We start from the raw sequence: 54,852 nt of genomic DNA on the forward strand, positions 1-54,852 counted from the left end.
CCGCAGCCCCGGCCCGCCCAGCCGGCACCGCCGGCGCTCGCCGGCACCCGCTTCATCCCCGACGCCTCGTTGGGCCCGCTCCGTCCTCCGCAGGCGGCGCCGGCGCCGCAGCGCCGCCCCAACCCCGACCAGCTGGCGCTCGGCCCGAACCCACGGCCGGATCGGCCGAACCCACCGGCCGCGCGTTCGGATGAGAATGTTGCCGGCGCCACGCTGCGCATCTCCGGCGCCAATCTCGGCGCCGACTGGCGCGCCGCATTCATGGAATGGCTTCGCCGCAACGGCCGCTACCCGCGCGAGGCCGCGATGAACGGCGAGGATGGCACCACCATCGTCCGCTTCGAGGTCGACCGCGACGGCCGCGTGCAGTCGGTGCGCCTGACCAGCCGCTCCGGATCCCAATGGCTCGACATCGCGTCCACCGCGCTGCTGCGGGACCGTACCATCCCGCCCTTCCCGCCTGGGACCGAGAGCAACCTCGCGACAATCGACCTGACCATCCAGTACATCCTGGTCCGCCGCTGATCGCGCTTGAACCGCGCGAAGGAACGGGCCCACCCTCCCCCGCCACCAAGGCACCCCCAAGGGAGGAAACAAGAATGAACACCACCGCACGCCGCACGCTGGCCATTGCCGGGCTCGGCACCATCATCGCCGCCAAGGCCATCGCGCAGGCCGACGAGGCCGCCGCCGTTGCGGCCCAGGTCGAAGCGCTGCGCACCGCCATGATCGCCGCCGACCGCCCGCGCCTCGAAGCGCTTTCGGCCAGCGCGCTCAGCTATGGCCACTCCGCCGGGCGCATCGAGAACAAGGCGCAGTTCGTCTCGAACCTGGTCGAGAGCCGGGCGCCATTCCGCTCGATCACGCTCTCCGACCAGACCGTCGCGATCGACGGGCCGAACGCCATCGTCCGCCACACCTTTGCGGCCGAGCAGGGCGGTGCGACGCCGAGCAGCGTGCGCATCGGCGTGCTGCAGGTCTGGACCAAGCAGGGTGCGGAATGGAAGCTGCTCGCGCGCCAGGCCTTTCGCACCTGAGCACGCCTTGGGCGGCTAGCCCCGCTCGCGATACGCCTTGTGGTCGGCAATGACGGCGCGCGCCGCGTCCCGTGCGGCGCGCGCCAGCCAACCGGCCTTCCGACCACCCACATCCGCGCGCACCGCGTCGAGGCGCGCGGGGTCGGAGGCGTGGCATCCCGCCACGTCGCGGCCCATCGCCTCGAGCATGCGGCCGGACAGCATCGGCCCGGCCATGTCGCCGAGCGCGATCTTGCGGTTATTGGGCGAGAGCCGGCGCACCGCGAGGCCATTGGTGACCTCGAAGAAGGGGTCGGGCGCCCGCGCCGCACCCTCTGCGATCACCCCGGCATGGATGGTCGCGTCGCCCCCGCGATGCGCGCGCGACCACGCCGAGGGCAGCAGCGCCTTCACCTCGCGCAGCAGCGGGCCACCGCGCCAGGTGGCACGCGCGACGAAGTGCGGCCGACCGAGGCTGCCCATGCCCGCCACGCGCGGCGCCACCGCGTCGATCGCCGCGCCTACGGGCATGGCGCCGCGCAGCGCATCGCGGAAGCGCTTGCGCACCGGCCCGTCGCGCAGCGCCTCGAACCGTCTCCACAACTTGGCGCGATCCGCCTCGGCGACCAGCGCCTCGGCGCGCAGCCATTTCCAGCCCTGCTCCAGCACCACCGGCGCCGGCGCGTCTAGCCCCGCGCCATAGCCGCGCAGCACAGCAGCGGCCAGCTCCTTGGGCTCCGGCGCGCGCTCCGCCTTGGCCAGCATCGCGCTGGTGCAGAGCCGGACGAGGTCGAGCGCATAGGGCATCGGCGCCGCCTCGTCGAAATCATTCACGCCCCAGACGAGCCGCCCCTCGGCATCGCGCCAGGTGCCGAAATTCTCGACGTGGATATCCCCGATCGCCAGCACCTTCGGCGCCGCGCCGAGTTCGGGGCAGGTCTCGAGGATGGTCTCGGCCCAGCGGAAATAGGTGGCGCGGAGAAAGATGAACGGGCTCTTGCGCATGCCCCGGTGCTTGGCGTCGAGGTCGCCCACGACCAGGTCGCGGCCGAGCAGCCCGCGCATCCAGCGCTCATGCGCGCGCACCGCATCGTCGATGTCCTGCATCACCAATCCTTCGCGGCGATGAGGGGCAGTTTCGCGCGGGGTGGCCGGCGCCCGCAAGGCCGCGCGCTCACTCGGTGGTCAGCGCGGGGGCTTCTTCGGCGAAGGCGGTGGGACTGGCGACCGCGGCATCGCGCGCGCCCTTGCGGAAGGCGGCCTGGCTCCAGTGTCGGTTACCGGATTTGTAGGGCAGGAAGCAGTGCATCGCGACGCGCTGGTGCAGCACCGGCCGGTCGAAGATCGCGACCCCGGGGGGCGGCCCGCCGGCGGCGACCATCGCCGCGGCAAGGCAGCGCGACATCATGCCCGGCCCGGTCGAGAGCCAGACGAGGTCGCGGTCCCCGCGCAGCACCGCCGTTGCCGCCTGGCGGAGCGCCTCGGCGATGATCGACTGGCCCGAAGCCGCGGCCATGAAATTGTTGCCGATGGTGGCCCATGGCTCGAGGTAGAAGGCGAGCGTGAGGCCCGGGCGCAGCAGCGGCGCGATCGAGGCGTGGCAGCGGTCATCCGCATCGGCGTAGATGCCGCCCTCCGCGTAGAGCCAGGCGAGGCGGAACAGGTCCGCGCGCATCGCCGGCTCATGCGCCGCATCGAAGGCGCGCGTCACCATCGGATGGAAGCGTGCGAGGAAGGCGCGGGCGGTCGCGTCGTCGTAGCGGGTAACGGCGGCGCCGGGATGATGCCGCGCCCAAGTCGCCATAAGCGCGAGCACGTCGGGCGGCGGGTCGGCATCGGTCCAGAATTGGCAGATGCGGAACGGGATGACCGCGCCGTCCACAAGCTTGGGCTGGTCGAGCGGGCCCGCGGCGCGATGGGCGAGGAGCAACTGCATCGCGGCCGCGGTGCTTTCCGGATTGCCGCGGATCTCCTCGCCGAGCGGGCCGATGCGCTCGGCCGGGGGCAGGCGGCGGATGCGCTGCAGATCGGCCAGGAAGGGCGGGTCCAGCGAGATCTCGTCCAGGATCTGCCCGGCATGGGTTTGGCTGATGTTGCTGCTGCGGCCCGCCTGGCGGCGGGGTGCCGCGCGCACCTCCATCGTGGCACCCAGATGCTCGCGTGCGCCCTCCGCGTCGAGGCGGATGAGCGCGTTGCGCGCGGCGTTTAGCCGCAGCTCGGCATGGCGCGGCACCAGCGCGGCCCCTTCGGCGAACAGCGCGGCGGCGGCGTCGTAATCCCACCGTTCTTCCAGGATCAGGGCGCGGTGGAGCAGGATGTCGCAGCGATCCTTGGGCGTGTTCGGGCGCGCGGTATCGAGTGCTGCGGTCGCCGCCTCGGGACCGGCCAGCATCAGCTCCAGGCGGGTGCGCTCGATGATCAGGTTCAGCGGCGGCTCCTCGCCGACGCAGGCGGCGCGCGCGACCTCGAGCGCCTCCGGCCAATGGCCGCGCCGGCGCAGCGCCGTCGCGCGCAGCAGCGCGATGCGCGGCCCCGGCCCCAGGATCGCCTCGGCCTGGTCGGTCGCTGCCGCCGCCTCGTCGAAGGCGCCGGTCGAGGCGAGCACGGCGGGCAGGCCCAGCAGCGAATCGGCGCTCGACGGATTGCGCGCGAGTGCCGCGCGGAACAGATCGACCGCGTCGGCGTGGCGCTCGGCATCGCGCGCGAGTCGCGCCTGCAGTTCCAGCGGGCGCGGATCGTCCGGCGCCATCGCCTCGGCCGCGGCGATCTGGACCTGCGCATCCTCGGGCCGGCCTTCGCGCCAGGCCAGCAGCGCCAACGCGAGGATCGTTGCGAGGTCGGGGTCGTCGACCGACTCGAAATCCGCGCGCGCTTCGGCGAAGGCGCCGCGGTCGAGCGCGGCGCGGCCGAGCAGGCGACGCGCGCGGCGCTGGTCGGGATGGGATTGCAGCAGGCGCCGCGCCTCGGCCCGCGCCTCGTCCTCGCCGAGGTCGAGCAGCATCTGCGCGAATTCCAGCCGCGCGGCGCCGGTGTCAGCGATCGGGCGCAGCACCGCGATCGCTTCGGGCAAGGCGCCGCGACGGCGATGCATGTGGGCGAGGGCGAGCAGGGCGGCAGAATGCTCCGGCGCGATCGCGAGCGCGGCGGTGGCGACGACTTCCAACTCCTCCCAGCGCTCGGCCTCGCGATGCTCGCGGATCAGCATGTCGAGTGGGCGGAGTTCGCCCGGCGCGGCCTGGTGCGCCGCCTCGTAGGCGGCGGTCGCGGCGTCCAGCTCGCCGCGGCCGCGCGCGGCATGGCCCTTCATCAGCAGCGCGAGGAGGTGGTCCGGCGCGATGCCGAGCGCCGCATCGGCCGCCGCCTCCGCCGCGTCCCAGAGCTGCGCGTCGCGGCATTCGCGCATCAGCTGGTCAAGCGCCTTGAGGTCGGTGGGGGCGGCCGCGTGCGCCGCCTGGAACGCCGCGATGGCGCCAGCGCTGTCGCCGCGTGCCCGCGCCGCCTGGCCCTTGACCATGAGCGCGAGCAAATGGCCGGGGGTGAAGGCCAGTGCTGCATCCGCCTTCGCCTCGGCCTCCGACCAGCGCCGCGCGTCGCGGTACTCACGCATAAGCGCGTCGAGCGGCCGCAGGTTCCGCGGCACCGCGGCATGGGCCGACTCGAAGGCCGCGATCGCCGCCTTGGTGTCGCCCCTGCCCCGCGCGATCGCGCCGAGCCCCATCATCGCCGAGGCCTCGCGCGGTGTGACCGCGAGCACCTTCTGGTACGCCGCCTCGGCGCCGGGGTGGTCGAGGGCGCGCAGCGCATCGGCGCGCAGCAGCAGCACCTCGGCGGTGGGCGAGCGCAGGAACCAGGGCGTGTCGAGCACAGCGAGCGCCTCGGCCGGACGCCCGGCACGGATCGCGGCGCGCGCCGCGATGAGTGGCGAGGTGGCGGCGGTCACGGCCATGCGGCGGCCACACCGGTACGCGGCGGCGCGGCAAACCCCCGTTTCGCGCTGATCGCGGGACTCGCCAAGGTCATGGCCGTGTTCGTCCTCCTCGCCCGGCGCATCGGCCTGCGGCGCGGACGCATGACACAATTATGCCGAAGGAAGCTTCAATAAAGGCATTGATTGCGAAGGGCGAAGGATTTTCGCGCCGGCGTGCCGATCGTCAGGCCGGCTGCTCCCAGTACAGAAGCAGCTGGCCCGAACCGGCGCGCTGCAGCGCAGCGCGGAAGCGGCTCACCTGCTTGCGCGCGATGATGATCCGCACCGAGCGGAAGGCCGGCGCGGCGGAGTCGAGCAGCGTGCCGGTGATGCCTTCGAAGGCCGAGGGCGTGCCGGTCGCCTCGCCGATCCCGAAGGCGGCGAAGCCCACGATGTTCAGGCCCGCGCGGTGCTGCTGCACGAAATGCAGGTAGTCGATCGCGCGCGGGCGCAGCAGCACCGGCTTCGCGGCGTGCGCGGCGCTGGTCTGGCCGCGCGCGAGCAGCGCCTCGGCGGAGTCGAAGCACAGGTGTTGGATGAACACGAAGTCGCGCGCGGCGCGCAGCATCGTCACCAGTGCGGTCTCCCAAGCGCGTCGCGTCTCGAGCTCGGGGAACAGGTCGATGGCGAAGCTCGCGGTCGCGACGCTGCGACCTTCGAAGGTGAGGAGATCGCCGACCGCGACCTCATAGCCGCGCTCGACCGCCGCGGCGACACGGTCGGTCGAGATGTCGAGCCCGACGCCAGGGCCGCCCATGATGCCTTCGGCGAAGCGGATCGAATTGCCGGTGCCGCAGCCGAAATCGATGAAGAGCGGATCGGAGCCCGCGAAGAGCGGTGGGGACGTCTCCGCCGTATCCCGTGCCATCTGGTCGCCTTCTGGGGTCGGTGAGGTCATGCAAAGGCCCGTTCGAGGGTGCTAGGACGGGCGCTCGTGAATGACAACCCGCCCGGTCCATAGAGCGCTGCTTTGCACTGCACAATCAGCATTTCACACCTGCGTGCGCAAATGCCAAAGCCCGCCGCCGGCAACGCGGAGGCGGCTGTTTCGGGTGGCGTGCGCCTACGCGCGGCACGCGAGTGCGCGCGCTGCATTGCCCATATGTCAGACGGCGATGCGGTGCTATCTGGAAGCCAGAGGTGGTTCGGCGGTCGGGATCGCAGGGTCGGAAACAGCAGCGAATGGTTCTAAGTATTCACCGATTGCTCCGGGGCATTGATCTCAAGATCGGCACCCACAAGCTCGGCGACGACATCACCTGCCACGTGGTATTCCCGCCGCACGCCGTCGCACTCTCGACACCCACCAGCCCCGATGACGTCCTGGCATCGATCAACGACGAGGAATGCTTGCCGCGCAGCTACGTGGCCGGGCCGGTATACCTTCTGCACCTGAAGAACTGCTTCGTCGACCGTCAGACCGGCTACGTCCTGACCGCCACGGGCGACCTGGTCGCCGAGACGCTGCCGACCAGCACCCATGCCGGCGCGGCCGAGCGCGCCTTCGCCGACCGCAAGGCGGTGGGCCCGCGGCGTGGCCAGGTGCCGCGCGCGGTGCTGCTCACCTCCGCCCGGCACGCCAACTACTGCCGCTGGTGGTTCGACTGCATCGCCCGCGCCTTCGTGGCCGATGCCTACAAGGCGCTCGTGCCGGAATTCCACGGCGCCCCGGTCATCACGCCGGTCGCCGGCCCGGCGTTCCAGGCAGATAGCCTGCCCCTGATCGGCCTCACCCCGGTCGAGGCGGGGCAGCGCTTCCTCGAGGTGGCGGAGCTGCTGATCCCGTGCGGCCTGACCCATCGCAACGGCCAGCGCGTCTCCGGCCTGGTGCCCTCCTACATGGATTTCCTGCGCAGCCGCATCCCGGTCGCCAAGGCGCGCACCGTCGCGACACAGGGCACCTGCCTCTACATCTCGCGCGCGGGTGCGGCGATCCGCCGCCTCAAGAACGAGAGCGCGCTGCTTGCGGCGCTCGAGCCGTTCGGCTTCCAGGTGATCGATCCGGGCAGCTTCAGCCTCACCGAGCAGGCCATGCTGTTCTCCTCCGCACGGCTGATCGTGGCACCGCATGGCGCGGCACTGACGAACCTGCTGTTCGGGACGCCAGGTTTGCGCCTGGTCGAGATCTTCAGCCGCGACGGGCTGCACACCTCATCGTTCCGGCACCTGTGCGAATTCCTCGGCGGGCGGTATTTCGTGGTGATCGGCGAAACCGGGCAGGAGGAACCCTTCCCGGTGAACCGCCGGCCGCGCGACGAGGACATCATCCTGCCTGACGCATCGATCGCCGCCCTGGCGGCCGCGATCCCGGGCTTCCTCCATCGCGCGGACGCGGCGGAACCGGCGGCATGAAGGCGGCGATTGACCTCGAGCAGCCGCAGCTCTCGAGCACGGAAGCCGCGCTGCTGGAGCATCTGCTTGCTGAGAGCCGCGACGGCTATCTGGAGTTCGGCCTTGGCGGATCGACGCTCAAGGCTGTGCGAAGTGCGACGCCGCGGATCGTGGCCGTCGATTCCGATGCCGGCTGGGTCGCCGGCGTTTCGCAGCACGCGGAAATCGCCGCCGGGCTGGAAGCGGGGCGCGTGCACATCGTGCACGCCGCGATCGGGCCGCTCTCGGGCTGGGGTCGCCCTGCGGACCGGTCGCAGATCCACCACTGGCCGCGCTACGTCGCACTACCCTGGGCCGCCTGCCGCGAGCAAGGGTTCCGGCCCGACCTGATCTTCATCGATGGGCGCTTCCGCGTCGCCTGCGCGATCTCGGCCGCCATCATGGGACTGGGTGACGCCGAGTGGCGCGGCAAGGTGCGCCTGGTGCTGCACGACTATGTCGGGCGGCAGCACAAGTACCGCACGATCCTGGATTTCTGCGCGATCGAGCAGGCTGAGGACAGCATGATCGTGCTCTCGCTCAGGCCCGATATCGACGCAAACCACGCGATGACGTCGCTGCTGACCTACGTGTTCAACTGGGGCTAGTCGTCAGGCGATGAGCGCCATGTCGGTCGGTGCCGGCTGGCGCGGCGCATCGGGCGGCAGGCGGAGCAGGGCGCGGATGGAACGCTCGGCCGCATTCGCCTCGAACACGCGCAGGAAGGCCTCGGCGTCGAACTCGACCTCGGGGCCATAGGCGATCCAGCCGGGCAGCGGCTCCACCCAGAAGGGTTGGAACAGCTTCACGCCAGTGCTGTAGATGGCGGCGACATAGCTGAGCGCGCTTTTCGCGACGAGCAGCACGTCCGCGGTCGCCATGCGGTCCACATCCTCGAACAGCGGCGTATCGATGCGCAGCTCCGCGCCGAACTCGGCAAATTCGGCGAACTCCGCCTCGCTGCCCTGGGAATAGACCTCGAATTGCGGGATCAGGCCGAGCGGGGCAATGAGGTCGCGGATGCGGCGGAAGGCGGCGACATAGACGTCGTTCTCGGTGTAGCGGCCGGCATGGCGCGCGAGCGAGACGTCGCCGCGCCGGATGTGGGCCGCGATCCGCACTGCGCCGGCGGGCGTCTCGCGCGGGGTGCGCAGGCGCTGCTCGAAGCCGAAGCGCTGGCGGAAGGTGGGGATGCCGCCGAGGAACCTGGTGGGCTCGCGGCTGATGAAAGGGACCGTGGAGACGATGCCGATCAGCACGTTCTTGCCGTCGAAGACGATCGGCGACTCGCACGCAGCGGCGGCCGTCTGCGGCGGCAGCGCCATGTCGGAGAGGCGGATTTCGCCGGCGCCGAGACCCAGGAAATCCTCACATCGGGCGGTGTAGTGGGGGTCGTCGGGTGGGGCGCCCCAGACGCGGTCGAAGGGACGGTGGACGTAGGTGAGGCCGCGCGCGCGGCAATAAGCGATGACCGACATGATGCGGATCGCCTGGGCGCCGAGGCCATCGCGCTTGTTGGTGCAGGTGAGGTGAACGCGGTGCGTGCTGCCCAGGGTGCGGAGGAATTTTTCAAGGAACTTGTATTCGGCCATCGTGCCCATGAGGCTCTCCCGGGATGCGTTTTCTTATCGGTCGGGGCAAGGGGGTGCAAGGATGGCGGGTTCGTGGCGTGCTGCGACACGCATGGCGCGAAGCCGCAAAAAATGCGATGGCGTGATGGTGGCCAAAGGCCGCGCGCGATGGTTGTTGAGGACGCGACATTGAACTATCCGCTGGCGAACCTGGCCCTGCGCCGCCCGACCCAGGCAAGCAGCGTGTCGGCCGAGGAGGGCATCGCCGCCGATGCTGCGGTGAACGGGACGAAGCAAGGGCTGGCCTCCTTCCGCTCGGCGGTCGAGGAGGGTGCCTGGTGGCAGGTCGATCTCGGGCGGGTTGTCGGCATCGGGCGCATACAGCTGTGGTCTGCGGAGCGCGCGCCGTTGCGTGGCGTGGCCTTCCTGCCGGTCGCGATCCTCGCCTCGGCCGATGGCGCCGTGTGGGAAACGCTGGCGGCGCTGCACCGGCCTTATGGAGGTGCCTCGACGCAGCGGCCGGCGGTGCTGGAATTTTCCCAAGGAGTGAATGCGCGCTTCTTGCGCGTGCAGGGGCTGGGGGGCGGATGTCTGCAGTTCGATGAACTGGAGGCGTTCCGATACGTGCCGCCTTCGCGCGATTCGGCGGTGGCTTCGGTCACACTGAGCGCAACTGGTCCACTCGATGGGATAGAGCTGAGGCCGCGGCACGATTCGGGCTACTTCTCGGTCATGTCCGTAATCCTCGCCGAGATCCTCCATTTCCGCCGCGCGGGGCTGGAGACGGTGTCGATCGACGACCACGACATCTTCAAGAAGTTCAAGGATGGCGTTCGCGACAGCGTTCTCGAACTGGTCTGCGATCGTGCGAAGTGGGTGCAGGCCGATCCCGTCGGCATGACGCGTAAGATCCCGGTGTTCGGTGCACGCGGGCGCTACAGCCCGAATAGCATGGCGTACAAGACGCTGGACCACGCGGCGATCGGGTATTTCGTCAGCCGATATTTTTCGCCGTCCGGGTCGGTGACCGCGCTGCAGCAGCACTGGGCCACGAAGTACGGTATCGACATCGGCAAAGCTGTGGTCGTCTGTTATCGCGGGACCGATAAGGTAACCGAGATCAAGCCTGCCTCATTCGATGACTACGCCGACCAGATCGGCCGCATAGCCAATAATGTGACGTCCGACATCGTCGTACAAACGGACCAGAGGCAGTTCCTCGAATTCGTCAGCGAGCGCTTTCCTGGCCGCGTGAAGTTCATTGACGACATCCCGATGACCACGGGGACCACGGTGATCCACAACCTGGACCTGACCGACGAGTTCGGCCTGACACGGCGGGATTTTGGATTGCGGCTGTTTGCGATGGTGTCGTGGCTGTCGCAGGCACGCGCCTTGCTCACCTCCAGCGGTAATGTCGGATTTTGGCTGGCGCTGCTGCGCGGGCATGCGCGCGATGTCTACCAGTTCCACCCGCATACGCAGGCGCTCATTGAGCCGGATGGGATCGCTATCCCAAACCCGCCGCGCGCCTGAAGCAATCTTATCCTGCAGCCAGTTATCTGGTAGCGGCGGGCGGACTTGAACCGCCGACCCCGGCATTATGAGTGCCGTGCTCTAACCAGCTGAGCTACACCGCCAAAGACACCCGAAGGGCACCACCCACCGGAGCGCGCGGAGTAATGCCCCCCACCCTCCCCTGTCAACCGCGGCCCGCATCAAACACGCCGCGCCGACAAGCGCAGCACCAACGCGCCCACCACCGCCGAGGCCAGCGAGCCCGCCAGCACGCCCAGCTTCACCGCCTCCTGCCGCGCCACATCCGCGGGGAAGGCCAGCAGCCCGATGAACAGGCTCATCGTGAACCCGATTCCGCACAGCAGCGCCACGCCATAGAGCTGCACCCAGCCCGCCCCCTCCGGCAGCCGTGCCAGGCCCGAGCGAACCGCAACCCAGCACGCCGCCATCACCCCCGCCTGCTTGCCGAAAAACAGCCCGAGCGCCACCGCGAGCCCGATCGCGCCCATTCCTGCCCCGCCCAGGCTCACCCCGGCATTGGCAAAGCCGAACACCGGCACCACCAGGAAGTTCACCCATGGCGCGATGCGGTGTTCCAACCGCAGCAACGGGGACCCCCTCCGGCTCGCGAGCGGCAAGCAGAAGGCCAAAGCCACACCCGCCAGTGTCGCATGTACGCCAGAGGCCAGCACCAGCACCCACAGCCCCGCGCCCAGCACGAGGTAGGGCCACAGCCGATCCACCCGCGCCCGGTTCAGCGCGCCGAGCAGCGCCAGCACGACCGCCGCACCCGCCAGCGCCGGCAGCGACAGCTCCGCCGTGTAGAAAGCCGCGATGATCAGCACCGCGCCGAGATCGTCGATGATCGCGAGTGCGGCGAGGAACACCCGCAGCGCCGGCGGCGCCGCCTTCGGCCCGAGCAGCGCCAGCACGCCGAGCGCGAAGGCGATATCGGTCGCCGCGGGCACCGCCCAGCCGCGAAGCGCGCCAGGTTCTCCCCAGGCGATCGCGACGTAGACCAGGGCCGGCAACGCCATGCCCCCCACCGCCGCGAGCCCCGGCAATGCTCGCTTGCCCCAGTCAGACAGCTCGCCATCGAGCAGCTCGCGCTTGATCTCCAGGCCGACGAGCAGGAAGAACGCCGCCATCAGCCCGTCATTGACCCAGTGGCCGATGTTCATCGGCCCCACATAGACAGCCCACACGGCCCGGTAGCCGGCGGCGATCCCGCCCGCCTCGATATTCGCGATCACCAGCGCGAAGGCCGAGGCCGCCATCAGCACCAGACCGGCAGCGGCCTGGCTGTTCAGGAATTCGCGCAGGAACGCCGCCCGCGGCCCCGGCTTGCCCGACCTTGCCCCGTCATCCATGCCCATCCCCGATCCATCCCACCACGCCGGCCTGCATAGACCAACTGCGGCGGATCGCGCATCCTCCGCCCCGAACGGACCCGCGCAAGGGCCGAGGGAGAGACGGCATGACCGACGAGACCACCAGCACCACGTCGCGCAGGACCTTGCTCGCCGGGATGGCCATGGCCACACCCGCGCTGAGCGGCACAGCCGCCGCCCAGACCCGCCGCCCGCCCCAGGCGCGACCGGTCTTTGCCTATGTCGGCAGCTTCACCTCCGCCCAGCGCCGCGCGCGCGGCGAGGGCATTTCGGTGTTCAGCATGAACACCACCACCGGCGCCTGGACCCATGTTCAGACGCTCGGCGACCTCGTGAACCCCTCCTTCCTGGTCACCAGCCGCGACGGGCGCTTCCTCTATTCCGTTCACGGCGATGGCGACTTCGCCTCGGCCTTCGCGATCGACCCGGCGAGCGGGCGCATCCGCGCGCTGAACCGCGGCACGACGGGCGGGCGCAACGGCGTGCGGCAGGCGATCGATCCCTCCGGCAAGTGGCTGGTCGTGGCCAACTACGCGACCGGGTCGGTTGCGGTGCTGCCGATCCGCCCCGACGGATCGCTCGGCGACCACGCCCAGCTCGTTTCGCTGCCCGGCGAGCCCGGCCCGCACCGCCGCGAGCAGCCCAATTCGGAACCCCATGACGTCGTGTTCGACCCAACGGGCAAATACGTGGTCATCCCCGACAAGGGCGTGGACCGGGTGTTCGTCTTCTCCTTCGACCCGTCGAACGGCGCGCTTACGCCGGCCGGCAACAACGGCTTCGTCGCCTCGCGCAGCGGTGCCGGTCCGCGCCACATGGCTTTTCACCCGACCCGCCCGATCGCGTGGGTGCTGAACGAGCTCGACAGCACGGTCACGACCTGTGCCTGGGCCGTGTCGAACGGCACGCTGACCCCGCAGCAGGTCATCACCACCCTGCCGACAGACTTCACCGGCAACAGCACCTGCGCCGAGATCGCGGTGAGTGCGGATGGCCGCTTCGTCCATGTCTCCAACCGCGGCCATGACAGCGTCACCAGCTTCGCCGCGCGCGCCGACAACGGACTGCTCGGCACCCCGGCCTGGACCCGCACCCAGGGCCCGTCGCCGCGTTTCATCGGCCTCGCCCCCGGCGGGCGCTTCCTTTACGCTGCCAATGAGCAGGGCGACACCATTCTGCCCTTCCGCGTCGAAGGCACCGGCGGCCGGCTGACCCAGGCCGGCCCCGCCATCCTGTGCAAGAGCCCGGTGACCATCGCCTTCACCGGATAGCGAGGCGACAAGGCAACGATGCGCCGCCCTGGCGCGTTGTTGCCTCACCCCGAACCGGAGTGTCTCGATGCCGCCGTTCCTGCCCCCGATCGCGGCATCCAACTCCCTGCCCATGCGCCTGCTGCTGATCGGCGGCATCATCGCGGTCATCTACCTGGGCCGCGCGGTGCTCGCACCCCTCGCCCTGGCCATGCTGCTCACCATTGCCGCACTGCCCATGGTTGCCTGGATAGAGCGTCGCGGCATGCCGCGCATCCCCACAGTGCTGTTCACCATGGCCGTGTTCGTGTCCGCGGCCGGCGGCCTCGTCTACCTGGTCGTGAGCCAGGCGCTCTCGCTCGCGGCCGAGCTGCCCGGCTATGAGAACGTGCTGCGCGGCAAGGTCCAGGCCCTGAGCGAGGGCTCGGGTCCGATCGAAGGCGTCTCGCGTCTTTTCCATCGCCTCGGCGCCGCGATGCAGCCCGGCGCCCCGCCTGCCCAGACCGTCACGGTCGCATCGCCAGAGGCCGCGCCCTACGAGACCGTGTTGAGCTTCATCGGCATGGTGGTGGGCCCGCTCGCCACCGTCGCGATGACGCTGCTGCTGATGACCTTCATCCTCGTCCAGCGCGAGGACGTGCGCGACCGCGCGCTGCGCCTGGCCGGCCTGCACGAGCTGCACCGCACGACCGAGGCGATGACGGACACCACCGGCCGGCTCGGCCGGTTCCTGCTGATGCAGGTGGTCGTCAACAGCGTGTTCGGCCTGAGCATGGGCATCGGCCTCTGGCTCATCGGCGTGCCCAACGCACCGCTCTGGGGCGTGCTTGGCTCGGTGCTGCGCTTCATCCCCTATCTCGGTGCGCCGCTGTCGCTGGTCTTCCCCCTCGTCGTCGCCTTCGCCACGACCGAGGGCTGGAACACGGTGCTGATGGTGCTCGCGCTGTTCATCGTGGTGGACGTGATTCTCAGCTACGGCGTGGAGCCATGGCTGTTCGGCCACAGCACCGGTGTCACGCCGCTCGCGCTGGTGCTGTCCTCCGCCTTCTGGGCGGTGCTGTGGGGACCAATCGGGTTGGTGCTGGCGCCAGCCATCACCGCGTGCCTGGTCATCCTCGGGCGACACATCCCATCGCTCAGCTTCCTCGACGTTCTGCTCAGCGACAGTCCTGCCCTGCCCGTGGAGGCGCGGTTCTACCAGCGGCTGCTGGCCGGCGACGAGTTCGGCGCCAGTCGGCTGCTGGCGGCCGAAAGCGAACGCCGCGGCGTGCTCGGCTCGGTCGAACGGATGGTGCTGCCGGCCATCGCGCAGATCGGCCATGGCCGCCCCGACGAGACGTTCAGCGCCAACCTCGCCATCCGCGGTGCACGCACGCTGAAGAACGTGCTCGACACGATGACGGATGCCTCGATCGAGCACCCCGAGATCCTGGTGCTGCCGATCGCCGGCGCGCTTGACCGCGCGGCCGCCAGCGCGCTCGTCGCGGCGCTGCTCGAGGTCGGCCACCCCGCGACGACGGATGTGTCTCGCGCGACGGACCCGACGTTGGTGATCCTCGCCGCCGCCGGCGCCACGCCCGCCCACCGCGTGGTGCGCGCGTTGCGCGATGCGCGGCGCATCTCCAGCGAGGTGCTGGTCTTCATCACCACCGACGAGGCGGCGCGCGCGATCGCCGCCACTGGCCAGGCGACGAATTCCAGCGAATCGCTGACCACCCTGATGCCGCGGATCGACGCGCTGCTGGATCAGACCGAAGTCGCCGCCTGACACCGGCGGGCCCTGCGGCCCGCAGCCGCCCTAAGTCACACCGCGGCCAAATCACGCCCGCGCCAAGTGCCGCCGACGCATTCGCGCGTTTCGACCCTGAGCGTGTCGTCCTCCAGCACCACCAGGTTCCACCCGTTCGCGCGGCCGCCGCGCTCCGAGAAGGCGCTCGGCGCGATGATCTGCGCCGGGCCGCCCTCGCCGAGCCTGGTCATCTCGGCGCGGTGAAGATGACCGCAGAGCACGGCGCGCACCTTGTGCGTAGTCAGCAGCTCGATGGTCCGCTCGGCATGGCGCGGCGGGCGCCGCCCCACCGCCCAGCCGGCATGGCGCAGCGGGTGATGGCAGACCAGCACCGCGCCCTCCCCCAGCACGCGCGCCAGTTGCTGGCGCCGCTCGCCCGAGATGGCTCCGGCCGACCAGTCCAGGTGCCATTGCGCGCGCGCCACCGTGTCGAGCCCGACCAGCCGCAGCCCCGGCATCTCCAGCACGGTGAGCGGGAAGGCGGCGCTGACCGAGCGCCAGCGCCCGAGCGGGTCGTACAGCCGCGTCCACAGGTCATGTCCCGGAATGTCGTGGTTGCCCGGCACCATCAGCAGCGGCGTCTCCAGGCTGGTGAGGAAGCGCAGCGCGGCCGCGAATTCCTTCCGCGACGCGCGCCGGGTGAGATCGCCGCTGACGGCCAGCGCATCCGGCGCCGCGGCGCGAATATCGGCGCCGAGATCGGCCACCAGCTTGTCGCTCGCCTCGCCGAAATGCAGGTCGGACAGGTGTGCGATGCGGGCCATCAGGGCACAGGGGGCGGCGGCAGGAGTACCGGCAGGGCGCCACGGCGCACCCGGAACCGCAGCGGAGAGGGCGCGAGCCGCATCTCGCCGTCGAGGCTCATCCGCAGCAGCGCATCGCCGCCATGGACCACGAGCTGCCCTGCCGCGCGATCCAGCGTCTCGGGATCGTCGGAGAGCCGCCCGCGCAGCCAACGCCAGGCCTGGCGAAGCCGCGCGAACGTGCTCGAGGGCCGCGCCAGAGAGAGGGCGAGGCCGCCCTCGGTCAGCGTCACCACCGCGGCATGCCCGCTGCGGCGCCGGCCCTGCCCGAAGCGCACGCGCAGGTCGCGGCCGTTCGGGCGGAACAGCGTCCGCATCAGCACCACGAACAGCGGCATCCAGCCGCGCATCCCGGCACCACGCTGCATCTCGCGGAAGCGCATCAGCCGGGTCGGGCGGCCGACCACGCTCTGATAGAGAAACACCTCGCCATTCGCGGTCGCGACATCGGTTGGCGTGGGGTCGCCGGGGCTGAAGCGCCGCGCCGCCTCGACCGGGTCGTCGGGCAGGCCGAAGCGCTGGCAGAAGCGGTTCATCGTGCCGCCGGGCAAGGGGGCGAGGATGCGCCCGGCCGCGATAGCGCGTTCGGCCGCGGCGCGCAGCGTGCCGTCGCCGCCGGCCACGAACACCACCGCGACCTCGGGATGGTCGAACATGGCCCATTGCTCTGCGAGCGGCATGTCCTCGGCAGCGTCGATGGGAAGATGGAAGCCCTGCTGGCGCAGGATCGCCTCGAGAGCGGCGCGCGGCTTGTCGAGGCCCGAGAGGCTGCCGGCCTGCGCGTTCACGATCAGCGCGGCGCCGGTCAGCGGGGCCGGGGCAGCTGCCTCACTGGCCATGGCGACCGCGCGACACCATGGCTTCACGCATCGGGAGTTGTCGCCGCATCGGTTGCAAAATCCATCCGGTCCATCGATCGCGGGCGATCGTCAGCCAACGCCGGGTCATGGGCGGAGTTTCGCGCACCCGTTCGGCCCCGCGCTAGACCGCGAGGGCGACCGGCGCCGGGGCGACGGCGCGCAGGAAGCCGCCGCCGATCACCCGTTCGCCGGCATAGACCACCGCCGCCTGGCCCGGCGCCACGATGCCGGGCACGTCAAGGGTGATGTCGATCTCGCCGGCAGCCGGGTCCCAGGCGATCACCGCCGGCTGCGGCAGCTCGCGGCCCCGCAGTTTCACCGCGACCCGCATCGGTGCCTCCGGAGGCGCGATGAGCCAGTTCACCTCGCCGGCCCGCGCCGAATGCTGCGGCAGCGCCGCGCGCGGCCCGACCACGATGCGCCGCGCCAGGGGCTCGACCCGCTGTACATAGAGCCGCTCGGGCCCGGCAACGCCGATGCCGCGCCCCTGACCGACGGTGAAGCGCGCGATGCCCTGGTGCCCGCCCAGCACGCGGCCGCCGTCATCGACGATCTCGCCAGGCGCCATCGCATCGGGGCGCATCCGGCCCACTACATCGGCGTAGCGCCCATCGGGGACGAAGCAGATGTCCTGGCTGTCGGGCTTTTCGGCCACGCCGAGCCCGAGCCGCGCGGCCACGTCGCGCACCGCGCGCTTGTCCGCCATCTCGCCGAGCGGGAAGCGGGCGAATTCGAGCTGCTCCTGCGTCGTGGCGAACAGGAAGTAGCTCTGGTCGCGGGTGACATCCGCCGCACGGTGCAGCTCCGCACCGTCGGGGCCTTCGACGCGGCGCGCGTAATGGCCGGTGGCCAGGGCCTCGCAGCCGAGGTCGCGGGCGAGCGCGGTGAGGTCGGCGAACTTCACGGTCTGGTTGCAGCGCACGCAGGGGATCGGCGTCTCGCCGCGGGCATAGGTGTCGGCGAAGTCGCGCATCACCGCGTCGCGGAATCGCGCCTCGCGATCAAGCACGTAATGCGCGATGCCGAGCTGGTCGGCGACGCGGCGCGCATCGAGAATGTCCTGACCGGCGCAGCAGGCGCCCTTGCGCGACGACGCGGCGCCATGGTCGTAGAGCTGCAAGGTGGCGCCCACCACCTCATGCCCCGCCTCGGCGAGCAGCCCGGCGACGACCGAACTGTCGACGCCCCCCGACATGGCGACCAGAACCCGCATCTATCCGCCGGCGTTCTTCGTGCCGGAGGGAAGCTTCACCACCAGCCCGTCCAGCGCATCGGTCATGATCAGCTGGCAGCCCAGCCGGCTTGTCTCCTGCAGGTCGAAGGCGAGGTCGAGCATGTCTTCCTCATCCTCGGTGGGCTTGGCGAGCTTGGGGAACCAGGCCGCGTCCACGATCACGTGGCAGGTCGAGCAGGCGAGGCTGCCCTCGCACGCGCCCTCGATGTCGACGCCGTGCTTGTGCGCAATTTCGAGCACGGACAGGCCATTCGGCGCATCCACCTCGCGCGGCACCCCGTTGCGCTCGACAAACACCATCTTCGGCATCGAATGCTCACCCTTCCACAAGCCGCGACCACGCCTCGGCCAGGATCACGGCCGCACGGTCCACATCCTGCGGCGAGGTAAAGCGCCCGAACCCCAGACGCAAGGTCGCGCGCGCGCGGTCATCATCCAGCCCGATCGCGCGCAGCACGTAAGATGGCTCGACCGAGGCCGAGGAGCAGGCCGAACCGGTGGAGACGCAGACCCCCGGCGCCGCCTCCATGATGGCCTGCGCCGAGACGCCGCCCGGCAGGGTGAGGTTCAGGTTCCCGGCGACGCGCGGCGCCGCCTCGGCATTGACCACCACGCCGGGGACGCGCGCCAGGAGCGCGTCGAGAAAGCGCTGGCGGTGCCCGGCGATGCGCCCGGCATCGAGCATGCCTTCGCCCCCCGCGATCCGCGCCGCCGCGCCGATGCCCACCACCAGCGGCGCCGGCAGCGTGCCCGAGCGCAGCCCGCGCTCCTGCCCGCCGCCGGAGAACAGCGGCAGCAGCCGCGCCCTCGGCCGGCGGCGGACATAGAGCGCGCCGATGCCCTTCGGCCCGTATATCTTGTGCCCCGAGAGCGACACCAGGTCCGCCTGGATCTCCGCCACGTCGAGCGGGATGCGCCCGGCCGCCTGCGCGGCGTCGGTGTGGAACAGTGCCCCTGCCGCCTTGGCGATGGCACCGATGGACGCGAGGTTCTGGATCACCCCGATCTCGTTGTTCACCGCCATCACCGAGACCAGAAGCGTGCGCTCATCGACCGCCGCGCGCAGTGCGTCGAGATCGACCATCCCATCCGTACCGACGCCGAGGATCACCGGCTCGAATCCCTCGGCGGCCAGGTCGCGCACGCTTTCGAGGACGCATTTATGCTCGGTCGCGAGCGTGACCACCCGCTTGCGCGGGCTGTCCTGAGAGGCGGCGAAGCGCGCGGCGCCCTTGATGGCCAGGTTGTTCGCCTCGGTTGCCCCCGAGGTCAGCACCATCTCGCGCGCCTCGGCGCCAATCAGCGCGGCCAGTTCCACGCGGGCCTGTTCCACGGCCTCCTCGGCGGCGCGGCCCATCGCGTGCTCGACGGAGCCGGGATTGGCAAAGTTCTCTTCCCACCAGGGCCGCATGGCGGCCAGAACGCGCGGATCGACGGGCGTGGTCGCGTGGTTGTCGAGATAGATGGGGCGGTTCGCGTGGCTCATCGCAGCGCCGATATGGGCGCGCGGGTCGTGGGACGCGAGATGCGCGCGCGCATGGCGGCCCATGCGTCGACGAAGCCCTCGACATCCGCCGCGGTCGCATTCCATGGCAGCGAGACGCGGATCGCGCAGCCGGCGAGCGCTCCGAAGCCCATCGCCTCCAGCACATGGCTGCGCGCCACCTTGCCCGAGGAGCAGGCCGCGCCCGCCGAAACGCGCACGCCGTCGAGATCGAGAGCGATCACCTGCGTCTCCGCCGCGACGCCAGGCAGCGCCAGGCAACTCGTGTTGGGCAGGCGCGACACATCGGCGCCGGCGATCACCAGTTCCGGTGCGAGCGCCAGCAGACGTTCCTCCATCCCGTCGCGCAAGGCGGCGAACACGGGCGGGTCGCAGGCGGCGGCCGCGGCCATGGCGGCGATGGCCGGCAGCGGCTCGGTCCCGCCGCGCCGGCCGCGTTCCTGCCCGCCACCGGCGATCAGCGCGCCGATTTCCACCCCCGGTGCGAGGATCAGCGCGCCGGCACCCTTCACCCCGCCCAGCTTGTGGCCCGAGATCGCAAGGCTGTCCCAGCCGCCCGGCACCGCGCCGCGGCCTGCGAGCTGCACCGCATCCACATGCAGACGCGCGCCCGCCGCCCGGCACAAGGCGGCGGCCTCGGCGATCGGGTGCAGCACGCCGGTCTCGTTGTTGGCCGCCATGAGGCAGACCAGTGCCGGGCCCTCGCGCAGCAGCGTCTCCAGCGCGGCGAGGTCGACCAAGCCCTGGCGATCGACCGGGATGACGATGGCACCCGACGCGGCGGCGAGCACGGCCGGATGTTCTGTGGCGCCCACCAGCACGCGCCGGCCCGGCGCCAGCCCATGAATGGCAAGCGCATTGGCTTCCGTCCCGCCGGAGGTGAAGACGACGCTGCCCGGCCCGAAGCGCGCCGCGATACTCGCCCGCGCCGCCTCCAGCACCCACCGCGCGGCACGTCCCTCGCCATGCACGGAGGATGGATTGCCCCAGCAATCCATGGCCGCGATCGCCGCCGACCGCGCCTCGGGCCGCAACGGCTCCGTCGCATTGGCGTCGAGGTAGATCATGGGTAGCCCGGGAAATCATTCTCCGGGCCGCTACGCGCCGCGACAGCGCAAGGTCCCAGCGCCATCGCGCGACCGCGAACGTCGCCGGCCACCACATCGGCCAGCGTGATGCCGCAGAAGAACAACCGGATCTGCTCGCCGAGCTCGGCCCAGAGGTCATGGGTCATGCATTTTTCTCCGGCATGGCAGCCCGGGCCACCCTCCTCGCACCGAGTGGTGACGATGGACTCCTCTACGGCATCGACGATGTCGGAGATGCTGATCGCCGCCGCCTCCCGCGCCAGGCGATAGCCGCCGCCGGGTCCGCGCGCCGAGGCAACCAGCCCTGCCCGGCGCAGCCGGGCGAAGATCTGCTCGAGGTAGGCGAGCGAGAGCATCTGCGCCGCCGCGATGTCGGCGAGCGAAGCCGGCCGATCGGCTGAACACGCCTCTCCGCTGGCGCGCAAACGCACCGCCAGTTCGACCATCGCCATGACCGCATAGCGACCGCGCGTGGAGAGTCTCATGTGCGCCTCAACCCTGATCCGGTGAGCCCCGCACCAGGCCGGAACCAGCCATGCATCAGCGGAAGGCCGCCTATGATTTTGTTATGAATACGCTTCCCACTTCCGTATATTCCGCCCCTCGCACCTGGGGCGCCCTGCCGAAAGGATCGAAGCCAGCAAAAATTCCGCGGTCCAGCCGGCCGTCCCGAGCCCCGCCCACCTACCCTGAGCCCTGGCCTGACGGTCATCGGCTGCCGTGCTGTGAATGCAGTCATCCACAACGATATAATTCCCGACTGGATTGGTCAACCTTCCGCGCTTCGGCGCATACCTCGATTGTTCCCCCCGGCGCCGCCCCCTGGGTGGCCAGCAAAACCGGCATGCGGGCCCAGGCCCGAATGCCCAAAACCATAGGAAGCATGAGCGCAATGCCAGAAGTCATGTTCGCCGGCCCTGAAGGCCGTCTCGAAGGCCGTTACCACCATGCCAAGCGCCCCAATGCCCCCGTCGCCCTGATCCTGCACCCCCACCCGCTGCACGGCGGCACCATGAACAACAGGGTGGTGCACTGCCTGTACCAGCGCTTCCAGGCGATGGGCTTCTCCACGCTGCGCTTCAACTTTCGTGGCGTCGGCAAGAGCCAGGGCCGCTACGATGGTGGCATCGGCGAGATCTCCGACGCGGCGGCCGGCCTCGATTTCCTCCAGGCGGTCAACCCGGCAGCGTCCTCGCTCTGGGTCGGCGGCTATTCCTTCGGCGCCTTCGTCGGCATGCAGCTGCTGATGCGCCGGCCGGAGATGGGCGGCTTCGTGTCCATCAGCCCGCCGGCGAGCCATTATGATTTCGGCTTCCTGGCCCCCTGCCCTTGCAACGGGCTGATGTTCCACGGCGCCGATGACGAGCTCGTTCCCGAGGCCTCCGTCCGCAAGCTAGTCGACAAGCTGAACCTGCAGAAGGGCATCAAGCTCGACTACCGCGTGCAGCCGGGCGAGGGCCATGTCTTCACCCCCGAAGGCACGGTTCAGATCGGAATCGCCGTAGACGACCACGTCATGGGCATCCTGAACCGCCGCAAGATGGCGCTCGCCGCGGATTGATCCGCGCTGCGCCGGCCCACAACCGCGTGAGCCGGCGTGATGGCGCCGGCAGTCTCTCAGTCGGCGACACATCAGATTTTTAAGAGCTTTTACCCGATTGCCGGGCCGTCAACATTCCGTTATCCGAGTCGACTGCACCAATAGATGGCAGATCGACAATGCAGTTCGTGAACAAGAAGCGCGCTTCCGTTTTTCTGATGGGCTTTTTGTTGACAGGCTGCATGGAAGGGACGGTCCCCGAGGGCCGCATGTTCCGTGAGTCAGCCACCGCCATCGACACGACCTCGGCCGGTGTGCTCGACGAACTCGCCAATTCCGAGCGTGAGATTGCGACTTCGGCACTCGCCGCGCAGCGCGGCGGCACGGCTTCGGGCCGCCCCTGCTTCATCGGCAGTACGACGCGAAGCGCGATCCGCGATTTCTGCCCCGACGACGTGACCGTCCGCGGCTCGGTCGGCGACCCGCCCGGCACCGCCCGGCTGCGCCGGGGCCTGGCGACGGTGAATTCGCAGGCGCTGCTGATGGTGGCCCTGGCCGAACAGACCTCCGGCGCGGAGCGCGAAGCGCGGCTCGGCCGGCTGGTGTCGGACCTCACCGCGCTGAACTCCGCCGCGAATGGCCCGGGTGGCGAAATCTTCCGTCCCGTCGGCTATGACACCGCCGTGCAGGGGCTGCGGCCGATGGCGGCGGGGCTCATCGCCTCCGACATGCCGGCGAGCCTGCGGGCGCTGCTGCTAGCGAATGAGGCGGCCACGGAGTCCCTGATCGCCGCGCTCCGGGCATCGCCCACGGCCTTCTTCCGCGACCAGGCGGACCAGATGATGGCCCGCGGCCGTACCGTCGCCGGGCAGGCCAATGCGCTGCGGCGGCTGGAAGATGAGCGACGTCTGCTGGCGAACTACCTGCAGCTCCTGGAGCGGTCGGCACAGAACTGGCGCTCGGCGGCGCAGTTGCTTCGCTATGGGCGGCCGGCCAGCTTCTCGGCCCTGTCCGACACGGCGATCTCCTCGCAGATCGAGGCCGAAGGCATCCGGCGCGCCCGCGCCCGCTGAACGAGGCGCGCGGAAGGCATCAGGCGGCGCCCGTCAGGCGACCGCCTGGCCAAGGCCGCGCCACGCCCGTCGTGCCCGGGAAGCTGAGCGGCAGGCCGCGCACCACCCGCGCGGCGAGCACGCCGAACGCCTGGGCTTCCAGCGCGTCGCCGTCCCAGCCCACCGCCTCGACCGGATGCACCGGTGCGTCCAGCAACGTCGCGAGCGCGCGCATGATCGCGGGGTTGAGCCGCCCGCCACCGGCGACCAGCCATCGCAGCGGTGGCTCCGGCAGCAGCCGTCCGGCGGCTGCCACGCAGTGGGCCGCGAGGGCGACGAGGGTCGCCGCACCGTCGGGCGGGCTCAGAGTGGCGAGTCTGGACCCCGCCAGGCTGCGCTGAAAATCCAAGCGGTCCAGGGATTTGGGGGGCGGCGCTGACAGATAGGGATGGGTCAGCAACTCTCCCAGCACGTCGGCATCGGCCGTCCCGGCCAGCGCGAGGCGGCCGCTCTCGTCGTGCGGTTGCCCGGTATGCTCGCGCACCCAGTCATCGAGCGGCCCGTTCGCCGGCCCGGTGTCGAAGGCGACCAGCCCGCCATCGCGCCCCATGAAGGTGAGGTTCGCCACCCCGCCCAGGTTCAGCACCGCGAGCGGCTTGGGCAGCGCCTCGGCCAGCACCGCATGGAACACCGGGACCAGCGGCGCGCCCTGGCCGCCGGCCGCGACGTCGGCGGAGCGGAAATCATGCGCGACCCGCACGCCCGTCAGCCGCGCGAGGAGGTCCGCATCGCCGATCTGCCAGGTGAGCCCGACTTCCCCCGCCGCGCCCGGGGGCCGGTGCAGGATTGTCTGGCCGTGGAAGCCGATCAGGTCCGCAGTGACGCCAAGGGCCGCCACCGCTTCGGCATGCACCTCGGTCAGCCGCCGCTCCGCATCATCCAGCGCGGGGTCATCGGGCGCGAGGCCTGCCTGGGCGCGGTCGAGCAGCGCGCGCAGGTCGCGGCGCAGCGCCGGCGCGTAGGGCAGCGTTACGCGCTTGCCGAAGCCGCCGATGCGCTCGCCGTCCGTGTCCACCACCGCGGCGTCCACGCCGTCGAGCGAGGTGCCGCTCATCAGCCCAATGGTTCTCAGCATTTTGGGAGTGTGCTAGCCCCGCCCATCCGACGAAAGCCCCAGAGCACCCATGCCGGCAGATTTTCTCAACGAAGCGCGCGCCCGCGGCTTCATTCACCAGACCACTGACGAGGCTGCGCTCGCCGCGCGGCTGAAGCTCGGCCCGCTGCCGGGCTATATCGGCTTCGACGCGACGGCCGACAGCCTCCATGTCGGCTCACTGGTGCAGATCATGCTGCTGCGGCTGATGCAGCGCACCGGGCACAAACCGGTGGTGCTGATGGGCGGGGGCACGACGAAGGTGGGCGACCCCTCCTTCCGTGACGAGGCCCGCCCGCTGCTCGACGATGCCCAGATCGAGGTGAACAAGGCCGGCATCCGGCGCGTGTTCGACGCCTTCCTCAGCTTCGGCGAGGGCCCCACCGACGCCATGATGCTCGACAACGCGGAATGGCTGGACGCGCTGCACTACGTGCCCTTCCTGCGCGAGGTGGGGCGGCATTTCTCGGTCAACCGCATGTTGTCGATGGATTCCGTGAAGCTGCGGCTGGAGCGCGAGCAGAACCTCTCCTTCCTCGAATTCAACTACATGCTGCTGCAGAGCTACGACTTCCTCGAACTGCACCGCCGGCACGGCATCGCGCTGCAGATGGGCGGGTCCGACCAGTGGGGAAACATCGTGCTCGGCGCCGACCTGATCCGGCGCGTCACGGGTGGGGAGGCGCACGCGCTCACCACCCCGCTGCTCACCACAGCCTCGGGGGCGAAGATGGGCAAGACCGCGGCCGGCGCGGTGTGGCTGAACGCCGAGCGCGTCAGCCCATACGACTACTGGCAGTTCTGGCGCAACACGGAAGACGCCGATGTCGGCCGCTTCCTGCTGCTGTTCACGGAGCTGCCGCTCGATGAGATCGCCCGCCTCGCCGCCCTGGGCGGGGCCGAGGTGAACGAGGCCAAGAAAATCCTGGCCACCGAGGCGACCGCCCTGCTCCACGGCCGCGACGCCGCCACCCAGGCCGCCGAGACCGCGCACCGCACCTTCGTCCAGGGTGCCGCGGCCAGCGCGGACCTGCCCTCGATCAGCGCCGCACTCGGCACGCCGATCGTCGACCTGCTGATCCAGGCCGGCTTCACCGCCAGCAAGGGCGAGGGACGGCGCCTGATCGCCGGGCGCGGCATCGCGCTGAACGGCACGGCGCTGGAGGACGCGGCGCATGGGCTGGCCGAGACCGATCTGCGCGACGGCACGTTGACCCTCTCGCTGGGCAAGAAGCGGCACGTGCTGGTGCGCGTGAGCGCATGATCCGCATGGCGGTGGCGGCCGACGCAGCCGCCATCCGCGCCTGTGCCGATGCCGCCTACCGGCCATATGTCGCCGCGATCGGGCGCGAACCCGCCCCGATGGTCGCTGACTTCGCCGCGCAGATCGCGCTTGGCATCGTGCACGTTGCCGTTGCAGGCGATGCGCTTCAGGGCTTCATCGTGTTCTGCCCCGAGGCGGACCACATGCTGCTGGAAAATGTCGCGGTGGATCCCGCGTCAGTCGGACAGGGCATCGGTAAGTCACTGATCGCGTTCTGCGAGGCGGTGGCGAGGCATGCCGGGTTCCCCGAAGTGCGCCTCTACACCAACGCCAGGATGAAGCGGAACCTCGCGCTCTATCCGCGCCTGGGCTACGCCGAGGTCGGGCGGCGCCATGAGGACGGCTTCGACCGGGTCTTCTTCGCCAAGCAACTCTGAGCATGGCTCAGGCCGGTCGGGGGCCCGCCCGCCGCGCCGCCTCGATCAGGGAGAGGGCGAACAGCGCCACCGCGCGCTCGCCCATGCGCAGCTTGGCGCCGAGCGTCACGGCGCGCGCCAGGGCCTGCCTTGCGACCGGCTCGCCTGCCGTCATCTCCAAAAGACCCGCCAGCAAGGGCGATGCCCGCTTCCGCTTACCCATCACTCGAATCCCACCAAACATGTCCGAATTTTAATCTCAGACCAGCCCCGCAGGCAACCCGCTTGCACCGCGCCCGGCCCTTGTGCACAGAGCAACGCATGAACCGCATCTCGCTATCCAAGGACAAGATCCGCATCCTGCTGCTGGAAGGCGTCGCCGACAGCGGCGTCGCGCTCCTCGCAGGCGCAGGCTACGAGAACGTGACACGGATCCCCAAGGCACTCGACGGCGAAGCGCTGCGCGAGGCCGTCAAGGGCGTGCACATCCTCGGCATCCGCAGCCGCTCGCAGTTGACCGAGGAAGTCTTCGCCGCCGCCGACCGCCTGATTGCGGTGGGCTGCTTCTGCATCGGCACCAACCAGGTGGACCTCGAGGCGGCGCAGCGGCGCGGCATCGCGGTGTTCAACGCGCCGTTCTCCAACACCCGCTCCGTCGCCGAACTGACGCTGGGCGAGATCGTGATGCTGATGCGCGGCATCTTCCCCAAATCAGCCTCGGCGCACGCCGGCGGGTGGGACAAGTCGTCCGCCAATTCCTGGGAGATGCGCGGCAAGACGCTCGGGATCATCGGCTACGGCAATATCGGCAGCCAGCTTTCGGTGCTCGCCGAGGGCTTCGGCATGCGCGTGCTCTACCATGACCACACCGCCAAGCTGCCGCACGGCAACGCGCGCCAGGCGAGCTCGCTCGCCGACCTGCTGGCGAACTCGGACGCCATTACCATCCATGTGCCCGAGACCACCGACACGGTCGGCATGATCGGCGCGCGCGAGATCGCCCAGATGAAGCGCGGCGCGGTGGTGGTGAACAATGCGCGCGGCACGGTCATCGACCTCGACGCGCTGGCCGCGGCACTCCGGCGTGGCGACCTGCTGGGTGCGGCGGTCGATGTCTTCCCCGTCGAGCCGTCGCGCAACGGCGAGGCCTTCGTGACGCCGCTGCAGGGCATCCCCAACGTGATCCTGACACCGCATATCGGCGGCAGCACCGGCGAGGCGCAGGAGCGCATCGGCGAGGAAGTGGCCAAGAAACTCGCGGAATACAGCGACACCGGCACCACGCTCGGCGCGGTCAACTTCCCCAACGTGCAGCTTCCCGCCCGTCCGACCGGCGCGCGCTGGACCCACCTGCACCGCGACACGCCGGGGATGCTGTCGCGCATCAACGAGGTTTTCGCCAAGCGCGGGCTGAACATCTCGGCCCAGTTCCTCCAGACCGCCAACGAGATGGGCTATGTCGTGGTCGACAGCGCCGAGGCGCGCAACGAGGCCGAGGCCATCCTGGCCGAGCTGCGCGCCCTGCCCGGCTCGCTGCGCGCGCGGCTGATCTACGAGCGGAACTGATGCCCGCGGCGGAACGCGGCGGCTTCGCGGGCTTCCCCGCCGATGCCGACGCCTTCCTCCTCGAGCTCGCGGCCAACAACAACCGTGCCTGGTATCTGGCGAACAAGACGCGCCATGAGTGCGCGATCCTCGCACCGGCTGCCGCACTGATCGAGAGCCTGAACCTCGCCTTCGCCGTGCACGATCTGCCGCTGCGCGGCGACCCGCGGAAGTCGGTGTTCCGGCTGCACCGCGACACCAGGTTCTCCGCCGACAAGGCGCCCTACAAGACCCATGCGGGCATCGTGCTCACGCGCGACGGCACGCGTGGCACGCTGCACATGCTCTACATCCAGCTCGGCGGCGACAACGGGCCGTTCATGGGGCTCGGGTTCTACATGCCGCCGCCGGCCGAGCTCGCGGCCTTTCGCGACGCGATCGCGGAGGCGCCGGAGGAGTGGGGCATGACAGTGGCGGATCTGCGCAAGGCGAAGCTGACGCTCGAGGCCGGCGACCCGCTGCAACGCATGCCCAAGGGGTTCGAGGGCTTCGCGGACACCCCGATCGCGGACGACCTCAAGCGCCGGCATTACACCATCCGCCGCCGCATCGCGCCGGCGCGGATGGGAAAGCCCGCGCTGGTGAAGGATGTGCTCGCCTTCGCGCAGGCCGGGATGCCGCTGCTGCGCTTCGGCGCACGCGCCCTGCATGGCCTGGTGCCGACGGCGATCCGACGCGCCGGCGCGAACCCGCCCGCGAAGGACTGAGGCTCAGTACTCCGCGTAGATCTCGAGGATGTTGTCTTCGGGATCGCGGAAGAACAGGGTGCGGTGACCCCACTGCGGCAGGTCAGTCGGGCCGCGCAGGATCGGCACGCCCGCGGCGATCAGCTCGGCATGGCAGGCCTCGACGGCCGGGGGTGCGACGCGGAAGGCGAGTTGCACCGCCGCCGATCCAGGGTCGAGCGCGCCATCATCGCACACGCTCCATGTGCCGCGCGGGCGCAGCGAGAGCAGCGCTGCGCCGACGCGAAAGCTGACCCAGCTCTCGCGGTCGGTCACAATCGGGAAGCGCATCACGTCGCGGTAGAAGGCGCGCGTCTCGGGCAGCTTGCGGCAGAGCAGGACCGTGTGGTCGAGATTGCCGATGCCGCCGAGCGTCACGCCCGCACTTCAGCCCTTGCGGATGCCGATCGAGGCGAACTTCTTGTTGAACTTCGCGATCTGGCCGCCGGTGTCCATCACGCGCTGCACGCCGGTCCAGGCCGGGTGGGTCTTGGGGTCAATGTCCAACCGGATCACGTCGCCCGCCTTGCCGTGGCAGGAACGCGTCATGTATTCGGTGCCATCGGTCATCACGACCTTGATCTCGTGGTAGTCGGGGTGGATGTCGGGCTTCATCGTGCTGCTCTCGGTATGCATCATGGCGCCGCCGATGTCCGACCGGCCGCGAAGCCGCCCCCTATAGGCGATACCCCCGCCTCACGCAATCTCGCCGCGTTCGATCACGAAGGTGGCCTCGACCAGCGGGCGCAGCAGTTCCGGATTGCTCTCGGTGATGAGGATCGCGAGCTCCGGCAGCGCGTCGCGCAGGCGCTTGAGCGCCTCGGCGTACCGCAGCGCCAAGGCCGGCGCGAGACCCTGGAAGGGCTCGTCCAGCATCACGGCGCGGACACCCACCATCAGCGCGCGGCCGAGCGCGACCATCTTGCCCTGCCCGCCTGACAGCCCCCCCGCGCGCCGAGGGGCGAGGGCCACCAGCTCCGGCAGCAGCCCGAACACCAGGTCCAGGCGGCGGCGGATCTCGGCGTTGTCGAGGCGCAGAACCTCGGCGGGCAGCACCATGTTCTCGCGCACGGAGAAGGTGCCGAACAGGCGCCGCTCCTCCGGCGCGTAGCCGATGCCCAGGCGCGCACGGTGATGCGCGGGCAGCTTCGCGGCATCCTCTCCGGCGATGCGCACGCGCCCGGCGCTCGGCGTGAGCAGGCCCATCAAGGTGCGGAGCGAGGTGGTCTTGCCCGCGCCGTTGCGCCCGATGAGTGCGACGCGCCCGCCGGCGGGAACGTGCAGCGTGACGCCGCGCAGCACGGGCGCGCCGGCGATGGCGACGGAGACCTGTTCCAGCTCAAGCATGAGGAGCGGCCACGCCAATGACCTCGCGCAGAACCTCGGGGTCGCGCAGCACCTCCCCGGGCGGACCCAGGGCCAGGATACGCCCCTGCGACCACACCGCCACGCGGTCGGAGAAGCGCTCCACCACATCCATGTCGTGCTCGACGAACACCGCCGTCACCTCCGCCTCGCGCAGCACGCGCGCCAGCGTCTCCACCACCGCCATCTTCTCCGACGCCGCGACCCCCGAGGTCGGCTCGTCCATCAGCAGCAGCCGCGGCCGCAGTGCGACCGCCATCGCGATATCGGCGAGCTTGCGCGCGCCCTCGTTCAGTGTGTCGGCACGGCTTTCGCGGATTCCGTCGAGGCCAAACCGACTCAGCAATTCGCGCGCCTCGTCGATCACCCCCACCGAGAGCAGCGGCGCGAAGGGTTGCCACACGCCGCGCCGCGCCGCGATGGCGAGGGCCGCGTTCTGCAGCACGGTGTGCTCGGTGAACAATTGCGGCAGCTGGAAGCTGCGCCCGATGCCTCGCTTCACGATCGCCCGCGGCGCGAGGCCGGTGATCTCCTCGCCATCATAATGGATGGACCCGCCCTGCGGCCGCAGATAGCCCGTGGTCATGTTGATGAAGGTCGTCTTGCCCGCGCCGTTGGGACCGATGATGGCGAGGAACTCCCCGCGCATCACCGCGAGATCGATGCCATCGGCGGCCTTCACGCCGCCGAAAGCGAGACGCAGCCCGCGCGCCTCCAGCAGCACGCTCACGTGACGCGCGCCCGGCGCAACAGCCCCGCGATCACGCCCCACACGCCACCCGGCGCGAACAGGATCACGCCGAGCAGCGCCAGCCCCAGCGCCATCTGCCAGATGTCGGCAAACGCCGCGGCCGCATAAACCCGGATCAGCTCATAGGTCACCGCCCCCAGGAACGGCCCCAGCACGCCGCCTGCGCCACCCAGGATCGCGATGAACACCAGCTCGCCCGAACTGGTCCAATAGGCGAGCAACGGCGTCACATGCCGCGTTGTCATCGCGATGATCGCCCCCGCCGCCCCCGCCATCAGCGCGGAGAGCACATAGGCCACGAGCAGCACGCCGCGCGCCGAGACGCCCATGAATTCCAACCTGGTCTCGCGCGTCTTGATGCCAGCCAGCGCCTCGCCCATCGGCGAGACCAGGTAGCGCCGCGCCACCCACCAGAACATGGCCGCCACCACCATCGCGGTTGCGAACATCACCCACGCCGCCATCGGCCCGTCCATCGCCATCCCCGCGATGCGCAACGGTGCCACGCGAATGCCGTCCGACCCCTTCGTGATGGCGTAGAATTTCTCCAGCAGCGAATACAGCACCATGCTGAGTGCCAGGTTCAGCATCGAGAAGAAAATCTCGCGATAGCGCGTGATGAACACGCCGATCACCAGCCCCACCACACCAGCCGCGAGCATCGCCAGCGGCAGCAGCACCAGCACATCCCCCATCGAGGGCGCGGCAAACGCCACCACATAGGCGCCGATCGCCGCATACATCGCATGCCCGAAACTCACCTGCCCCGCGCGCAGCAGCAGCAGAATGCCCAGCACCGCAATGCCCTTCGCCAGCGCAAGCGTCAGGATGAAGCGCAGCCAAGGTGCGGCCACCGCCACCACCACCAGCGCCGCAGCACCCGCCAGCGCCAGCCACGGCTCCGCCCGCCGCATGCCCGACTGCCTCATGCGCGCGTCCGATCAAACACGCCGGGCCTCCGCGGCGCCAAACAGCCCCTGCGGCCGGACCAGCAGCACCGCCACCATGATCAGGTAGGGCACCACCACTTCCAGCTCCGGCGCGAAATACACCGCCACCGACCGCCCCAACCCTATCAACAGCGCCGTCAGCGCCGCCCCCTCGATCTGTCCCAGCCCCGCCGTCGCGATAACCGCAAACGACAGCACGATCGTCTGCGCCCCGATCCCCGGCACCAACGACGTCGTCGGCGACGCCAGCGCCCCACCCAGCGCCGCCAGCACCGCCCCCGCCGTGAAGGTCAGCAGGAACACCTTCTTCGCATCGATCCCCATCGCCGTGGCCGCCTCGCGGTCCACCGTCACCGCCACGATCACCCGCCCCGTCAGCGTGCGCCGCAGGAACCACGCCAGCCCCACCAGCGTCGCCACCGCCACCCCAGGCAACAGAAACAACTGATAGGCCGTGAACGGGATCACATCGCCGGCGAAGGGCACATCCACCGTCCCCAACCACCGCACCGCCACGTCATTGCTCACGGGTTGCACGCCCCAGATGAGCTTCTGCGCATCCTCCAACACCATGAACAATGCGAAGGTCACCAACAGCTGGATCACCGGCTCCTCGCCATAGATCCGGCGCAACAACCCCCGCTCGATCACCGGCCCCAACACCAACCCCACCAGCACCGCCGCCGCCAACAACACCGGCAGACACGCCCATAACGGCAACCCAGCCACCCCCCCCAAACTCGCCGCCGCATAAGCCCCGATCGCATAGAACGACCCATGCGCGACGTTCAAAACGCGCAACACCCCAAACACCAGATTCAAACCCACCGAAACCATGAACACCAACGCCGCATAGGCAAGCCCATCAAGCAAGGCGAGGCCCAGCAGCAGGCCGTTCTCATCGAACCAGGTGATCATGGAAGAAAGGCCAGGGGCGCTGCCCCTGGACCCCGCGAGGATCGTGTCGATCCTCGAACTCCATCTGTTGGTTCCTGGGATTGGGAGGGTGGTTCTGGGTCGTTGTCCGGAATGCCTGTCATCGGGAGAGGGTGGCCGGAGGGGCGCTGCCCACTGGTGAGCGCAGGCCGGCCACCCTCTCCCGATGACAGGCCCTGATAAAAGTCCAGAGCCCACCTTCCAGAACCAGGACCAACACATGCAGGGGCCCGGGGATCGGCGCGATCTCCGGCGGGGGTCCAGGGGGCAGCGCCCCCTGGCCTGTCATCCGTGATCACGGCTCAGATGGCCACGCCCACGCGGTTCTCCATGCCGGGCGTGAGGGTCTTCAGCCAGTCGGTGCTTTTCTGTCCGACGGGTGTGCTGATCTCTTCGGGGTTGTAGCGCAACATCCTCTCGGGCACGGCGTAGGGGTAGCGTTCGCCGTGCGAGGACAGCCCGACGATCTGTTCCTCGAGGCCCTGCCCGTCGGAGCGCAGCGTGATGGAGGCGGTGGGCGTGGGGAAGGTCAGCCCGCGGAAGGCGGCGGCCAGTTCCTGGTCGTTGGGCCACCCGCCGGACTTCGCCTCGATGGCCTTCGCGTAGGCGGCGCGCAGCGCCCAGACCGCCTGGGCCATGTGGTGCACGGGGTAGATCGGGTATTCGTTGAACCGGGTGCGATAGCCTTCGACGAAGCGGTCGAACGCGGCGCGGTCGCGCGGTGCGGGGTGGTTGATCCAGTGGTCGCCGCGCGCGCCGATGATGTGCCCGACGGGCATCGCGCGCCCGAGCGCGGGCATGGAGGGTTCGGAGACCGGCATCACGAACAGCGAGCGCTCGAACAGCCGGCGTTCCGTCGCCTGGCGGATCAGCGTGGTCAGTTCCCCGCCCCAGGAGGTGGAGAGCACGACATCGGGGCGGAGTGCGAGCAGGCGGGTGATCTCGGTCGAGAAATCGGTGCTGTTGAAGCGCGGGAACATCTCCGCCACCACGCGCACGCCGGGCTTGAGCGCGTCCATCGCGGTCTTCCACAGCTCCCAGGAATCGCGGCCCCAGGCGTAGTCCTGGTTGATCACCGCGATCGAGCGGAAGTCGGGCTTGTGCTTGAGCAGGTACAGCAGCGGCGCCATCAGTTCGGGCGTGCCGTAGCCCTGGGTGCGGAAGGCGAAGGGGTGGCTGGCGTCCTCGAAACTGCGCTGGGTGCCGCAATCCCACAGGATCGTCGTCTTGCGTAGCTCGTCGGAGAGTGGCGTGCAGGCGAGGCAGGAGCCCGAGGAGATGGAGGCGAACATGACGTGCACGCCCTCGCTCTGCACCAAGCGGCGGAACTCGCCGACCAGGTGTTCGGTCCCCGGGCCTTCATCGACGAAGAGCGGGCGGACGGGCACGCCGCCGATGCCGCCCTCGCGGTTCACCTCGTCGAACAGCCATTGCGCCGCGCGCTGTCCGGGCACGCCGAAGACCGAGGCGGGGCCGGAGAGGAAGGTGGTGATGCCGACCTTCAATTCGGCGGGCTTCGGCACCGCCTGGGCGGAAAGCGTGTTCGGCAGGACGACGCCGCAGAAGCCTGCGGCGAGCAGCGCCGCACGGCGCGTGATTCCGTTGGTCATGACCTGTTCCCTCCGAGCGTTTTCGTTCTTGGCCGGGAGCATGACTGCGCCCGCCCGCGCTGGGAAGGGCGAAGATTTGCCGCGAACCCTACGCGAACACTAGGTTGCGCGCATGCCTGTCTCCATTCTCTCGATCCAGTCCTGGGTCGCCTATGGCCATGTCGGAAACGCCAGCGCGGTGTTCCCGCTGCAGCGCCTCGGCGCCGAGGTCTGGGCGGTCAACACGGTGCAGTTCTCTAACCACACCGGCTATGGCGCCTGGCGCGGCGAGGTGTTCTCCGACGCGCTGATCCGCGATTGCGTGCAGGGCATCGCGGAGCGCGGCGTGCTGGGACAGTGCGACGCGGTGCTGTCGGGCTACATGGGCAGCCCGGCGATCGGTGCTGCGATCCGCGACGCCGCGGCGCTGGTCAAGGCGGCGAACCCGCGCGCGATCTGGTGCTGCGACCCGGTGCTGGGCGACACCGATACGGGCATCTACGTGCGCCCCGGCATTCCCGAATTCATCCGCGACCACGCGCTGCCGGCCGCCGACCTCGCCACACCGAACCAGTTCGAGCTGGAATGGCTCACCGGCGCGCGCATCGTCACGCTCGATGACGCGAAGGCGGCGCTGACATCACTCGCAGCGCGCGGTCCGAAGCGGCTGCTGCTGACCAGCCTGCGCACCGACGACACGCCCGCGGACGCGATGGATTTGCTGGCGATGGAGGCCGGTGTTTTTCATCGTCTGCGCACGCCGCGGTTGCCGCTGAACGTCAACGGCGCGGGCGATGCCATCGCCGCGCTGTTCCTGTTCCACACGCTGGCCGGCGCCGACGTCGCGCAGGCGCTGTCGGCGAGCGGGTCTTCGCTGCACGGCATACTGGCCGCGACGTCGGCGGCAGGCGCGCGCGAGTTGCAGACCGTGACCGCGCAGCAGGAGTGGGTCACACCCTCGACGCTGTTCCCCGCACTGCCCTGCTGATCGCGCGCCTTACACCACAACGTGGCGATACAGATGCCACGTCGCATGCCCGAGCACCGGCATCGCGACGGCCAGTCCCACGAACAGCGTTGCACTGCCGGCGATCAGCAGTGCAGCGATGATCACGCCCCAGATTGCCATCGTGACCGGGTTCGCGGCCACGGCGCGCAGCGAAGTGCGCACCGCCACACCCAGGCCCGGGTTGCGGTCGAGCAGCAGCGGGAAGCTCACCACGGTGACCGCAAGGACGATGGTGGCGAAGATCGCGCCGACGGTGTGGCCGATGATGATCAGCTCCCAGCCCTCGCTCGTGCCGAAGACACGGGCGAGGAAATCCATCGGGTGGGCGAAGGCGCCGCTGCCGAGCGTCGCGTGCAGGATCACCCGCGCGGCGACCACCCAGGCGATGAACAGCACCACCAGCACCAGGCCGAGCACAAGGATCGAGGGGAGTGCGGCCGAATGGCGCACGGCGAGCGCATCGAAGGCGGAGACCTCCTTGCCCTGCTCGCGCCGGCGGCTCAGCTCATAGACACCGAGTGCGAGGATCGGGCCCATCAGGGCGAAGCCCGAGACCAGCGGGAAGAACAGTGTCATCAGGTCCCCGCCCCAGGCCGCGCGCGCCGCGAGGGCGCCAATCACCGGGTAGATGACGGCGAGGAAGATCAGCTGGGTGGGGGCGGCCTGGAAATCCCGCCATCCCTTGCCCAGCGCGTCGAACAGGTCGTTGATGCCGATCTTGCGCACGGCGGGTTCGGCCACCGTCGCCCCCTGCGCAACCGCAATGCCGTCAACCATGTGCGAACTCCCTCGCGATTTGCGCCGTATTGCGTGAGCCGGACGGGTCCCCGCGCTGTCGTCACGGCAAACCATTGTTCAAGACGATAGGGTCGGCCCGCGCGGTATTCAACGCCGCAGGCCGAGCCGCACCTCCCGGTGCCAGATATAGAGGCCGGCACCGACCAGCACCGCAATGCCGGCGAAATCCCACCCATCTGGCAACTCGCCCCATAGCAGGCCGCCGAGCGCCGTGGTCCACACAATGCCGGAATATTCGAACGGCGCGATCAGGGAAGGCTCGCCGCGCCGATAGGCCTCCGTCATCAGCACCTGGGCAAGCGCCGAGATCAGCCCGGTGCCGACCAGGAGCAGCCATTGCGTCCCGGTCGGCCACACCCAGCCGGGCAGCGCCAGGGCGCCCGAGACCATCGCCGAGCCGATCGCGAACCACAGCACGATCGAGGGTCCCGATTCGCCCCGCTCGCCGAGCTTGCGGATGGAGATCATCGCCAACGCCCAGGCGAGTGCCGCGCCCACAACCGCGGCCATGGCGGGCATGCCGCCGAGCATCTCGCCCTGCCATGGCCGCACCATCAGCAGCACGCCACCGAACCCCACTAGCACCGCACCCAGGCGGCGCGGGCCGACCCGCTCGCCCAGCAGCGGCACGCTGAGCAGGGTGAGGAAGAGCGGCATGGTGAAGCCCAGCGCCGAGACGAGGGCGAGCGGGAGATGCTGATAGCCGTAGAAGGCACCGAACATGCCGCCCAGGCCGAACATGCAGCGCCAGACATGGCCCATTGGATATTTCGTGCGCAGCGCCCGCCAACCGCCGGCCGCGAGCAGCACCGGCACCAGGGCCGGGATGGCGAAGAGGTTGCGCCCGAGCACGACCTGCGCGAGCGGCACCGCGCCATCGAGCGCCTTCACCATCGCGGCCGCGGCGGCGAAGGCGCCTGCCGCACCCAGGATCATCAGGATGGCGCGACGCCGCGCCGCCCCCAAACGCAACTCGCTCTCGGACATGGACCTACCTTGCGCGCGAAGCTACGGTCTCGCTCACATGGCGACCACCCCCATACCGCCCTTTCCCGGCCTGAACCTGCTCGACCAGGAAACCGTCTGGAACGGCCGCTTCCCGCTCGACCGCATCCGCTTCCGCAAGCGCCGCTTCGACGGCGCCGAGGGTGGGCTGCTGACCTGGGAGCTGCGAAGACGCGGGCGCGCGGCCGCGATCCTGCCATATGACGCGAAGCGCGACCGGGTGGCGTTGATCGAGCAGTTCCGCCTGCCGGCCCTGGCCGCCGGGATGCATCCCGTGATGACCGAGGTGCCGGCCGGCCTGTGCGAACCTGGCGAAGACCCGGCCGAGACGGCGCGGCGCGAACTGGCCGAGGAGACGCAGCTGGTGCCGACCGCCCTGGAAGCGCTCGGCCGCTACATCCTAAACCAGGGCGATTCCGACGAGACCATTCACCTGTACCTGGCGCGCTGCGACCTGCCGGACCTGCTGCCGATGCACCACGGCCTGGCCGCCGAGCACGAGGATATCCGCCTGCGCCTGCTCCCGGCGAAGGAGGCGATCGAAATGCTCGACGACAACCGCATCGAGAATGCGACGGCCGCACTCTGCCTTCACTGGCTCGCGCGGCATCATGCGCGGCTGCTGCGGGAGTGGAAGTGAGCAAGCTCTTCCTCGACGACGCCTATGCGCGGGAGGGCGAGGCCATGGTGCTTGCCGTCAGCGAGGCCGGCATCGAGCTCGACCGGACCATTTTCTACGCCAATTCGGGCGGCCAGCCTGGCGATACGGGGATGATCGGCGCAACGCCCATCATCGACACGCGCAAGGGGCCCGAGGACACGATCCTGCACATCCCCGCACCCGGCGCGCCGCTGCCGGCGGTGGGCGATCGTGTGGCGCTGACGCTGGATTGGGAGCGCCGGCATCGGCACATGCGCATGCACACCACACTGCACCTGCTGTGCGCGTTGCTGCCTGGCATCTACGCCACCGGCAACCAGATTGGCGCCGAGAAATCGCGGCTTGATTTCGACCTGCCTGACCCGCCGGCGAAGGAGGATCTGACCAAGCGGCTGAACGCGCTGATCGCCGCCGCCCACCCGACCGGCACGCGCTGGATCAGCGGGGAGGAGCTGGACGCCAACCCCTCTCTGGTCCGCACGCTGTCGGTGCAGCCGCCGCGCGGTGCCGGGCGGATCCGCCTGGTGCGGATCGGGCCGGAGGACGCGCCCATCGACCTGCAACCCTGCGGCGGCACCCACGTCGCGAACACCGCCGAAATCGGCCGCGCCGAGATCAGCAAGATCGAGAACAAGGGCAAGCAGAATCGCCGCCTGCACATCATCCTCACGGGAGAGAAACCATGAAGAACCTGGTCACCCCGGCCTGGCTCGCGAGCCATCTCGGCGCCGCCGGCCTCGTCATCTTCGACGCGACAAAGTACCTGCCCAACGAGCCCCATGACGGCCTGACCAAATTTCGCGAGGCCCACATCCCCGGCGCGCGCTTCTTCGACCTCGACCTCTACGCCGACCAGGACACGACCCTGCCGCACATGGTCCCGACGCCTGGCCGCTTCGCCAAGCTGATCGGTGCCGAGGGCGTGGAGAACACCACCCGCGTGGTGTTCTACGACCAGAAGGGTGTGCATTCCGCCCCGCGCGGCTGGTGGCTGATGCGGCTGATGGGGCATGACAACGTCGCCGTGCTGGATGGCGGCCTGCCGGCCTGGCTGAAGGAGGATCTGCCGATCGCATTGGGCGACCCGCGCTCCGTCACGCCCACCACCTTCACCCCGGATTTCCGTGCCGAGCGGCTGAAGGGCATCGGCGACATGAAGCGCATCGTCGAGGCGAAGGACGCCCTGATCCTCGATGCCCGCGCCGCCGGCCGCTTCGCGGGCACGGCCCCGGAACCGCGCCCCGGCCTGCCCTCCGGCCACATACCGGGTGCGTCCTCGGTGCCTTTCCTCGACCTCCTTGCCTCCGACGGCACGATGAAGCCGCCCGAGGCTCTCCGCGCCCGCTTCGCGGAAGCCGGCGCCGACGGCACGCGGCCCGTCATCACCTCCTGCGGCACCGGGGTGACCGCCTGCGTCCTGGCCCTGGGCATGGTGCAGGCCGGCCTGCCCGAGCCCGCGATCTATGACGGCTCCTGGACCGAATGGGCGCTCCGCCCCGAAACCCCGAAAGCGACCGCCTGATGTCCGACGAGACCCACCGCTTCGCCACCCGCCTCTCCCATGGCGGCCGCGCGGGAACGCGCATCCATGGCTTCGTGAACCCCCCGGTCCACCGCGGCTCCACCGTGCTGCACCCGAGCGTGGAGGCGCGGCGCGACGCCGCGAACCATCGCTTCGAGCAGTACATGACCTACGGCACCCAGGGTGGGCCGACCCACTACGCGCTGGAGGACATGATCGCGGAGATCGAGGGCGGGACGCGCTGCACCATCTTCGGCACTGGACTTGCCGCCGTCGCGGTGCCGCTGCTTGCCTTCCTCAAGACCGGCGATCACTGCCTGATCCCCGACAGCTGCTACGGACCGGCGCGGAACCTGGCAGAAGGGCTGATGAAGGGGTTTGGGATCACCACCACCTTCTACGATCCCAAGATCAGCGGCGAGGAGGTGGCGACGCTGTTCCAGCCCAACACGCGCGTGCTCTACGCCGAGAGCCCCGGCAGCCACACATTCGAGATCCAGGACATTCCCGCGCTGGCCGCCGTCGCGCATGCGCGCGGGGCGAAGGTGCTGATGGACAACACCTGGGGCATTCACCACTACCAGCCCTTCAGGCATGGCGTGGATGTCTCCATCCAGGCGCTGACGAAGTATGTGGGCGGGCATTCGGACATCCTGCTCGGCAGCGCCACGGTGAATGACGAGGCGGATTGGAAGACGCTGCGCGGGGCCTCCTCGCAGCTAGGGCAATACGCGTCGCCCGACGATGTGTGGCTCGCGATCCGCGGCTTGCGCACGATGCATGTGCGCCTGAAGCACCAGGAAGCCGCGGGTCTGGAAGTCGCGCGCTGGTTCGAAAGCCGCCGCGAAGTGCTCCAGGTTCTGCATCCCGGCCTGCCGAGCCATTCCCAGCATGAGTTGTTCGCGCGCGACTTCACCGGCAGCTGTTCCCTGTTCGGCGTGGTGTTCGACCCGCGCTACTCGCAGGCGCAGATCGACACCTGCATCAACAGCCTCAAGCTGTTCGGCATCGGGGCGTCCTGGGGCGGCTATGAGAGCCTGGCCCTGCCGACCAGCGGCAACATCACCCGCACGGCGACGACGGGCGAGTTCGGCGGCAAGATCGCGCGCTTCCATATCGGGCTGGAGGACACGCGGGACCTGATCGCGGATCTTGAGCATGGGTTTGCGCATCTGAATTGAGGTGCTCGGCAAAACCACCAAATTTCGACACTCGATTGCGCCGAGACGCATATGTGGGTTACGGCAACCACCAAAAATTCCACGACATTGGAGAGTTCGCGATGCTTCCCGACCTGGCTGGCGATCCATATCGAACCGTACTGGCTCGACTGCATGCCGCGCTAAAGCCGAAGACCTATTTTGAAATAGGAACACTCGGCGGCGCTACGCTCGGGCTGGCCAAATGCTCATCCGTGGCCGTCGATCCGCGGTTTGGCATAAAGGATACTGGTGTCATCCTTAACAAGCCGACCTGTCTGCTTTTTCAACAGACAAGCGATGACTTCTTCGCTGCGAATAAATTGACAGATCTATTCGGCGCGAATGTTGATTTCGCTTTCCTCGACGGCATGCACAAGTGCGAATTTCTTTTGCGTGACTTTATTAATACGGAAAGACAGAGCCACAAGAACACGATGATCGTGCTGCATGACTGCATCCCGACGGAAATCCCGATGACTGGCCGCGATGGCATAGATGGCAAGGCGGAGGCGCCGCACCGCAGGGGGTGGTGGACCGGTGACGTTTGGCGGACGCTGTGGGCCTTGATGCAGTTTCGGCCCGACCTCAGCATCACAGCACTTGACGCCAAGCCAACGGGCCTGATCCTGATCACCAACTTGCACCCGACCTCCACGCGGCTTTCCAACCAGTACCCGGAGATCGAGAAAGCCATGCTGGAGGCGACGCTCAGCGACATCGGGATCGAAAATTGGCAGGCTCTTATCAAGGTCGAGAGCACCGGCAATTATGCCAGCGATGATCAGATCCTCGCCAAATTCGCGTTCGATCGGCATTGATCTTCCGCTCCCGGCCGTGACAAACCGCGCGCCGGGCTCGGCATCAAGATGACCGTCGCCCCCCTGCTCGTGGCCTTTGCCGGCGCCGATGCCGGGCGCTGGCGCATCACTTCGGCCCGCACGCTGATTGGGCCGCCGCTACCCGCCGCCTCCCACATCGCCATCAGCGAGGGGACGCCGCCCGCCTTGCCCTCCAATCGCACCTTCGCGCTGCGTGGCGTGGTCGGCAACCTCCGCTACACCAACCGCAGCGAGCGCGATGGCCTCGCCGCCATCCAGGCTGGCCTAGCCCGCCCCCAGGCCACCCGCGCTGCCCTCATTCCCATAAGGAAAACCCCCGCCTGGTGGGCGCTCGCACAGGATGAGCGCCGCGCTATCTTCGAGGAGCAATCGCGCCACATCGGCATCGGCATGGCCCACTTGCCGGCCATCGCGCGGCGCCTGCACCACGCCCGGGAGCTCGGCGAGCCCTTCGATTTCGTCACATGGTTCGAATACGCGCCCGAGGATGAAGCGAGCTTCGAGGCCCTGCTGGCTTCCCTCCGCGCGACCCCCGAATGGGCCTACATCGACCGCGAGATCGACATCCGCCTCGCCCGCACCTGATCACGCCCGCGCAGGCGCGAGCTCCTCCATCCGCCGTCCCGGCAACAGGTCATAGGCCGCCCGCCATCCCGGCAGCGCCGCGACCAGCTCGAGCCAGGCCGCGATCGCCGGATCGCTCTACGCGGAACCATAGCCGGTCTCCTCCGGCGGAACTCCAAGTACCCGCTCATCGACAGGTTCGCGATGCTCGCCCCGTCACTCGCGATGAAGAAGCGTGCCGCGACCTGGCCATCCAGGATGCCCAGGAAGTCGTCCAGCCGGCGGCGAAATCCGTCCACACGCCCTCGAAGGACTGCCTGCCTAGCGTCAGCATCAGCGCCAGCTTGAAGCTGTTCCCCGACTTTGAAAAATAGTGCAGCTGCTAGCGGGTCACCCGCAGGCCCCGCACAGGCCCACCACCTCCACCGTAGCGCCGGCCGGCATAAAGCCCTCCGCCCGCGCCGCGGCCTCGATGGCCGCACTCACCGCCGGCGCGCAGATCTCCGCCGTGGCCCCGCATTGGGTGCAGATCAGGAACTGGTGGGGGTGCTCATGGCCGTGGTTGTGGTCATGCCCGGCCTCGACGCAGGGAGTGAAGGCGTTCAGCCGCTCGAGCTTGTGCACCAGCCCCTGCGCGATGAGGAAATCCAGCGCCCGGTACACGGTGGGCGGCGCTGCCCCAGCCCGCAGCCCGCGCAGTTTGTCCAGCAGTGCATAGGCCCCGATCGGTGCCTCCGCCTCCAAGATCAGGGAAAACACCTGGCGGCGCAGCGGGGTGAGCTGCGCCCCCCGTTCGCCGCAGATTGCCGCCGCCCTCGCCAATGCCGCCGACACCTCGGCCATCGCCGCACTCTCCAAACCATTCGACAGAGCGTATATCGTGTGCCCATGCCGAACCTGCCATCCGAAAACGCCATCACGGCCTTCCTCGCCGCTTGCCGCTTCAACGAGGCCGGGCTGATCGCCGCCATCGCCCAGCAGCACGATACCGGCGAGGTGCTCATGCTCGCCTGGATGGACGCCGAGGCCGTGCGCGAGACGCTGGCCACCGGCCGCGTGTGTTACTTCTCGCGCAGCCGCAACCGGCTCTGGCGCAAGGGCGAGACCTCCGGCCAGACCCAGGCGCTTATCGACCTCCGCCTCGATTGCGACGGCGACACCATCCTGGCCCTGGTCGACCAGATCGGCGTCGCCTGCCACACCGGCCGGCAGAACTGCTTCTTCCAGGCAATCCGCGACGACGCGCTGGTGCCCATCGCCGAACCGCTCATCGAGCCCGAAAAACTCTACCGATGAGCACGCCGGTCACGCTGATCACCGGCTTCCTCGGCGCCGGCAAGACCACCCTGCTCAATCGCCTGCTCAAGCACCCCGACCTCGCCGAGACCGCCGTGCTGATCAACGAATTCGGCGATGTCGGCCTCGACCACTTGCTCGTCGAGACGCTCGACGACACCACCATGCTGCTGGCCGCAGGCTGCCTGTGCTGCACCATCCGCGGCGACCTGCACAAGGCACTGATGGACCTGACCGCGCGCATCGAGTCCGGCCAGCCCATCCGCCGCGTGATGATCGAGACGACCGGCCTCGCCGACCCCGCGCCCATCCTGCACACGCTGATGAGCGACCCCGTCCTGCTGCGCCGCTTCCGCCTCGACGGCGTGATCACCCTCATCGACGCCACCAACGCCATGCACACGCTCGACGCCCACCCCGAGGCGCTGAAACAGGCCGCCGTCGCAGATCGCATTATCCTCACCAAGACCGACCTGGGGCCCGACACGGCCCCACTCCGCACCCGCCTCGCGGATCTCAACCCGCACGCGCCGATCCTCGCCGCCGACGCCGAACCCGCAGCCCTGCTCGACCTCGGTCCCTTCCAGCTGAACGCCAAGCTGCCCGACGTCGCCCACTGGCTCGGGCACGAAGCCGGCCACGCGCACCACCACCATCACCACGACCGCAACCGGCACGACGCCCATATCCACAGCTTCACGCTGCGTTACGACCAACCCCTCACCCTCGACGCCGTCGCCAGCTTCCTCGAAATGCTCGTCACCACCCGCGGCGACGCGCTGCTGCGCGTGAAAGCCATCCTCAACATCCAAGGCGAAGACCGGCCGACCGTGCTGCACGGGGTGCAACATATCTTCCACCCACCCATCCGCCTCAGCGCCTGGCCCGACGGCGACGACCGCAGCTCACGCTTCGTGTTCATCGTGAAGGACCTGACGCGAGAGACCGTGGAGCGCGGCCTCGCCGCGTTCATCGAGGCGGCATGAGCGGGCAGAAGGCGGGCGGCTCCGCCCCCGTTCGACGTATACTTCGAAGCCCCGCCAGGAGCCTTTGGCCCCTGCCCCCCCCTTTGTTGGTCCTGAGTTGGGTGAGGGTGTGCTTGCTGGAATGGGGCGGGTTGGGGAGGAGACGCTTTACAGGAGTTCGCTTGGATCAAGGGTGCTCCACGCGCCCCCTCCCCAGCCCGCGACGCCTCCGGCGCGACTCCCTCACCAAGTCAAAAACCAACCCATGGAGGTCCAGGATCGACACGATCCTGGCGGGGTCCAGGGGCAGAGCCCCTAGCCTTCTGGCCTAGCCCATGCCCCTGATCTACATCCTCGCCGGCGAGGCGTCCGGCGATGTCCTGGGCGCCCGGCTCCTGCCCGCATTGCGCGCGCGGCGCCCCGATCTTGCCTTTGCGGGCATCGGCGGGCCGCGTTTGGCCGAGCAGGGCCTGGCATCGCTTTTCGACTATCGCGAGCTGGCGTTGATGGGGCTGGTGGAGATCCTGCCCAACATTGCGCGCCTGACCCGGCGGCTGTCCGAGACCACCGCCGATATTGCTGCGCGCGAGCCGGACCTGATCCTCACCATCGACAGCCCCGGCTTTGCGTTTCGCATCGCCAAGCGGGTCCGCCCGCTCGGGATCCCGTTGATCCACTACGTGGCCCCGCAGGTCTGGGCCTGGCGACAGGGGCGGGTGAAGAAGCTGAAGCCTTTGCTGGACGGCATCCTGGCTCTGCTTCCCTTCGAGGCGCCCTTCTTCGAGAAGGCCGGCATTCCCGTGACCTTCGTTGGCCATCCGGTGCTGGAATCTGGTGCCGACCATGGCGATGCAGCGCGTTTCGCCGAACGATTCGGCCTCGCTCCCACGGACACGCCCGTGCTGGTGATGCCGGGCAGCCGGCGCGGCGAGGTGCAGCGGCTGCTGCCGGTATTCGGCCCTGCCCTCGCCCTGCTCGCCAATGCGCATCCGACGATCCGGCCCGTCATCGCGGTCGCACCCATCACCGCGGCGCAGGTGCGGGCGGCGGCGGCGGGGTGGCCCAACGCGCCGATCCTGGTGGAGGCGCTGGACGACAAGCACGACGCCTTCGCGGCCACCGCGGCGCGGGGTGGGGCGGGGCTGATCAAATCCGGCACCTCCTCTCTGGAGATGGCGGTGGCCGGGGTGCCGCATGTGGTGGCGTACAAGGTGAACCCGGTGACGGCGGCGATCGTGCGGCGGATCGTCAAGGTGAAGTACGCGAGCCTGGTGAACCTGCTGGCGGACGCGCCGGTGGCGCCCGAGTTTCTGCAGGAATTCTGCACGCCGGAGAGCCTTTCAGGTGCGCTTTCGGCGATCCTGGCCAGTCCCGGGTCGCAGCGGGAAGGCTTCGCGCATGCCCTTGCGCGCCTGCGCGCGCCCGAGGGACTTCCCAGCGAGGCCGCCGCGATCGCCGTCTTACGGGCGCTCGACGGCTTGCAGAGGGTTGAGAAACCAAAATTTCCTGAAGGCGTGGCGTAGAATCCGATGATCAGCGGCGCAGCCATGTCCTGCCGATCGGGCTGGCCGATGCATTCCTCCTGCCCGATCCGTGACTTGACCCGCCCGCTGCGGTAAGGCCGCCTGACTGCTTTACCCATGCCGCGGCGTCCGCCCGGCGAATGCCGAGATCGCACCCGCCATGACCCTTCCCCGCCGCGCCCTTCTCGCCGCCTCCGCCAGCGCGCCCTGGGCGCTGCCCGCGCTCGGCCAGACGGCACGCCCGCCCGTGACCATGGTGGTGCCCTACGCCGCCGGCGGCGGCACCGATATCGTCGGCCGCGAATTCGGCCCCCTCTTCGCCGAGGCGCTGGGCCAGACCGTGGTGATCGACAACCGCGGCGGCGCGGCGGGCCATGTGGGCTCCATGTCGGTGGCCCGCGCGCGGCCGGATGCGACGACCATCCTGTTCGCCGTCTCGACCAACATCATCGTCAACCCGCACCTCCAGCGCGGCGACCGCATTGACCTGGCGGCGTCCCTCGCACCCATCGCGCAGGTCTCGACCTACCAGTATGTGCTGGCAATCGACCCGCGCCTGCCGGTCACGACGCTCGCCGAGCTCTCCGCCTATGCCCGCTCCCGCCCGCCGAGCGACCTGAGCTTCTCCTCGGCCGGCGTCGGCTCCAACAACCACCTGGCCGGGCTGCTGTTTGCCGAGCGCGTGGGCTTCGAGATGGAGCACATCTCCTACCGCGGCACCGGGCCCGCGCTGCTCGACGTGGTCGCCGGGCGCGTGACGATGAACTTCTCCTCGCCGCCGCCGGCGATCCCGCTGATCCAGGACGGCAAGCTGCGCGCGCTCGCCGTCACCGGTGCAACCCGCATGGCGAGCCTGCCCGACGTGCCCACCCTCGCCGAAGCTGGCATGCCGGGGATCACCATCACCGGTTGGCACGGCATCTTCGCCCCCGCCCAGACGCCGGCCGCCGATCTAGACCGCATGCATGAGGCAGCCCGCCGCGCCGCCGCGCGGCCCGAATTCGCCGGCAAGCTGGAGCGGGATGGGCTGGAGGCCGCGCCGCCGCGAAGCCGCGCGGAGTTCACCACCCTGGTGCGGGAGGAAAACCGCTTTTGGGCGGGGAAGGTGCGCGAGCTGAATATACGGCTCGATTGAAGCAAGGCCGCGGAAAGGAATTTCCCCGCGAAAACGTATACGTTTTCGCCTTTCTTTTATTTTTGGCTACCAAGAAGCGACGCCTCAACCGCCAACGCCACCCGCAATGCGGCGAGCCCGGCCTCACCGGGGACCACGCATGGCGCATCGCCAAGCACCGCCGCCAAAAACCCGGCCTGCTCGGCTTCGAGGCTGTCATGGTCCACCCAGGCACCGCGATCGACGCCGTAGCCGGGCATGGTCGCGACCGGCTCCACACCGCCGCGGCGCAGCACGCCGTAGGTGCGGGCGAGGAAATCGACGGACAACTCGCCCTCCGTCCCCAGCACCCGCAGGCGGCGTTCCATCGCCAGGCTCACCCGGCTTGCGGTGATCACCGCCCGCCGGCCACCGGAGAACTCCAGCGTGGCCACGCAGAAATCCGCCCGGTCGGAGGCCACCGCGGCGCCCACCGCCGCCACGCTCAGAGGCGCCTCGCCGGCCAGCGCCATCACCAAGTCGATGTCATGGATCATCAGGTCCAGCACCACCGAGACATCGAGGCTGCGCGGCCGGAACGGCGCCGCGCGCACCGCCTCGAAGCTCAGCGCCCGCCCACCCACCGGTGCCGCCATCACCGCCGCGAAGGCCGCCGAGAAGCGCTCGATATGGCCGACCTGCAGGACCACGCCCTGCTCGGCGGCCAGCGCGATCATCGCCTCGGCTTCCGCCACAGTTGCAGCGATCGGCTTCTCGACGAACACGTGCTTGCCGGCTTCGAGTGCAGCCTGCGCCAGCGCGAAATGCCCCCGCGTCGGCACCGAGACCACCACGGCATCGGCGGCCGCGATCAGCGCCTCGGCCGACTCCGCGGGAACCGAGAGCTCGCCCGCGACCAGCGCCGCGCGATCCGCGTCGCGATCATGCACGCCGATCAGCGTCGCGCGCGGGTTCGCCGCCCATTTGACCGCATGAAACCGGCCGAAATGCCCAACCCCCAGCACCGCCACTCGCAGCATCGACTTGCCCCCACCGTGGCCCGCGCCATAGCATCGCCCGCGACCCGGGGGAATTGCACCCGGACGCCCTGGACACGCGCCCTTGCGCGCCGGGGTCCCCGTCGTCATTCTCCGCCCCCTTTGCAGGGGCTACCTTCACCCAATGCTTCACTTCGCCCGTTGGAAGACCTTTTCGATCCTCGGCGTGCTCCTCGCCGGGGTGGTGCTGTGCGTGCCGAACCTGCTGCCGCGCTCGATCTTCCCGAGCTGGGTGCCCGCGCGCCAGATCAGCCTGGGCCTCGATCTCCGCGGTGGTTCCTACCTGCTCATGGAGGTCGACCTCAACGCCGTCATCCGCGAGCGTCTCGAGGGCATGGTCGACGCCGCCCGCACCCGGCTGCGCACCGCCAATATCCGCTACCAGAACCTCGCGTCTGACGCCGCGGGCCGCCGCATCAGCCTCCGCGTCACCGACCCTGGCCAGGGTGAAGCCGCCGCCACTGCGCTGCGCGAATTGTCCAACCCGATCCAGTCGCGCACCGGGCAGCAGATCCCGGACCTCGAGGTCACCACCACTCCCGAGGGCATCGTCACCGCCACGCTGACCGAAGCCGGCCTGCGCGCCAGGTCCAACGCCGCCGTCGAGCAATCCGTCGAGATCATCCGCCGCCGCGTCGACGAGACCGGCGTCGCCGACGCCCTCGTCGCCCGCCAGGGTGCCAACCGGGTCATCGTGACGCTGCCCGGCATCGAGGATCCGAACCGCATCAAGGACCTCATCGGCCGCACCGCGCGGATGACCTTCCATCTGCTCGACGAGAACACCACCCCCGGCCAGGGCGCCGCCCCGCCGGGCGTGCAGTTCCTCAACGGCGAACGCGCCGGCGAACGCTACGCCGTGCGCCGCCGTGTCGAGGTCGATGGCGCCAACCTCACCGATGCCCGCGCCGGGCAGGACAACCGCACCAATGAATGGGTGGTGAACTTCACCTTCGACAGCCTCGGCACCCGCCGCTTCGGCGCCATCACGCGCGAGAATGTGGGCCGGCCCTTCGCGATCGTGCTCGACGAGAAGGTCATCAGCGCGCCCGTCATCCGCGAGCCCATCACCGGCGGCCGCGGCCAGATCAGCGGCAGCTTTTCCGCCCGCACCGCGAACGACCTGGCCGTGCTGTTGCGCGCCGGCGCCTTGCCCGCCCCGCTCACGGTCGTGGAAGAGCGCAGCGTCGGCCCCGAACTGGGCGCGGACGCGATCCGCGCCGGCGTGCTGAGCCTCGCCGCCGGCACGCTGTTCGTCTTCCTCTACATGGGCCTCGCCTATGGGCTGCTCGGCTGGTTCGCGAACATCGCGTTGGCCTTCAACATCATCCTGATGCTGGCCGCACTCTCGATGTTGGAGGCAACGCTGACGCTGCCCGGCATCGCCGGCATCGTGCTCACCCTCGGCACCGCGCTTGACGCCAATATCCTCATCAACGAGCGCATCCGCGAGGAGGTGAAGAATGGCCGACCACCACATAGCGCGCTGGAGGCCGGGTTCAGCAAGGCCTCCGGCACGATCATGGATTCGAATCTCACGAACCTGATCGCGATGATCTGCCTCTACGCTTTCGGCTCCGGCCCGGTGAAGGGGTTTGCGGTCACGGTCGCGATCGGCACCATCGTGCAGATGTGGACGGCGACCACGCTGGTCCGTCTCTTCGTCGCCTGGTGGTATCGCGCGACGCGGCCCAAGGAGGTCCCCGCCTTCGCCAAGCCTGGTGTCGGGCTGTACGAGAGGCTGCGCCGGCCGCTGTTCCGCATCATCCCCGATGTCACGAATATCCGCTTCATGAACGGCGCGAAGGCGGGGCTGATCGTCTCCGCGGTGCTGTCCACCGCCTCGGTGATTCTGGCCTTCGCGCCGGGGCTGGACAAGGGCATCGACTTCAAGGGCGGCATCGTGATGGAGATCCGCACACCCGGGCCGGCCGATCTTCCGGCGCTGCGCAACTCCGTGGGCGCGCTCAACCTCGGCGATGCCGGGATGCAGGAATTCGGCGATGCCTCGACGGTGCTGCTGCGGCTTCCCGCACAGGGCGAGGAAGCCCAGACGCAGGTGGCGGTGAACCGCATCCGCGGCGCGCTGGAGCAGGTTGCACCCGGCACCCGCATCCTCCGCGTCGAAGCGGTGGGCAATCGCGTCTCGGACGAGCTGTTCCAAGGCGGCCTGATCGCGTTGGGGCTCTCGCTGCTGGCAATGCTGCTCTACATCTGGTTCCGCTTCGAATGGCAGTTCGGGATCGCGGCGATCGTCACGCTCATCCTCGATACCACCAAGACCATCGGCTTCATGGTCGTCTTCGGGATCGAGTTCAATCTCACCACGATCGCCGCGATCCTGACCATCATCGGCTTCTCGGCCAACGACAAGGTCGTGGTGTTCGACCGCATGCGCGAGAACCTGCGCAAATTCAAGCAGATGCCGCTGCGCGAGCTGGTCGACCTCTCGATCAACGAGACACTCAACCGCTCGCTCGGCACATCGATCACGCTGCTGCTCTCCGCGGTGCCGCTGGCGCTGTTCGGCGGCGACACGCTCTCGGGCTTCGCGCAGGTGATGGTGGTGGGCATCATCATCTCCGCCTCATCCTCGGTGTTCATCGCGGCGCCGATCGTGCTCTACACCGGCGAGAAGCGGCTGCGCCGCGGCGAGCCGGAACCGAGTCCGGGCAAGCCCAAGCCGGTCCGCGCGGGATGATCACGCGCCGCGCCACGCTCGCCCTCTCGGCAGGTTTGCTGGCGCGGCCGGCCCTGGCGCAGGGGCGGTTGAACCTGACGCTCGTGGTGGGTGCGGCCGCGGGTTCTGCCGCGGATCGCTGGGGCCGTGGCTTCGCGCCCTTCCTCGAACGTCACTGGCCCCGCAGCAGCGTCGCCATCGCCAATATCGCGGGCGAAGCGGGCCTCGTCGCGGCGCGCGCCATCGGCGATGCGCAGCCGGACGGCAAGGCCATCGCCGCCATCACCACGCCCTTCCTGATCGCGCACGCGATCGAGACGGGGACGCGGCGCGTCATCGACCGGCTTGACCTCATGGGCGCCGTCGCCGACGAGCTGATCGTGCTCGTCACCGCGCCCGGTATCACGCCCGACCTCGCGGGCATCCGCAGCATCGGGGCACGCGGGCGGCTGGGCAGCCCGCCGCCGGGCAGTGCCGCGCAACTCGCGGCGCACAGCATCAACGCGCTGATGCCGCTGGAGCTGATCGCCTTCCCGTCCGCCAGCACGGCGCGCCAGGCGGTGATCGCGGGCAACCTCACGGCGGCGCTGCTGCCCCTGCCAGACGCGCTCGGCGCGATCCGCGAGGGGCGGCTTCAGGCGGTGGCGGTTTCGGGACGGACCCGCAGCCCGCATCTGCCGGAGCTGCCCTGTTTCGCGGAATTCGGGATGCCCGATGTCGCCGTCACCCAGCGAGGCTTCGCGCTGCCCCGAGGCGTGCCGGCGATCATGCGCGATGGTCTCGCCGAGGCACTGGAGGCGGTTCTCGCCGACCCCGAATTCACCGCGCAGAACAGCGCGATGGGCCGCACTCCGCGGCTGATCCGTGCGGCCGCCTGGTCAGCAGAGGTCGGCGCGCTGACCGAGGCGCTGCAGCGTCGCTGGGATGGCGAGCCCTGGGTGCGCCGGGCCTAACGCCTCAGGCATAGACGGCGCGGTACAGCGCCTCGATTTCCGCCGCATCCGGCACACGGGGATTGTTGCCCGGGCTCCCCGAGGCCAGTGCCTGCCGCGCCATGGTGGGCACCAGCCCTTCCCACTGCGCCGCGCCGATCCCGTAGCCGGCGGGCGATGGCACCGCGAGCTCTCGGTTCAGCGCCTGCAACTCCTCGACCAGCTTGGCCGCCGCCGACTGGTCGCCCTCGTCTCGCCCGGCGACGCCCATGGCGCGCGCGGCCTCGGCGTAGCGTGGCAGCGCGGCATTGAGGCTGAACGCGGTGACCGCCGGCAGCAGCATGGCGTTGGACAGCCCGTGCGCGACGTGGAAATGCGCGCCCATCGGGCGGGACATGCCGTGAACCAGCGCCACCGAAGCGTTCGAGAAGGCGATGCCCGCCAGGGTCGCGCCCTTCATCATCGCGGCGCGCGCTTCGGCATTGCCCGGCTCGGCATAGACGGTGCGCAGTTGGGGCGCGATCAGCCGCATCGCACGCAGCGCGTATTCGTCGCTCTCCTCGGTCGCGAGCTTGGAGACGAAGGCCTCAAGTGCGTGCGTCAGGCTGTCGATGCCGGTATCCGCGGTCGTGCGCGGCGGCACGGAGAAGGTAAGCTCGTAATCCACGATGGCCGCGGTCGGCAGGGCGCCGAGGCCGGCGATCAGCATCTTCTCGTCGCGCTCGGTGTCGGTGATGATGGTGAAGCGCGTCGCCTCGCTGCCGGTGCCCGCGGTAGTGGGGACGCAGACCACCGGGAGCGCCCCGCGATTGGCCTGCGCCGGCACCTTGAACTCCCGCATGTGGGTGCCCGGCGGAGCGGCGGCGAGGATCGCCATCGCCTTGGCCGTGTCCATCGGCGAGCCGCCGCCGAAGCCGATCAGGCAATCGTAGTCACCCGCGCGTAGCACGGCGACGCCGGCCTCAATCACCGTGTCGGTGGGGTCGGGCACGGTGTCGGCGAAGATGGTGGCCTCGATCCCCGCGGCCCTGAGCGGCGCGACCACGCGATCCACCATGCTCGACGAGACCATGAATGCATCGGTCACGATCAGCGGGCGCGAGAAACCGAGCTGCGCCAGCACCTCCGCGGTGCGCGCCACAGCGCCCCCGCCGATGAGCAAGAGTCGTGGCGACTGGAACCGCGTGATCATGGCCGCTTTCCTCCCGGACGGGCCGCCGCGTAGAGAGCGAGGCGCCGCACCGCATTGGGCGCGAACCCCGCGCCGGCGGCAGTGTCGGCCATCGGCAACTGCTCCGCCAGATGGCACGCGACCTGGCTCTCTCCGACCAGGCGGAGCGGGGGCTCCTCCACCCTGCAGCGGTCCTCCGCAAAGGCGCACCGCGTGTGAAAGCGGCATCCGGGCGGGATCGCCATCGGCGAGGGCACGTCGCCCCCGAGCGGCGTCACCCGGCCGCGTCCGCTTGGGTCGGGATGCGGAATGGCCGCGAGCAGGGCGCGCGTGTAGGGGTGCCGGGGCGCAGCGAACAGCGACCGCTTGGGCGCGATCTCCACAATACGGCCGAGGTACATGACGGCCACGCGGTCCGCCATGTGCTTCACCACCGCGAGGTCGTGGGCGATGAACAGGTAGGCCAGCCCGAAGCGGCGCTGCAGCTCCTTCAGCAGGTTCACCACCTGCGCCTGGATCGAGACGTCCAGCGCGCTCACGGGCTCGTCGCAGACGATCAGCTCGGGCCGCAGGCTGAGCGCGCGGGCGATGCCGATGCGCTGGCGCTGCCCGCCCGAAAACTCGTGCGGAAACCGCGCCGCGTGGAAGGGCGCGAGGCCGACCAGCGCCAGCAGCTCCTCGACCCGCGCGCGCCGCGCCGCGGCGTTGCCAACGCCGTGCACGATCATCGGCTCGGCGATGGTGTCGCCCACGCTCATGCGCGGGTTGAGGCTGGCATAGGGGTCCTGGAACACGATCTGCGCGCGCCGGCGCAGGGCGCGGAGCGGCGCACCGCCAATCCTGGTGACGTCCGTGCCCTCGAACCGGATGCTCCCCGCGGAGGGTTCGATCAGCCGCAGCGCGAGCCGTGCGGTGGTGGATTTGCCGCACCCGCTCTCGCCCACCAGGGCCAGCGTCTCGCCGCGATCGACATGGAAGGACACCCCATCGACGGCGCGCACTGTCCCGGTCTGCCGCGCGATGATCATGCCGCTCCGCACCGGGTAGTGCTTGGCGAGGTCGCGAACCTCCAGCAGCGGCGTCATGGCGCGAGGGCCGCCTCGATGGGCGCACGGATGCACGCCGCGAGGTGACCATCCGCCACGACCCGCAGCGGCGGCACCACGTCGTTGCAGGGCGATATCATGAAGGGGCAGCGCGGCGCGAAGCGGCAGCCAGGCGGCAGCGCGAAGGGCGGCGGGACCGTACCGTCGATGGCGAGCAGGGTCTCGCGCTCCTCGTCCAGGCGCGGGATCGAGCCCAGGAGGCCCAGCGTATAGGGGTGCTGCGGGTCCTCGAAGATCTCGCGCGCGGTGCCGCGCTCGACGACGCGACCGGCGTACATGACGGCGACCTCGTCGGCCATCTCCGCGACCACGCCGAGGTCGTGGGTGATCAGGATGATGCTCATCCCGGTCTCGGCCTGGAGGTCGCGCAGCAGGTCCAGGATCTGCGCCTGCACGGTCACGTCGAGTGCCGTCGTGGGCTCGTCGGCGATCAGCAGGCGCGGTGCGCAGGCGAGCGCCATCGCGATCATCACGCGCTGCCGCATCCCGCCCGAAAGCTGGTGCGGATACTCGGTGAAGCGCCGCTCGGGAGCTGGAATGCGCACGCGGCGTAGCGCCTCGACCGCGCGCTCCCGCAATTCGGCATTGGAGGCGCCGCCATCATGCGCGCGCATCGCCTCCATGATCTGGTCGCCGATGCTGTGCACCGGGTTCAGCGAGGTCATCGGCTCCTGGAAGATCATCGCGACGTCGCGCCCGCGCACGTCGCGAATTGCGGAGTTCGGCAGAGCCAGCAGGTCGCGGCCATCGAGCAGCACGCGGCCGGTGGCCACCCTGCCCGGCTGCGGCACCAGGCGCATCACCGAGAGCGAGAGCATGGATTTCCCGCACCCGCTCTCCCCCACGATGCCGAGGGTGCGTCCCTGCGGCACCTCGAGTGAGACGCCATCCACCGCGGGGATATCACCGCCGCTGCTGCGGAAGACGGTGCGCAGATCCTCGATGCGCAGCAGCGCGTCGGTCATGCCCAGCGAAAGGTGGTCGGCGCGATCTGCTCGGCGCTGCGGTGGGCCCAGTCGCGCAGCGGAACCTGGCCTTCGATACGCTTCTGCGATTCGTGCAGATGCGCGGCGGCGGCGCGGTAATCCATGGTCAGCACCTCGCCATCCTCGACGACCTTGTGGCCATCGACATAGACAGCCTTGAGCGCGCGATCGCCGGCGGAATAGATCAGGCTGCGCAGGGGATCGCGGGCCGGCTGCATGCGCGGATGCGTCACATCCACCAGCGAGAAGTCCGCCCGGCACCCGACGGCGAGCCGCCCGATATCGTCGCGCCCGAGCGCCTGCGCACCACCGATGGTGGCTGCGTGGAAAAGGTCGGAGGAGGAGAGCGTGCGCGGGTCGGTCGCCTGCGTCCGCGCCACGTAAGCGGCGAGCCGCATCTCATCAAGCATATTGTGCGGATAGGTGTCGGTGCCGAGCCCGAGGTTCACGCCGGCGCGCCGGTAGCGACCGATATCCTTCAGCGAAATGCCTCGCCGCGCGAACACGGTCGGGCAATGCGCGACCGTGGTGCCGGTCTCCGCCAGGCGCGAGAGGTCGGTCCGCGTGTGCCACGGCGTCGAAGGGTGGTCGTCTAGGAAGATGCCGTGCCCGATGATTGCGCGCTCCGACAGCAGCCCCATGGAATCGAGCCAGCCGATCGGCGTGAAGCCGTGGCGCCGCGTGATCTCGTGGAACTCGACCACGGATTGCGCCGCATGGATCTGCCAGGACAGG

Annotated in this window: 55 protein-coding genes and 1 tRNA gene (1 of these 56 only partly in view); 26 read left to right on the forward strand and 30 right to left on the reverse strand. The window is 69.6% G+C overall.

Translation table 11 applies throughout. The features are described from left to right. Both GXW79_RS12780 and GXW79_RS12785 read left to right on the forward strand, forming a co-directional pair. Positions 1-525, forward strand: a 525-nt coding sequence (locus tag GXW79_RS12780) for an energy transducer TonB (protein ID WP_211874788.1), incomplete at its 5' end; no start/stop codon positions are given. A gap of 74 nt (positions 526-599) precedes the next feature. After that, complete coding sequence (locus tag GXW79_RS12785) at positions 600-1,037, forward strand: nuclear transport factor 2 family protein (protein ID WP_211874789.1); 438 nt, start codon at positions 600-602, stop codon at positions 1,035-1,037. Positions 1,038-1,052: 15 nt separating this feature from the next. Here GXW79_RS12785 and GXW79_RS12790 read toward each other — a convergent pair whose 3' ends face one another. From GXW79_RS12790 to GXW79_RS12800, 3 genes are all read right to left on the reverse strand, one after another. Further along, positions 1,053-2,123, reverse strand: a complete 1,071-nt coding sequence (locus tag GXW79_RS12790) for a DUF2252 family protein (RefSeq protein WP_211874790.1) — start codon at positions 2,121-2,123, stop codon at positions 1,053-1,055. Positions 2,124-2,190: 67 nt separating this feature from the next. Then, positions 2,191-4,962 (reverse strand): tetratricopeptide repeat protein, encoded by a 2,772-nt coding sequence (locus tag GXW79_RS12795; protein WP_211874791.1) that lies wholly within the window; start codon positions 4,960-4,962, stop codon positions 2,191-2,193. A 205-nt stretch (positions 4,963-5,167) separates the two neighbouring features. Further along, a complete protein-coding gene (locus tag GXW79_RS12800; RefSeq protein WP_211874792.1) occupies positions 5,168-5,881 on the reverse strand; it encodes a class I SAM-dependent methyltransferase in 714 nt (237 codons plus the stop codon). Between the two features lie 305 nt (positions 5,882-6,186). On the opposite strand from GXW79_RS12800, the gene GXW79_RS12805 reads away from it, so the two are divergent. Together GXW79_RS12805 and GXW79_RS12810 are read left to right on the forward strand one after the other, a co-directional pair. Then, positions 6,187-7,335 (forward strand): glycosyltransferase family 61 protein, encoded by a 1,149-nt coding sequence (locus GXW79_RS12805; RefSeq protein WP_211874793.1) that lies wholly within the window; start codon positions 6,187-6,189, stop codon positions 7,333-7,335. Then, entirely contained in the window at positions 7,332-7,961 is a 630-nt protein-coding gene (locus tag GXW79_RS12810; protein WP_211874794.1) for a hypothetical protein, read from the forward strand. The genes GXW79_RS12805 and GXW79_RS12810 overlap by 4 nt, the downstream gene beginning before the upstream one ends. Before the next feature lie 3 nt (positions 7,962-7,964). Here GXW79_RS12810 and GXW79_RS12815 read toward each other — a convergent pair whose 3' ends face one another. Next, entirely contained in the window at positions 7,965-8,954 is a 990-nt protein-coding gene (locus GXW79_RS12815; RefSeq protein WP_211874795.1) for a hypothetical protein, read from the reverse strand. A gap of 63 nt (positions 8,955-9,017) precedes the next feature. Here GXW79_RS12815 and GXW79_RS12820 point away from each other — a divergent pair, with 63 nt between their 5' ends. Next, positions 9,018-10,460 carry a discoidin domain-containing protein gene (locus tag GXW79_RS12820; protein ID WP_211874796.1) on the forward strand — a complete coding sequence of 481 codons (1,443 nt, stop codon included), beginning with the start codon at positions 9,018-9,020 and terminating at the stop codon, positions 10,458-10,460. Positions 10,461-10,487: 27 nt separating this feature from the next. On the opposite strand, the gene GXW79_RS12825 is transcribed toward GXW79_RS12820, so the two are convergent. Both GXW79_RS12825 and nhaA read right to left on the reverse strand, forming a co-directional pair. Beyond that, positions 10,488-10,564, reverse strand: a tRNA-Met gene (locus tag GXW79_RS12825). Between the two features lie 78 nt (positions 10,565-10,642). Further along, a complete protein-coding gene (gene nhaA / locus GXW79_RS12830) occupies positions 10,643-11,812 on the reverse strand; it encodes a Na+/H+ antiporter NhaA (protein ID WP_211874797.1) in 1,170 nt (389 codons plus the stop codon). A gap of 107 nt (positions 11,813-11,919) precedes the next feature. On the opposite strand from nhaA, the gene GXW79_RS12835 reads away from it, so the two are divergent. Together GXW79_RS12835 and GXW79_RS12840 are read left to right on the forward strand one after the other, a co-directional pair. Next, the gene (locus GXW79_RS12835) at positions 11,920-13,104 is read left to right on the forward strand and encodes a lactonase family protein (protein ID WP_211874798.1); all 1,185 of its coding nucleotides are present in this window, start codon (positions 11,920-11,922) and stop codon (positions 13,102-13,104) included. Between the two features lie 67 nt (positions 13,105-13,171). After that, positions 13,172-14,851: an AI-2E family transporter gene (locus GXW79_RS12840; RefSeq protein ID WP_211874799.1), complete on the forward strand. Its 1,680-nt coding sequence runs from the start codon at positions 13,172-13,174 to the stop codon at positions 14,849-14,851. A 35-nt stretch (positions 14,852-14,886) separates the two neighbouring features. Here the strand turns inward: GXW79_RS12840 and GXW79_RS12845 are convergent, their stop codons facing one another. From GXW79_RS12845 to GXW79_RS12875, 7 genes are all read right to left on the reverse strand, one after another. Then, the gene (locus tag GXW79_RS12845) at positions 14,887-15,636 is read right to left on the reverse strand and encodes a metallophosphoesterase family protein (protein ID WP_211874800.1); all 750 of its coding nucleotides are present in this window, start codon (positions 15,634-15,636) and stop codon (positions 14,887-14,889) included. Continuing rightward, a complete protein-coding gene (locus GXW79_RS12850) occupies positions 15,636-16,514 on the reverse strand; it encodes a diacylglycerol/lipid kinase family protein (RefSeq protein WP_211874801.1) in 879 nt (292 codons plus the stop codon). Before GXW79_RS12850 ends, GXW79_RS12845 begins: the two co-directional genes overlap by 1 nt. A 142-nt stretch (positions 16,515-16,656) precedes the next feature. Then, entirely contained in the window at positions 16,657-17,748 is a 1,092-nt protein-coding gene (gene mnmA / locus GXW79_RS12855; RefSeq protein ID WP_211874802.1) for a tRNA 2-thiouridine(34) synthase MnmA, read from the reverse strand. Beyond that, the gene (locus tag GXW79_RS12860) at positions 17,749-18,078 is read right to left on the reverse strand and encodes a ferredoxin family 2Fe-2S iron-sulfur cluster binding protein (protein WP_211874803.1); all 330 of its coding nucleotides are present in this window, start codon (positions 18,076-18,078) and stop codon (positions 17,749-17,751) included. A 7-nt stretch (positions 18,079-18,085) separates the two neighbouring features. After that, positions 18,086-19,255, reverse strand: a complete 1,170-nt coding sequence (locus GXW79_RS12865; RefSeq protein WP_211874907.1) for a cysteine desulfurase family protein — start codon at positions 19,253-19,255, stop codon at positions 18,086-18,088. Beyond that, positions 19,252-20,340: a cysteine desulfurase family protein gene (locus tag GXW79_RS12870; RefSeq protein ID WP_211874804.1), complete on the reverse strand. Its 1,089-nt coding sequence runs from the start codon at positions 20,338-20,340 to the stop codon at positions 19,252-19,254. Before GXW79_RS12870 ends, GXW79_RS12865 begins: the two co-directional genes overlap by 4 nt. After that, positions 20,337-20,846 (reverse strand): Rrf2 family transcriptional regulator, encoded by a 510-nt coding sequence (locus GXW79_RS12875; RefSeq protein WP_211874805.1) that lies wholly within the window; start codon positions 20,844-20,846, stop codon positions 20,337-20,339. The genes GXW79_RS12870 and GXW79_RS12875 overlap by 4 nt, the downstream gene beginning before the upstream one ends. Positions 20,847-21,253: 407 nt before the next feature. On the opposite strand from GXW79_RS12875, the gene GXW79_RS12880 reads away from it, so the two are divergent. Further along, complete coding sequence (locus GXW79_RS12880; protein ID WP_211874806.1) at positions 21,254-21,922, forward strand: alpha/beta hydrolase; 669 nt, start codon at positions 21,254-21,256, stop codon at positions 21,920-21,922. Between the two features lie 248 nt (positions 21,923-22,170). Then, positions 22,171-22,974 carry a hypothetical protein gene (locus GXW79_RS12885; RefSeq protein ID WP_211874807.1) on the forward strand — a complete coding sequence of 268 codons (804 nt, stop codon included), beginning with the start codon at positions 22,171-22,173 and terminating at the stop codon, positions 22,972-22,974. 19 nt (positions 22,975-22,993) lie between these two features. Here GXW79_RS12885 and GXW79_RS12890 read toward each other — a convergent pair whose 3' ends face one another. Beyond that, positions 22,994-24,085, reverse strand: a complete 1,092-nt coding sequence (locus GXW79_RS12890) for an anhydro-N-acetylmuramic acid kinase (RefSeq protein ID WP_211874908.1) — start codon at positions 24,083-24,085, stop codon at positions 22,994-22,996. Between the two features lie 52 nt (positions 24,086-24,137). On the opposite strand from GXW79_RS12890, the gene tyrS reads away from it, so the two are divergent. Next, positions 24,138-25,370 carry a tyrosine--tRNA ligase gene (gene tyrS / locus GXW79_RS12895; protein WP_211874808.1) on the forward strand — a complete coding sequence of 411 codons (1,233 nt, stop codon included), beginning with the start codon at positions 24,138-24,140 and terminating at the stop codon, positions 25,368-25,370. After that, positions 25,367-25,807, forward strand: a complete 441-nt coding sequence (locus tag GXW79_RS12900; RefSeq protein WP_211874809.1) for a GNAT family N-acetyltransferase — start codon at positions 25,367-25,369, stop codon at positions 25,805-25,807. The genes tyrS and GXW79_RS12900 overlap by 4 nt, the downstream gene beginning before the upstream one ends. A gap of 7 nt (positions 25,808-25,814) precedes the next feature. Here the strand turns inward: GXW79_RS12900 and GXW79_RS12905 are convergent, their stop codons facing one another. Next, on the reverse strand, positions 25,815-26,009 hold the full coding sequence (locus tag GXW79_RS12905; RefSeq protein ID WP_211874810.1) for a hypothetical protein: 195 nt from the start codon (positions 26,007-26,009) through the stop codon (positions 25,815-25,817). 98 nt (positions 26,010-26,107) lie between these two features. Here GXW79_RS12905 and serA point away from each other — a divergent pair, with 98 nt between their 5' ends. Together serA and GXW79_RS12915 are read left to right on the forward strand one after the other, a co-directional pair. Continuing rightward, complete coding sequence (gene serA, locus GXW79_RS12910) at positions 26,108-27,352, forward strand: phosphoglycerate dehydrogenase (RefSeq protein ID WP_211874811.1); 1,245 nt, start codon at positions 26,108-26,110, stop codon at positions 27,350-27,352. Then, positions 27,352-28,098 (forward strand): DUF2461 domain-containing protein, encoded by a 747-nt coding sequence (locus GXW79_RS12915; RefSeq protein ID WP_211874812.1) that lies wholly within the window; start codon positions 27,352-27,354, stop codon positions 28,096-28,098. The genes serA and GXW79_RS12915 overlap by 1 nt, the downstream gene beginning before the upstream one ends. A 3-nt stretch (positions 28,099-28,101) precedes the next feature. Here GXW79_RS12915 and GXW79_RS12920 read toward each other — a convergent pair whose 3' ends face one another. The 7 genes from GXW79_RS12920 to GXW79_RS12950 form a co-directional block, all read right to left on the reverse strand. After that, the gene (locus tag GXW79_RS12920) at positions 28,102-28,494 is read right to left on the reverse strand and encodes a VOC family protein (protein ID WP_211874813.1); all 393 of its coding nucleotides are present in this window, start codon (positions 28,492-28,494) and stop codon (positions 28,102-28,104) included. A 9-nt stretch (positions 28,495-28,503) separates the two neighbouring features. Then, positions 28,504-28,731 carry a 50S ribosomal protein L31 gene (gene rpmE / locus GXW79_RS12925; RefSeq protein WP_211874909.1) on the reverse strand — a complete coding sequence of 76 codons (228 nt, stop codon included), beginning with the start codon at positions 28,729-28,731 and terminating at the stop codon, positions 28,504-28,506. An 81-nt stretch (positions 28,732-28,812) separates the two neighbouring features. Further along, positions 28,813-29,463, reverse strand: a complete 651-nt coding sequence (locus GXW79_RS12930; protein WP_211874814.1) for an ABC transporter ATP-binding protein — start codon at positions 29,461-29,463, stop codon at positions 28,813-28,815. Beyond that, positions 29,456-30,211, reverse strand: a complete 756-nt coding sequence (locus GXW79_RS12935) for an ABC transporter ATP-binding protein (protein WP_211874815.1) — start codon at positions 30,209-30,211, stop codon at positions 29,456-29,458. The genes GXW79_RS12930 and GXW79_RS12935 overlap by 8 nt, the downstream gene beginning before the upstream one ends. Then, positions 30,208-31,161 carry a branched-chain amino acid ABC transporter permease gene (locus tag GXW79_RS12940; RefSeq protein ID WP_246503975.1) on the reverse strand — a complete coding sequence of 318 codons (954 nt, stop codon included), beginning with the start codon at positions 31,159-31,161 and terminating at the stop codon, positions 30,208-30,210. The genes GXW79_RS12935 and GXW79_RS12940 overlap by 4 nt, the downstream gene beginning before the upstream one ends. Positions 31,162-31,173: 12 nt before the next feature. Continuing rightward, positions 31,174-32,100 (reverse strand): branched-chain amino acid ABC transporter permease, encoded by a 927-nt coding sequence (locus tag GXW79_RS12945; protein ID WP_211874816.1) that lies wholly within the window; start codon positions 32,098-32,100, stop codon positions 31,174-31,176. Positions 32,101-32,420: 320 nt separating this feature from the next. Beyond that, positions 32,421-33,728: an ABC transporter substrate-binding protein gene (locus GXW79_RS12950; protein ID WP_211874817.1), complete on the reverse strand. Its 1,308-nt coding sequence runs from the start codon at positions 33,726-33,728 to the stop codon at positions 32,421-32,423. Positions 33,729-33,840: 112 nt separating this feature from the next. Between GXW79_RS12950 and pdxY the strand changes: the two genes are divergently transcribed. After that, complete coding sequence (gene pdxY / locus GXW79_RS12955; protein ID WP_211874818.1) at positions 33,841-34,695, forward strand: pyridoxal kinase PdxY; 855 nt, start codon at positions 33,841-33,843, stop codon at positions 34,693-34,695. A gap of 9 nt (positions 34,696-34,704) precedes the next feature. On the opposite strand, the gene GXW79_RS12960 is transcribed toward pdxY, so the two are convergent. Then, positions 34,705-35,493 (reverse strand): DUF2189 domain-containing protein, encoded by a 789-nt coding sequence (locus GXW79_RS12960; RefSeq protein ID WP_211874819.1) that lies wholly within the window; start codon positions 35,491-35,493, stop codon positions 34,705-34,707. Positions 35,494-35,601: 108 nt separating this feature from the next. Next, complete coding sequence (locus tag GXW79_RS12965; RefSeq protein ID WP_211874820.1) at positions 35,602-36,501, reverse strand: DMT family transporter; 900 nt, start codon at positions 36,499-36,501, stop codon at positions 35,602-35,604. Positions 36,502-36,538: 37 nt separating this feature from the next. On the opposite strand from GXW79_RS12965, the gene GXW79_RS12970 reads away from it, so the two are divergent. From GXW79_RS12970 to GXW79_RS12995, 6 genes are all read left to right on the forward strand, one after another. Continuing rightward, a complete protein-coding gene (locus tag GXW79_RS12970) occupies positions 36,539-37,159 on the forward strand; it encodes an NUDIX domain-containing protein (RefSeq protein ID WP_211874821.1) in 621 nt (206 codons plus the stop codon). Beyond that, complete coding sequence (locus GXW79_RS12975; protein ID WP_367614901.1) at positions 37,156-37,866, forward strand: alanyl-tRNA editing protein; 711 nt, start codon at positions 37,156-37,158, stop codon at positions 37,864-37,866. Before GXW79_RS12970 ends, GXW79_RS12975 begins: the two co-directional genes overlap by 4 nt. After that, entirely contained in the window at positions 37,863-38,702 is an 840-nt protein-coding gene (locus GXW79_RS12980; protein ID WP_211874822.1) for a sulfurtransferase, read from the forward strand. The genes GXW79_RS12975 and GXW79_RS12980 overlap by 4 nt, the downstream gene beginning before the upstream one ends. Further along, positions 38,702-39,883: a cystathionine beta-lyase gene (metC, locus tag GXW79_RS12985; RefSeq protein ID WP_246503976.1), complete on the forward strand. Its 1,182-nt coding sequence runs from the start codon at positions 38,702-38,704 to the stop codon at positions 39,881-39,883. The genes GXW79_RS12980 and metC overlap by 1 nt, the downstream gene beginning before the upstream one ends. Before the next feature lie 101 nt (positions 39,884-39,984). Then, entirely contained in the window at positions 39,985-40,722 is a 738-nt protein-coding gene (locus tag GXW79_RS12990; RefSeq protein WP_211874824.1) for a class I SAM-dependent methyltransferase, read from the forward strand. 48 nt (positions 40,723-40,770) lie between these two features. Next, entirely contained in the window at positions 40,771-41,328 is a 558-nt protein-coding gene (locus GXW79_RS12995) for a chlorite dismutase family protein (protein ID WP_211874825.1), read from the forward strand. A 369-nt stretch (positions 41,329-41,697) separates the two neighbouring features. Here GXW79_RS12995 and GXW79_RS13000 read toward each other — a convergent pair whose 3' ends face one another. Beyond that, complete coding sequence (locus GXW79_RS13000; protein ID WP_211874826.1) at positions 41,698-42,150, reverse strand: Fur family transcriptional regulator; 453 nt, start codon at positions 42,148-42,150, stop codon at positions 41,698-41,700. Between the two features lie 45 nt (positions 42,151-42,195). On the opposite strand from GXW79_RS13000, the gene hisI reads away from it, so the two are divergent. The 4 genes from hisI (at position 42,196) to GXW79_RS13020 (ending at position 46,226) form a co-directional block, all read left to right on the forward strand. Further along, a complete protein-coding gene (gene hisI / locus GXW79_RS13005; RefSeq protein ID WP_211874827.1) occupies positions 42,196-42,603 on the forward strand; it encodes a phosphoribosyl-AMP cyclohydrolase in 408 nt (135 codons plus the stop codon). After that, positions 42,600-43,589 carry a CobW family GTP-binding protein gene (locus GXW79_RS13010; RefSeq protein WP_211874828.1) on the forward strand — a complete coding sequence of 330 codons (990 nt, stop codon included), beginning with the start codon at positions 42,600-42,602 and terminating at the stop codon, positions 43,587-43,589. Before hisI ends, GXW79_RS13010 begins: the two co-directional genes overlap by 4 nt. A gap of 314 nt (positions 43,590-43,903) precedes the next feature. Next, positions 43,904-45,091, forward strand: a complete 1,188-nt coding sequence (lpxB, locus tag GXW79_RS13015) for a lipid-A-disaccharide synthase (RefSeq protein WP_211874829.1) — start codon at positions 43,904-43,906, stop codon at positions 45,089-45,091. Between the two features lie 160 nt (positions 45,092-45,251). Then, positions 45,252-46,226, forward strand: a complete 975-nt coding sequence (locus GXW79_RS13020; RefSeq protein WP_211874830.1) for a Bug family tripartite tricarboxylate transporter substrate binding protein — start codon at positions 45,252-45,254, stop codon at positions 46,224-46,226. Positions 46,227-46,282: 56 nt separating this feature from the next. Here GXW79_RS13020 and GXW79_RS13025 read toward each other — a convergent pair whose 3' ends face one another. Then, a complete protein-coding gene (locus tag GXW79_RS13025) occupies positions 46,283-47,224 on the reverse strand; it encodes a Gfo/Idh/MocA family protein (RefSeq protein WP_211874831.1) in 942 nt (313 codons plus the stop codon). Positions 47,225-47,366: 142 nt separating this feature from the next. On the opposite strand from GXW79_RS13025, the gene secD reads away from it, so the two are divergent. Both secD and GXW79_RS13035 read left to right on the forward strand, forming a co-directional pair. Further along, complete coding sequence (gene secD / locus GXW79_RS13030) at positions 47,367-49,943, forward strand: protein translocase subunit SecD (protein WP_211874832.1); 2,577 nt, start codon at positions 47,367-47,369, stop codon at positions 49,941-49,943. Further along, complete coding sequence (locus tag GXW79_RS13035) at positions 49,940-50,875, forward strand: tripartite tricarboxylate transporter substrate-binding protein (protein ID WP_211874833.1); 936 nt, start codon at positions 49,940-49,942, stop codon at positions 50,873-50,875. The genes secD and GXW79_RS13035 overlap by 4 nt, the downstream gene beginning before the upstream one ends. Positions 50,876-50,879: 4 nt before the next feature. Here GXW79_RS13035 and GXW79_RS13040 read toward each other — a convergent pair whose 3' ends face one another. The 4 genes in view from GXW79_RS13040 to GXW79_RS13055 are tightly spaced (each overlapping or abutting the next) and all read right to left on the reverse strand, a layout consistent with a single transcriptional unit that may run on beyond the window. Then, positions 50,880-52,046, reverse strand: a complete 1,167-nt coding sequence (locus tag GXW79_RS13040; RefSeq protein WP_211874834.1) for an iron-containing alcohol dehydrogenase — start codon at positions 52,044-52,046, stop codon at positions 50,880-50,882. Beyond that, the gene (locus GXW79_RS13045) at positions 52,043-53,110 is read right to left on the reverse strand and encodes an ABC transporter ATP-binding protein (RefSeq protein WP_211874835.1); all 1,068 of its coding nucleotides are present in this window, start codon (positions 53,108-53,110) and stop codon (positions 52,043-52,045) included. The genes GXW79_RS13040 and GXW79_RS13045 overlap by 4 nt, the downstream gene beginning before the upstream one ends. Continuing rightward, positions 53,107-54,096, reverse strand: a complete 990-nt coding sequence (locus GXW79_RS13050) for an ABC transporter ATP-binding protein (RefSeq protein WP_211874836.1) — start codon at positions 54,094-54,096, stop codon at positions 53,107-53,109. The genes GXW79_RS13045 and GXW79_RS13050 overlap by 4 nt, the downstream gene beginning before the upstream one ends. Next, on the reverse strand, positions 54,093-54,852 hold the 3' portion of the coding sequence (locus GXW79_RS13055) for an amidohydrolase family protein (protein WP_211874837.1). It continues 674 nt past the right edge of the window; 760 of the gene's 1,434 nt are visible here — the last part of the coding sequence; its start codon lies off the right edge, out of view; it ends in the stop codon at positions 54,093-54,095. The genes GXW79_RS13050 and GXW79_RS13055 overlap by 4 nt, the downstream gene beginning before the upstream one ends.

The sequence above is a fragment of the Plastoroseomonas arctica genome (genome assembly GCF_018128965.1).
GTDB lineage: Bacteria > Pseudomonadota > Alphaproteobacteria > Acetobacterales > Acetobacteraceae > Plastoroseomonas > Plastoroseomonas arctica.

What these genes read in the sequence shown, in the direction of transcription:
- GXW79_RS12980 (WP_211874822.1), top strand. Translation starts at nt 37,863, where the DNA reads ATGAAGAACCTGGTCACCCCGGCCTGGCTCGCGAGCCATCTCGGCGCC.
- GXW79_RS12800 (WP_211874792.1), bottom strand. Translation starts at nt 5,881, where the DNA reads ATGACCTCACCGACCCCAGAAGGCGACCAGATGGCACGGGATACGGCG.
- GXW79_RS12965 (WP_211874820.1), bottom strand. Translation starts at nt 36,501, where the DNA reads ATGTCCGAGAGCGAGTTGCGTTTGGGGGCGGCGCGGCGTCGCGCCATC.
- GXW79_RS13040 (WP_211874834.1), bottom strand. Translation starts at nt 52,046, where the DNA reads ATGATCACGCGGTTCCAGTCGCCACGACTCTTGCTCATCGGCGGGGGC.
- hisI (WP_211874827.1), top strand. Translation starts at nt 42,196, where the DNA reads ATGCCGAACCTGCCATCCGAAAACGCCATCACGGCCTTCCTCGCCGCT.
- GXW79_RS12945 (WP_211874816.1), bottom strand. Translation starts at nt 32,100, where the DNA reads ATGATCACCTGGTTCGATGAGAACGGCCTGCTGCTGGGCCTCGCCTTG.
- GXW79_RS12840 (WP_211874799.1), top strand. Translation starts at nt 13,172, where the DNA reads ATGCCGCCGTTCCTGCCCCCGATCGCGGCATCCAACTCCCTGCCCATG.
- GXW79_RS12905 (WP_211874810.1), bottom strand. Translation starts at nt 26,009, where the DNA reads ATGGGTAAGCGGAAGCGGGCATCGCCCTTGCTGGCGGGTCTTTTGGAG.
- rpmE (WP_211874909.1), bottom strand. Translation starts at nt 28,731, where the DNA reads ATGAAGCCCGACATCCACCCCGACTACCACGAGATCAAGGTCGTGATG.
- GXW79_RS12940 (WP_246503975.1), bottom strand. Translation starts at nt 31,161, where the DNA reads ATGAGGCAGTCGGGCATGCGGCGGGCGGAGCCGTGGCTGGCGCTGGCG.
- GXW79_RS12915 (WP_211874812.1), top strand. Translation starts at nt 27,352, where the DNA reads ATGCCCGCGGCGGAACGCGGCGGCTTCGCGGGCTTCCCCGCCGATGCC.
- GXW79_RS12995 (WP_211874825.1), top strand. Translation starts at nt 40,771, where the DNA reads ATGACCGTCGCCCCCCTGCTCGTGGCCTTTGCCGGCGCCGATGCCGGG.
- GXW79_RS12990 (WP_211874824.1), top strand. Translation starts at nt 39,985, where the DNA reads ATGCTTCCCGACCTGGCTGGCGATCCATATCGAACCGTACTGGCTCGA.
- GXW79_RS13025 (WP_211874831.1), bottom strand. Translation starts at nt 47,224, where the DNA reads ATGCTGCGAGTGGCGGTGCTGGGGGTTGGGCATTTCGGCCGGTTTCAT.
- GXW79_RS13000 (WP_211874826.1), bottom strand. Translation starts at nt 42,150, where the DNA reads ATGGCCGAGGTGTCGGCGGCATTGGCGAGGGCGGCGGCAATCTGCGGC.
- GXW79_RS12970 (WP_211874821.1), top strand. Translation starts at nt 36,539, where the DNA reads ATGGCGACCACCCCCATACCGCCCTTTCCCGGCCTGAACCTGCTCGAC.
- GXW79_RS12785 (WP_211874789.1), top strand. Translation starts at nt 600, where the DNA reads ATGAACACCACCGCACGCCGCACGCTGGCCATTGCCGGGCTCGGCACC.
- metC (WP_246503976.1), top strand. Translation starts at nt 38,702, where the DNA reads ATGTCCGACGAGACCCACCGCTTCGCCACCCGCCTCTCCCATGGCGGC.
- secD (WP_211874832.1), top strand. Translation starts at nt 47,367, where the DNA reads ATGCTTCACTTCGCCCGTTGGAAGACCTTTTCGATCCTCGGCGTGCTC.
- GXW79_RS12790 (WP_211874790.1), bottom strand. Translation starts at nt 2,123, where the DNA reads ATGCAGGACATCGACGATGCGGTGCGCGCGCATGAGCGCTGGATGCGC.
- tyrS (WP_211874808.1), top strand. Translation starts at nt 24,138, where the DNA reads ATGCCGGCAGATTTTCTCAACGAAGCGCGCGCCCGCGGCTTCATTCAC.
- GXW79_RS13020 (WP_211874830.1), top strand. Translation starts at nt 45,252, where the DNA reads ATGACCCTTCCCCGCCGCGCCCTTCTCGCCGCCTCCGCCAGCGCGCCC.
- GXW79_RS12900 (WP_211874809.1), top strand. Translation starts at nt 25,367, where the DNA reads ATGATCCGCATGGCGGTGGCGGCCGACGCAGCCGCCATCCGCGCCTGT.
- lpxB (WP_211874829.1), top strand. Translation starts at nt 43,904, where the DNA reads ATGCCCCTGATCTACATCCTCGCCGGCGAGGCGTCCGGCGATGTCCTG.
- nhaA (WP_211874797.1), bottom strand. Translation starts at nt 11,812, where the DNA reads ATGGATGACGGGGCAAGGTCGGGCAAGCCGGGGCCGCGGGCGGCGTTC.
- GXW79_RS13010 (WP_211874828.1), top strand. Translation starts at nt 42,600, where the DNA reads ATGAGCACGCCGGTCACGCTGATCACCGGCTTCCTCGGCGCCGGCAAG.
- GXW79_RS12835 (WP_211874798.1), top strand. Translation starts at nt 11,920, where the DNA reads ATGACCGACGAGACCACCAGCACCACGTCGCGCAGGACCTTGCTCGCC.
- GXW79_RS12885 (WP_211874807.1), top strand. Translation starts at nt 22,171, where the DNA reads ATGTTCCGTGAGTCAGCCACCGCCATCGACACGACCTCGGCCGGTGTG.
- GXW79_RS13050 (WP_211874836.1), bottom strand. Translation starts at nt 54,096, where the DNA reads ATGACCGACGCGCTGCTGCGCATCGAGGATCTGCGCACCGTCTTCCGC.
- pdxY (WP_211874818.1), top strand. Translation starts at nt 33,841, where the DNA reads ATGCCTGTCTCCATTCTCTCGATCCAGTCCTGGGTCGCCTATGGCCAT.
- GXW79_RS12850 (WP_211874801.1), bottom strand. Translation starts at nt 16,514, where the DNA reads ATGGCCAGTGAGGCAGCTGCCCCGGCCCCGCTGACCGGCGCCGCGCTG.
- GXW79_RS12950 (WP_211874817.1), bottom strand. Translation starts at nt 33,728, where the DNA reads ATGACCAACGGAATCACGCGCCGTGCGGCGCTGCTCGCCGCAGGCTTC.
- GXW79_RS12930 (WP_211874814.1), bottom strand. Translation starts at nt 29,463, where the DNA reads ATGCTTGAGCTGGAACAGGTCTCCGTCGCCATCGCCGGCGCGCCCGTG.
- mnmA (WP_211874802.1), bottom strand. Translation starts at nt 17,748, where the DNA reads ATGCGGGTTCTGGTCGCCATGTCGGGGGGCGTCGACAGTTCGGTCGTC.
- GXW79_RS12810 (WP_211874794.1), top strand. Translation starts at nt 7,332, where the DNA reads ATGAAGGCGGCGATTGACCTCGAGCAGCCGCAGCTCTCGAGCACGGAA.
- GXW79_RS12845 (WP_211874800.1), bottom strand. Translation starts at nt 15,636, where the DNA reads ATGGCCCGCATCGCACACCTGTCCGACCTGCATTTCGGCGAGGCGAGC.
- GXW79_RS12875 (WP_211874805.1), bottom strand. Translation starts at nt 20,846, where the DNA reads ATGAGACTCTCCACGCGCGGTCGCTATGCGGTCATGGCGATGGTCGAA.
- GXW79_RS12880 (WP_211874806.1), top strand. Translation starts at nt 21,254, where the DNA reads ATGCCAGAAGTCATGTTCGCCGGCCCTGAAGGCCGTCTCGAAGGCCGT.
- GXW79_RS12815 (WP_211874795.1), bottom strand. Translation starts at nt 8,954, where the DNA reads ATGGGCACGATGGCCGAATACAAGTTCCTTGAAAAATTCCTCCGCACC.
- GXW79_RS13035 (WP_211874833.1), top strand. Translation starts at nt 49,940, where the DNA reads ATGATCACGCGCCGCGCCACGCTCGCCCTCTCGGCAGGTTTGCTGGCG.
- serA (WP_211874811.1), top strand. Translation starts at nt 26,108, where the DNA reads ATGAACCGCATCTCGCTATCCAAGGACAAGATCCGCATCCTGCTGCTG.
- GXW79_RS12870 (WP_211874804.1), bottom strand. Translation starts at nt 20,340, where the DNA reads ATGATCTACCTCGACGCCAATGCGACGGAGCCGTTGCGGCCCGAGGCG.
- GXW79_RS12795 (WP_211874791.1), bottom strand. Translation starts at nt 4,962, where the DNA reads ATGGCCGTGACCGCCGCCACCTCGCCACTCATCGCGGCGCGCGCCGCG.
- GXW79_RS12865 (WP_211874907.1), bottom strand. Translation starts at nt 19,255, where the DNA reads ATGAGCCACGCGAACCGCCCCATCTATCTCGACAACCACGCGACCACG.
- GXW79_RS13045 (WP_211874835.1), bottom strand. Translation starts at nt 53,110, where the DNA reads ATGACGCCGCTGCTGGAGGTTCGCGACCTCGCCAAGCACTACCCGGTG.
- GXW79_RS12860 (WP_211874803.1), bottom strand. Translation starts at nt 18,078, where the DNA reads ATGCCGAAGATGGTGTTTGTCGAGCGCAACGGGGTGCCGCGCGAGGTG.
- GXW79_RS12960 (WP_211874819.1), bottom strand. Translation starts at nt 35,493, where the DNA reads ATGGTTGACGGCATTGCGGTTGCGCAGGGGGCGACGGTGGCCGAACCC.